Genomic DNA, 57,671 nt, shown 5'->3' with positions numbered 1-57,671 from the left:
TCGGTAAATCACTCATGCAACGAAATATATTCGTTTCCACTTATATAATCAACCCCTAATATGCTGCCTGATCAACGTGCAATAAAGGATGGAAGATCAGGTCATACAGGCGGCAAAACATCAGTGATGCAGGTCACATTCTGATTTCTTGCTCCCCATATGATGTCCCTTGCGATATGATTAATATTTGTTCATGATATCGACTTATTACGCATGGTCATCTGTGGGGAAACAGATTTTATGCCAATTTACGCTACGCATCACCGACAAAAGATAGAACCAAATCCAAACGATCTATGAGGAGTATAGACATATGCTAAGAAGCACCAGAAAACAGAAAGGATTCACCCTGATTGAAATGATCGGCGTCTTGGCCGTGATCGCTATTCTCGCAGCTATCGTTGCACCAAAAATCTTTGATGCTATCCGTGATGCTAAAATCGACACGCTGGTTACCAACCTGAACAGTATTCGCACCTCTGTGGTCGATTATTATAAAGACACCAGCACATTCCCATCACATGATGCTGACCCTACTGAAGCAAGAACAGCAACCGCTCCAAAAGATCTCATTACCGCTCCGGCTGCAGGCCTGAGAGGCTGGGACGGGCCATATCTGGATAAAGAACTGGAAAATCCGGTCAATCCAAGTGGTGATTTCTTTGTTATCGATTCAGCAACTGCTATGGGTGGTGCAGCCACACCAGCTGGCGGCGTTTCATTCGACCTTGATGGCGACGGCACTGCTGACTACGACAGTGCAGCTGCAGCACCAGCCCGCTCCTTTGTTATCTCTTACGCACAGATCAGTGGCTTGACTGTCGATGAGGCCCGCAAACTCAGTGAAATTCTGGATAGTGACATGGAAAAAGTCACCGGTGCATCGGCATGGTGGAACGCTGGCCGCGCTCGCGTACCTGGCGCTGCAGGCGGAACCGGCGTTGCAGACCCTCGTAACACGGCTGGCGCTGCCGTCACCATGTGGGTCTACCTGGGCTCCCGTTAATCTACACCCACGATTGACATTGTAGTAAACTCAACAAAAAGGCCGGTAGATCAACCATCTACTGGCCTTTTTTATGGATACAAGTGGCGCATCTATCTTCAGCACCACTGAACCAAACCTGATGAGGCGGACAAGATGACTACTCCCGGCACACAACAGAAAGTCCTACTTGGTGAACACCTGATTGCAGCCGGCCTGATTGATCAAGACAAACTCGATCAGGCACTGGCCCATCAGGAGCGCATGGGTGGATACATCGGAGAGACTCTGGTTTCACTTGGTTATATTAGCTCCGAGTCCCTTTCCAGAGCTCTGGCTGACGCCGTTTCCCTTACCCTGATTGACCTATCTCATAAAATCCGCCTGGGTGAGCGGCTATTGCGCGCTGGTCACATCAATGAGGCCCAGCTGAGCCTGGGGCTACGCGAACAACAACGCCTTGGCGGCTATCTGGGTGAAACACTGATTAATCTCGGCTTCATCACATCTGATACCCTCACCGAAGCACTGGCAGAAGAATCAGCAGTTAATGTGATTGATCTCCAGAATACACTGATAGATGACGAGCTGATCAAACTTATCCCGTATGAAATGGCCAAACGCTTCAGACTGGTACCGCTGAACAATGATAATGGCCACCTGACCATAGCCATGGCAGATACCTTCAACGTCATCGCCATTGATACTGTGAGTAAAATATCCGGCATGATTGTTGATGTCGTCGGCGCACCCGAAGATCAGATACTTGAGCTGCTCGACCATCATTACGCTCAAGGCATGAGTATTGAGGAAACAGTCGATCTGATTCTGCGTCAGGGCATCACCGCAGAAGGCGATGCGGAAGAGTCACCCATGGTACGACTGGTGGACCAAATCATTGTGCTGGCGGTCAAAAATAACGCCACCGATATTCACATAGAACCGGAAGAGAAAACCCTACGAGTACGCATGCGCATGGATGGCATCCTGCATAAAATGGTGTTGATGCCGACCCAGCTGTTCCCTGCCCTCTCATCACGTGTGAAAATCATGTCCGGACTTGATGTGACCGAACGGCGCATCCCTCAAGACGGCCGCGCCTCTTTCAAATTCGGTGGTCGTCCGGTTGACCTGCGTGTGTCCACATTACCATCTGCCTGTGGTGAAAATATTGTGATTCGTGTACTGGACCGTAATCCCAAGAAAATGTCGCTTGAAGATCTGGGCATGTCAGAGCATGACTATAAAGTGTTTTCATCGCTGGTTCAGCGACCGCACGGCATCATTCTGGTAACCGGCCCTACCGGTTCGGGTAAAACCACCACGCTGTATACCGCACTGAGTAAAATCGACGCTGTTGAGAAAAGTGTATTCACACTCGAAGACCCTATTGAATATATGCTACCCATGATCCGCCAGACACAGGTCAATCTCGATGTCGGACTTAACTTTGCTGAAGGCTTGCGCTCCATTTTGCGTCAGGATCCGGATGTCATTCTTGTGGGTGAAATTCGAGACCAGGAAACAGCCTCACTGGCAGTACGTTCGGCGCTCACAGGCCACCTGGTTTTATCCACCCTGCATACCAACGATGCTGCTGGTGCCATCCCCCGACTGATAGACATGGGCGTAGACTCATATCTGATTCCGGCCTGCCTGATCGGCGTGGTCGCCCAGCGTCTGGTGCGCAAAATTTGCAATGACTGCAAAGAAGAGGTGAATCCCCCTCAAACCATCCTGGACCGCTTCAGCCTGACCCCGGAAGAGCAGCAACATGTGCGCTTTTTCAACGGCAAAGGTTGCTCCAAATGCAACGGCACAGGCTACAAAGGCCGCGTTGCCATCTATGAAATCATGCAGATGAGCGACACTTTCCACGACTCTATCGTTAAAAATCAGAGACTGACCATTGAAGAAGTTAATGCATCAGGCATGCGCCGCATGTTTACCGATGGTGTGGAGAAAATGTCTTCAGGGTTAACCAGCATTGAAGAAGTCCTTCGCGTTGTAATCAGCGATGCCTGAGTTTACATATAGAGCAGTAAACCCTCAGGGGGCAAGCATCAAGGGTATCATGAGTGCCTTTGACGAAGATGCTCTGGAAAACAAACTCAAAGAGAGTGACCTGCTGCTTGTGTTTGCAAAAGAGCGTAAAGGCAAAAAAGAGGCAACCAAAAAACCTGCTGGCAAGGTCAAACGAGGTCATTTGGTGGAATTCTGCACAGGCATGATACCGATGCTTGCCGCTGGCATACCTCTTGTTGAATGCATCGAAGCGATGGCTGAAGAAGTTCAGAGCCCTGCACTTAGACAAGCTTTGAGCGAAATCAAAATTGATATTGAATCGGGCAACAATTTATCTGATGCCATGCAATCGCACGCAAAAGCATTTCCCGATGTCATGATCAATCTGATCAGGGCCGGCGAATTCAGCGGCAGCCTGGTGGAATCATTCACCGAATTGCGAGATTATTTCATCTGGTTGAGCAACCTTCGTTCTGATGTTAAGCAGGCCACCATTTATCCAGCCATGGTCATCACCGCAGCACTAGGCTTCATTATGCTGCTATTCACCTTTGTGGTACCCCGTTTTGCAGAACTACTAACCAGCCTGAATATTCCACTGCCCATGCCAACGCAGGTGGTAATGGATATCGGCATGTTTATGGATCAATACTGGTTATGGGTTTTGCTCACCCCTCCCGTCGTCTGGTTGATACTGAGATATGCCAGACGCTATTCACCAAAAGTGGCATTTGCCCTGGAAACGATTAAATTCAAAATACCTGTATTCGGTGAACTCAACCGCATGATCACGATGTCCCGCATGACCCGAAATCTGGGCATCATGTACAAAGTCGGTATCCCTATTCTGGAATCGATTGATTACTGCCGCGGTCTGGTCGGCAGCTTTATTGTTTCCTCCGCATTGAATCAGATCAAGCAGGACATAGCCGATGGTTCTACTATTGCCAACGCCTTTCGCCAGCATGCGATTTTCCCGCCAATGGTCCTGAGAATGATTGCAGTAGGTGAATCCACAGGTAATCTTGATGAAACACTGGGCCATATTTCCACTCACTACAATGAAGAGATTCCGCGCCGCATCAAACGCGTATTCAGCATTATTGAACCTACGATCATCCTGCTACTGGTTGGAGTTGTCGGTTTTGTTGCACTGGCCATATTCCTTCCTATGCTGACCATGATGAGCGCAATCGGATAATAAACGTGACCTGCATCACACAGGATGCAATTGATTAGTCGCTAGAGTTTGTATATGTTAGCCCTCTGCTTGGGGAAGCATACCAATTAGTAACAACATATCATCGACGGAACGGAGACCAAAATGATTCGATATTTTTTAGCAGCTCTGCTGATTGCATTCGGCGTGGCTACAACAACACAGATTTCGACTGCCAGTGAAAAAAAATCTGACAGCAAATCTTCTGTAGAGAAATCTGACAGCAAATCCAGCGACAGTAAGTCCAGTGATAGCAAATCCAGCGACAGCAAATCCAGCGATGGCAAGAATACTGGTGCAGCTACTGGTGGTGCAGCAGGCACTGCAGGCGCAACCGGACCAAGAATGCTGGGTACTGGCACAGCTGTAACCGTTGGTACTGGCGCAGCTACTTCCGGCGGCAGCTCTCACCATAGCAACCATGGTTCACTGAACTCAAGGGACTAATCTATTGCACGAATACGCACCCGCTCATGGGTGCGTATTCGCTTGCGATACTGAATGATATTAAACAACACAATTCAACACATGACTTTATGGTACACATCTTTCAACCATAAAATGTCGCGCTTATTTCGATATATTTAAAGTAAGGTGGTGAGAGTTAAAGATATGACCAGATTCAATCGTGGCTTCACACTTATTGAGATGATCGGAGCACTGGCTATCATCTCAATTCTGGCCGCAATTATCGTACCCAATCTTATCTCGCGCGTTGAAAGCGTCAGCCTTAATGCCGAAAAAACCACACTTAAAAAACTGGCTCCTGTTCTTGAAGATTTTATGATAAGAACACACTCCATTCCTTCGGATGGACCTACAGACCCGTTAACTCTGATTCCTACAGGTAACTGGGCCTGGGCCCTGAGCACGCAGAGTGCTCTGCCAGCCCAACAAATCCTGGTCAACGAAATGGGTAGAGCCAGACAGTTCTTCATTGATCCCAATTACACCCTCACAATGCCTGCCCTGTTTCCAGAGTTTGTACCACCTGCCGCGCCTCCTGCTCAGGCACCTGCTGGCACACCACCATCCCTTTATGAACAAGGTGCCATTCCATTTGGTGGAACAAACAGGGTAAACCTTGCTACCCCTGCTCCCGTTGTTCCTATTACATCGCTTCGTGTCATGATTGTCTCTGATTTACGCAAAGCTGGTGCAACCCCGCTTGCTGCGTTGCCTACAGCTCTCACTGCTGCAAGTTTTGATGCCGTGTGGAATCAAACTATAGCGAATCCGATGCCTGAGAAGAATCCGGTTGGCGCTCTACCCGGAACAGGTATCGATACCGGTATTGTCATTCAGAGAATCAGCCTTGATCATCTCTTTCACCGCGTAACGATATCCAGCGACTACACTGGCGTGGCTCCACTGCCCGCCTATCAAATCGAGAGTTTTCTGCCACAAGCAGTACTACCTTCCAGACCAACTGCAGCATCCCCGCCCCCAGATTTGATCTATGAGCTTTATATCATGCATGGCACCAGATTCGCGACACATGCCCATGGCGCCATCGGCGGGCTCGGTTTCCTTCAGTTGATCAAGGGGCCTGAAACATTCCAGTACCCGGGTTTTGGGCTTAATCCTGCAGCCTTAACCTTCAAGTGGCAGCGATAACCCATGTTTAAAAGCAAAAGAAAGGATCGAAGACAGCCACTGAAGCGGCCTACCCTTGGTATCAGTTGGATACAGGGGGAGTTCCACGCGGTTTATTTTGACAACGGCATCTGCGCCTCCCGCTGGCAGAGTGAAGAGCGGGTCAGCACAACTCAGGACTTCAAAGCTGCCGCCTTAAAAGCAACCACACAACTCAAAGTGGCAGCGGGCAGTGATGTCGCCATGGTCTATGAATCCGACAATTTGGCGCATCCGTTTATTCAGGTACCACCGATGTCAAGCAAGGATCTACAATCCTTCCTCAAGCGTCGTGCACCACAGGAAAAAGCATTCTCAGAAGATGCGGCCTGGAGCTGGACACACACATTTGCAGCCAAAGAGGCTCAAGGCATCCTGCTACACTTGCTGCCAGAGTCTTTCCGTAAAGAGATTGTTCAGACGCTTGAAGATCTGAACCTGTATCCGAAATCATTCATGCCTCTCTCAGAGGTCATGGCTCAACACACCATGAGGCTATCTGTTGAAAAAACCGATGTGGTCGCCATGCTGGCAACCTTTTCCGGTGAAACAGATATCCTGATCACACGTGGTGATGGTGAAATTCTGTTTATTCGAGACCTGGGTTATAACTGGCAGGATAATATAGAAATCCTGGTCAGGGATATCGACCGATCCATTCTTTATGCCAAGCAGCAGTTCGGCGTTGCCGTAAACAAACTCTCTACCGCCGGAGATGGGTCCGGCGAGTTACACGAACAGCTGGAAAGTCGTATTAACCTGCCCATTCTTGCGGCCAGAAAAGATGATCACCATGCATTCTGCTGGGCGATGGATATTTGCAGACTACCTGCGCGCCGTACAAGTAACCTTGTTCCATCACATATTCAGCGCAGAAGAGTAGAAAAACATGCCCTTCGTTTAAGTGTCATGTTCGCTTCAGTACTCATGATATGCGCAGCCATTGTTGTGATACAAGTCGAAATCCTCGTATCCAACTCATCAGTAGTTCACGGTGCTAAAGAAAAACTGGCCGAATTAACTGCGGAAAGAAATCAGTGGGCTGATAAAATGCGCACCCTGGAAACATCCAAAAACCGACTGGCCCAACTGAACAACCCCAACGAAGCGACCTACCCCGTAAATTTCTTTGCCTATCTGGGTGATGTTATTCCTGCCGGCCTGATTCTTACCAAGGCCACTGTTACGCAAAAGGGTGATGTAAGAGAGTTCAGCATCAGTGGAAAGTCCAACAGTACCGCTGATTCTTCTATGATCATCAGAAATATGGAGAAAATTGAAGCTCAGCTTTCAGCACCACCACTGAATGCTCTCATGGATGATAGCTGGAAGAAATCACCGGATAAAGTTCTTGGACGCGGCAATAGCGAAGTGTTCAAGCGCCTGAGTTTCAAGCTTAATGGATACATGAAATGAGCGGCAAACAAGGTTTCATATCCCGGATGGAAGGTCCACTGGAGTTCATTACCACGCAACTCAAGCAAGGTTGGGCTGCACGCATCGTGCTGATTGCATTGATTCTGCTGAGTATTGGCGTGATCTGGTGGAGCATTAACGAACGCCTTGAACTGCTAAATGGTGCCAAGTCTATCAGCCAGCAACAGGAAACCATGCGGCGTGAAATAGACCATCTGCAGCTTAAGTGGTCTGCCCAGAACCATGAAAAAATTGCTGAAGATCTTGCTGCTGCCGAAAACAAGCTGATGCCGGACCAGAACAGTCTTGCCGAATGGCTGGAAAAATTCATTGCCAAGGCTCAGAAACAACGCATCAACCTGATTTATAATGTCGGCAGAGCCCACCCTACGCCGCAGAAACTTGGTAACGTTCACCTCGTTCCCATTCAGATCATCCTGCGCCCCTCCAGAGACCTGAATCAACGAAACGCTTATAAAAAGATTCTCGATTTTGCTAAAAGCATTACCAATAGTTCCTGGCGAATGGATGTGACAAGCGCATCAGTAACCGGTAGTTCAGACCAGCTTGATCAACTAGAAATGTATGTTGAAATGTGGATGCGAAGCACACCGCTCCAGATTGATAATATTGCAGCAATCAACAAAGGTCCTGCATGATGAGGGACCTATTACAGAAGCCTTGGTTTGTCGGCCTGTTATCAGTGATTGCGCTGATTATTGTTTACTTCAATGTTATTGACCCACTGATTGAGGACGGTTCATCTTCGTCTGTTGTGGCTGATATTTCCCCGACCCGGCCCTTTTCTTCTGAAACATCCGAAAGTATAGACACGAGCAAGATGAAGATGGTCAACTGGGATGCAATGGCCGTCATCTCACCGGACAGGAATCCTTTTTCTCCGATGAAAGCAGTCAGGCTTAAAAGCGGGAAACGTTGGATTAACTGGCCTGCAGTTTCTGCAATTGTTATTGGTTCTTCCGAGAAATTTGCTATCGTTAATGGCAATGTGGTTCAGGAAGGGCAGAAATCAGGGAAATTCAAGGTTATTAGCATTGCCGGCAATAGTGTGCGCCTTCGCTATGGTAATCGTGAAAAGACTTTGAAGGTTCATGCCAGGGGAGGCAAGTAGAGACAATGATATCTAAATGTAAGCAAAACAGACATGGTGGCGTACTGCAGACTGGTATCTTTCTGCTAGCTACCACCATGCTGCTCTCCTCATGTGTAACAACTGAAAGAACGGAAACACCTGCTAAACAAGCCAAGATGTCCGCAAGTAATGCAAAGGCAAGCATGTCCAGGTCCGTCAATCTTGGCTTGATAGACAGAATTGCACTACCTCAACGGGAAAGGATTTTGCCAGCTTCGGCCTCTGAAATGCTATACAGCTTTCAGGCTAAAAACATGAATGTTGTTGATGCACTTGCCCTGTTTGCTAAAGCGAACAGGCTCAACATCATAGCTGACAAAGATGTTACCGGCAGCGTCACTGTCAGTTTCCAGAATCTCCCCTTTGACCAGGCTATGGATTCTATTCTAGGCAGCCTCGGCCACTACTGGGAACAAAATGGCAATCTGATCAATGTGCATTATATCGAAAGCAAGCTTTTCACCATCAATTATATCCGTCTTGTACGCAGCGACAGCGGCAGTAATCAGGCCTCGGTTTCCTCCAGCTCATCAAATGGAACAGGTGGTAGTGCAAGTAGTGGCTCTGGTGGTCAATCCAGTGAATTCAAGCTTGAACACCAGGATAAAGTCGAATTCTGGGATGAACTTGAAAAACAACTGTCCGTCATGTCATCAAAAGCAGAAGGTGCCAGCATTATTGTCAACCGCATGTCCGGTACGGTTCAGGTAACCGACAAACATTCTCAGGTTATTCAGATCGGCCAGTTTATTAATCATATCAATCAGGCCATTCATCGCCAGATTGAAATCGAAGTGAAAATCGTAGAAGTGAACCTGAATGATGATTTTTCGCTTGGTATTGACTGGTCACGTGTTAATCCGGGTGACTGGGGTACGAATATCATCTTTAGCACGGCCAATGCAGTAACAGCTGCCGCTGGTGGCATTCCTGTACTTGGACAGACATTCGGTGCTACAGCAACACATAATGGCGCACAGGGTGACATCACATCGGTGATTACCGCGCTGAAGGAACAGGGGGATGTGCAAGTCGTTTCACAGCCGAAAATCCGAACTTTGAACAATCAGTCGGCCATGATCAAAGTCGGCACCGACCGCACCTTCTTCAGTAAAGAGGTAACTACCAATTCTACTGCTGCAGGCGCAATTGTTCTCTCTACTGATAAAAGTCAGGTGATTACTGAAGGCATCGTACTGGCAATTACACCACAGATTTCTGCAGATAACTGGGTGATGCTCGATATCTCCCCTGTTATTACCAGCGTTGCCAGCATTTCCGAAGTCAGGGATAATCTGGGTAATGTAACATCCAGTGCTCCAAACCTTGATATCAGACAGTCCTCATCGCTGGTTCGCGTACGTGATGGTCAAACCATTGTACTGGGCGGCCTGATTCAGGACATTGAATCTGAAACCAACCGAAAGGTTCCCGGGCTTGGTGACATCCCCGCACTTGGCATGGCTTTTTCCGGCAAATACACCGCCAAGAAAAAGAAAGAGCTGGTTATCTTTATGACGCCGCGTGTTGTTGATCCAACGAATGCGATCAAGGAGGCGAAGCTGTGAAAAAACAATATATCACAATCTGTGCAGCACTCTGCTGTCTGGGCTTCTCAACGCATGCAAATGCAAACGCTATGGACACCGAACTACTCTTTTCAACCAGCCTGAAAAGTGCCGGTGATGCCCTTCTGGAACTTACAACCCCTAAAGTAAATACCTCGGCAAGCTGGGATGTTGCGTCAAATGCTCCGGTGATGCTGACCATGACAGAAACCGCCCCACCAGTGATCCGTGAAAAATCAGCAGCTCAGGGTGATAAAACTTCAGCGCCGGTGTCCGGTTCAAACAAACCGGTTGCAACGATCGTTGAAACCCCTACTCCGGCAGCTGAAAAGAAAGCAGCAGAACCGATGGCCCCTGCAGTTCCAGCCCTCAGTTCTGAAGAACTGTTTACTGCCGCAAAAACAGCGCTGATGCAGGGTAATCGCAGCAAAGCGCTGGATCATCTGGCACAACTGCTCAGTGTTAATCCGGGGCATCGAGCGGCCCGTCTGATGTATGGCAAAGAATTGGTGCTCAATCATCAATATGCTGAAGCTTCTCTGGTATTACCCGAACTACTGAACAGCTCTTCTGACTGGCGCGCATGGTACTGGATGGGAACAGCTTCCCTGATGCGCGGTCAACTCAACGATGCTGAGAACTATCTCAGTGAGGCAATTGCCCGCAATGGTGAAGTAGCAGAACTCTGGGTTCAGCGTGCAATTATCGCGCAGGAAAACAATAATCATGAAACTGCACTGCAACTGTTGTCCATTGCCAAGGACCTGGATCCGGATATGCCCGAGGTCAGCCTGAACATTGGTTATTCGGCCGATGCTCTGGGCAATAAAAAACTGGCAAACCGGGCTTATGGTCATTTCCTGGTGCAGACCAACAGAAGCCCAAAACACATTAGGGTACGCCAGAAGGTCATTTCACTGTTCTAGAAACAGACTGAACACGTGAACAAAGACACAAAACACCGTCAGGCCTCTGGCGGTGTTTTTTTTATGCAGTCGTACGACAGAGATACTCTCCATTGAAGTTGAGCTCGTATACGAGAGAATAAAGCCATGAGTGATGCTGTAGTCCGTGCAACAGGTGTACGAAAATATTTCGGAGATCGCGAAGTGATCTGCGGAGTCGATTTCGATATCCGTCCGGGCATCTGCTTTGGCATCCTGGGTCCGAATGGTGCAGGAAAAACAACGCTGATGCGCATGCTTTTGGGGCTATCACCGGTCAGCGAAGGTCAATACAGCGTGTTCGGCCAATCCGTTGGCGATTCAGCTATTCACAGCCGAATAGGAGTAGTCCCGCAACAGGATAACCTCGACCCCGACTTCTCCGTGTCCCTGAACCTGAAAGTGTATGCGGGTTATTTTGGCATAAGCTACCGCGCAGCAGAAACACGTATTGCAGAACTGCTCGAATTCGCGGCTCTGGCAAGACGCAGCAGGGATCAGGTGTCCAGTCTCTCCGGTGGCATGCGCAGGCGACTGATGGTCGCGCGTAGCCTGATCAACAATCCCGACCTGATCGTGCTCGATGAACCGTCCACCGGCCTCGATCCGCAGGCACGCCATCTGATCTGGCAACGGTTACGTTCTCTGAAAAAACAGGGAAAAACGCTGATCCTGACAACTCACTATATGGAAGAAGCGGCAGAGTTATGTGATGAATTAATCATTCTTGATCGGGGCAGCATTCTCACCCGCGGCTCTCCACAGGACCTGATTGCCGAGCATGTCGAAGCTGAGGTTGTCGCAATACGTGGACTAAGCAATGAACTTGATGCCATCGAACTATGTGAAGGACTGGATATTCGACTCGATCATGTTGGAGACACATGGTTCTGCTACGGCCTTGATGCTCGCCCTCTGGTGGCTCGTTGTGCAGAACGCAATGACCTGACTTTTATTCATCGACCTGCGTCACTGGAAGATGTATTTCTAAAACTTACCGGTCGGGACATGAGGGAAGAGGCATGAATAGCCTTCAACTTTTTCCTTTGCATGTGTTGGCTGTATGGCGACGCAATTTTCTCGTCTGGAAAAAACTTGCCGGTGCTTCCATGCTGGGTAATTTCGGCGATCCATTTCTCTATCTGCTCGGTCTCGGTTACGGCCTCGGCCTGTATATCGGTGATATGAACGGCATTCCCTATATGGCATTTCTCGCCAGCGGCATTCTCTGCTCCAGCGCCATGAATACGGCAACCTTTGAGAGCCTTTATTCAGCCTTCACGCGCATGAATCAGCAGGGGACATGGGAAAGTATGCTTGCCACCCCTCTTCGCGTTCAGGAGATCATTGCAGGAGAACAGATGTGGGCAGCTACCAAAAGCCTGATCAGCGGCTCAGCCATCTTTGTGGTTGCAGGTCTGCTCGGTGGTATTCAGCAGTGGGACACTGCCCTGCTGGCACTGCCGGTCATCTTCCTGATCGGGCTTGCCTTTGCCGGCCCCGCTCTGGCCTTCTGCGCCATTTCACCCAGCTATGATTTCTTCCTGTACTATTTCACTCTGGCAGTTACACCGATGTTCCTCTTCTGCGGCGTCTTTTATCCGATTGATACTCTGCCCGCTTTCGCCCAGATGGTAGCGCAAGTTTTGCCGCTGACACATGCCGTTGCACTGATTCGTCCACTTCTGACCGAAATGCCATTAACCCTGCCGTGGCTGCATGTCGGGGTCCTTGCACTATATGCGCTAGCCGGTTTTACGCTTGCTGCACACCTTGCAAGCCGTCGCCTGCTACGATGAAATGACACACAGAAGAGACTTAGATCAAAGTATCATGAGCGAAATCTGTGATAATAAATTGAATATAAAAAACTGAACTGCCAGCGATTCAGTTTCCCGAAACTCCTCCGTGAGCAAAAAAGCCCCCTGCATGCGCAGAGGGCTTTGGTATTTCTCATGCCATTAGTAAGCAGTGCTTATTAATGGTGCGATTTCGACATCAGTTTGAGCATTTTCAAATTGATAACGATAAAACGGATACCCTGCCAGATCAGTGATGTACGCATATATTTGGTCCAGCCGGTTGGGGCCGGTGGATAATATGCCTGCTGGTAAGGCTCCTTATTGGTAACTTTGTTTGCCATGTCTTGCTCCTCAGAAATTCTAGATATTTAGTTCGATTAATCTGGTAGCACTGACCAGCCCGGTTTCAGTTTCGCCTGATAGATGAATGTATGATGCAGAATATATTTCATCCAGTGACCAGCCAAACCGATTTCACCGGTCGTCAACTCAATATCACGACCATGTTCCGGGTATTTCTCGAAATCCGGCACTACCGGGAACACTGTCATGGTTGCCGCAGTACCCTTAAACACATGTGATCCGGTTGATGCAACACAGGCCGCGCCCATTTCCGCCATGGATGCCGAATGGGTCGGTTCAGCAGCACCATTCACCATATCGCGGATACTCATCGCCACAGCTTTCGCCATGGTTGCTGATGGCATACCTGTTCTTGGAGGTGTTGGATTGATCGCCGTACCATTGCTACTCTGCATCGGTTTACTGATCGGATGTGGTGGCGCGAAAGCAATGCCGACTGCAAATACATTTTTATATTTTGGCGTCTGGTATTTCCTTGGCCAGTCTTTTGCACTCCATTCTGCATAAGGACGCGGTGTATAATCGGCATCTACCTTCATGAAACCGTTAGGTGCAAACACTTCACTGGTGATATCTTCACCGGCTTTATCAAATGCCTGCAAACCAACACCTGCAAATGGTGGAATCAGCATAGAGAAATCGAATGCCTGCTCATGGAACTCGCCATCCAATGTTTCGTAATGGATCAGGCCGGCTTCGACCTTCTTCACGTGAGCACGTGTAATCCATTCGATACCACGCTCAACCATCAGCGACTCTGCAAATGTTTTGCCATTGGTCACATAACCGCCGCGCTTGATGTGCACGCCACCCATACCGAAATCGCCGAGTTCATACTCATTACTGATCCAGACGATGCGAGCCATATCGCGGACGCCGGCTTCGCGCAGAATATGATCGACATTATAGATGTATTCGAAAGCAGCGCCCTGACAGGTACACATGCCGTGACCTGTACCAACAACCAGCGTGCAGTGTTCTCCGTTCTGCATTCTGTCGATCACGACCTGCAGTTTTTCGTTGGCTTCCAGTGCATGACCAGCTGTGCACACTGATACTGTATGCCCGTGATCCGGCCCCAGTCCTTCAGTGGCAGCAAAATTCAATTTTGGCCCTGTAGCATTAATCAGATAATCGTATTCAATATTTTCCTGCTCACCGGCGCGGCCTTCAAGCGTGTATTCAACAGTGATAAACGCCTTGTCACTATCTGCACTGCCTTCCGGATTAATAGATAAACCCTTGGCCTGACGGAAGTCCACATTGGTTTTGTTATAAACTTCAGCGAGATCAAAAGTCACCTCTTCTTCGCTCATCTGGCCAACGCCCACCCAGATATTGGATGGAATCCAGTTCCATTTGGCATTAGGAGAAACAACAATGATTTCATGTTTCTTTCCTAACCACTTATCAAGATATCTGGCAGCTGTATGGCCTGATATGCCAGCACCTAAAATTACGATTCGAGACATGTTTACTCCCTTTGCGTTATTACAAACAGTTTCTTTTTCAATTTAAAGATTAGGGCGTGAATATATTATAATATGATTATGTGTCAAGCGACAATTTGTCACATTGACTGACATGCTCAATCAAGCTGAATAAATATATGTTCCCGGAAACTGTTAACAGTTGGTGGGGTAACACCATATCGACCTATCACAACCATTACGAAAAACAGGCATGGGTTGAAAAAAGAGGAGTAGAATGCAGCCTCTAACTAAAGCGTTCGGGCGAGCTGAATTCCCAGCCAGGTTAATGTCAGGCAGATGATGACCTGACCAAGGACATTGCCGAAAGCCAGAGCTAAAGCCCCCTCCTGTAGCAAACGTATAGACTCCAGTGAATAGGTGGAAAAAGTGGTGAAAGCACCGAGAAAACCGACCGTGAGCGCAAGCCGGACCAATTCACTGGCTGTGGAGCGCTCAATCAGCCATACAAACAGGAATCCGAGCAGAAAACTACCGATAGCATTCACTGCAAAAGTGCCCCAGGGGAAACCACCACCAGCCATCTTCTGGATACCGGATGCCATCAGCCAGCGCATAACCGCCCCGGCAGCGCCGCCAATCGCCACGGCTAATAGTTGACCTGTCACGACTGACCACCTCTGCCCTTCTTCTCATTCAGCCACTGAATACGTTCCTTGAGCGTGCGCTCAAAACCCCTATCCACCGGCTGGTATAACTCGGCTTGAACACCATCCGGAAGATGCTGCTGATTCACCACGCCATCTACTGCATGGTGCGCATACTGATAACCATCCCCATGCCCCAGCTGTTTCATCAGCTTGGTAGGCGCATTTTTAAGAAGTCTGGGCACATCCGTATGCTGGGTCTGTTTCGCCAGCTTTCTGGCAGACTTTTCAGCCACATAAGCCGCATTACTCTTTGGTGCCAGTGCCAGATAGATCGCCGTTTCAAACAGCCCCTGTTCCCCTTCCGGTGATCCCAGTATCTCAAACATACGATGTGCATCCAGTGCAATATTCAGTGCTTTAGGGTCGGCGAGTCCAATATCTTCGGTTGCCATGCGAATCAGACGCCGTGAAATATACAGCGGCTGCTCTCCGGCTTCGAGCATGCGGGCAAGCCAGTACACAGCGGCATCAGCATCTGAATCGCGCACGCATTTGTGTAGCGCGGAAATCAAATCAAAGTGGGCATCACCATCCCTGTCATAGCGGGCAGCTCTGCGCAGACTCTGCTTCTGAACCGCATCAGCAGACCACTGTTTATGCGCATCGGCCTCAAACAGACTCTCAAGCGCATTCAAAGCATACCGCGCATCACCATCACAGCTTTCTGCCAGCCATTGCAGTGCATCTGCATCGACTGCAAAAGCAGCAGACTGTTGTTGAAGATGCTTGCATGCACGATTGAGAATTGATTCTATGTCAGCAGCTTCAAGCGCCTGTAGCACAATCATGCGACAGCGCGAAAGCAGCGCGTTATTCAGGGAAAACGAAGGGTTCTCGGTTGTAGCTCCAACCAGTACCAGCGTACCATCCTCAATATAGGGAAGCAGTACATCCTGTTGGGCTTTATTGAAACGGTGAATCTCATCGAGGAACAGCAGCCAGGTCTTGCCCTGTTGTTTGGCTTGTTTTACCACAGCCTGAACTTCTGCCTTACCGGCTGAAACTGCGGACAAATGACTGAATGGCAAACCGGCTGCATCGGCCATCATGGTTGCCAGTGTGGTTTTCCCCACCCCGGGAGGCCCCCAGAATATACATGATATAGCCCTGCCCTCTGCCATCATGGCAGCAAACCAGGAGTCTTTATCGGTTAATTCAGATTGACCAGCTACATCCTGCAACTGTGTTGGCCGCATACGATGTGCAAGCGGCGCATTAATCTCGCTCACTCTCTCTTCAAGAAAGGAAACTTGTCTGATCACCCAGTCCGACTACTCAAAACGGGAAGAAACAGACATGGAGAGGAACTGCCTGCGATCACGATAGGTACCTGCAAAAGCATCTGTTGCAGTACGTTTGGTATAATAGGTATAACTGTAAGCAACATCGAAATGTAAACCGGAATAATCCCCGCCGGCACCGACAGTAAGCTGATGCCCATCCTGATCAGCGAGAACCGGATTGAAACCTGCTGCTTTGTTGGCCCCCTGATCATAGGCATACCCGGCGCGGATCTGGGAGTTTGGACGCCATGTCCAGGTTAATCCTGCCATGACAGTGATGGTATCTTTAAGATTCAGATTATTGGTCTGCGGATTTAAACCAACCACGTTTAAGTTCTTCAGACTCGACCAGCGTGTCCACTTGGCATCGAGTTCCAAACGCCAGACATCGGCAAAATCATGTGCAACACCTGCGCTTACTTCATCCGGTAGTTTGAATGAAAGTTTGTTATTTGTACCACCGGAAATAGTAATTTTACTACCCGATCTGACCATCAGCCCCGTACTCCAGGCAGGCATGGGGTTCCATTTCACCGATACATGACCCCCAAAGCTACCCCAGTCATTTCCCTTGAATGAATTCACCCCTTGCGAAAAATTGACACGCGTGAAATACCAGTCACCACCAAAGCCAACAGCCAGAGAACTGTTCACAGCATAAACGGCATCGAATGTGGTACGATCAACATTGATCTTGCTTACACCGGCCGTTGGGAACGCCAGACTCCACTCATTATTCACCTGATAAAGCGGCGCAAATCCAATACCTGCTGCCCATGAGCTGTCCAGAGGGGCCCAACTGGCATAAATGGATCCTCCAAACGCTTCCGAACCCTCATTGGGTCCGATGCCACCAGCCAGTTTAACGGAAGAGTCACGGTAAGGGTCGCTGAAACCACCAAGCACTGACACGCCGGACTGCCAGGCTATACCTGCCGGGTTATATGCAAGCGCCGATGCATCATTGGCTGTAGCCACAAATGCATTGGCAACCCCTAAACCTGATGCGGACTGAACAGGCTGGGGCATGCCACCGGCAAAGGCAGTAGTTGATGCCAACAACATGCTGACTGTAACACTCAAAATACGTTTCATAGTTTTCCCTTCATTTACTTACTGGAGCGCATATCAAGCACGTCCACGCCATCCGGCGGCGTAAAACTAAATAGATTTTCACTCGGCGCAATGTATGAGCATTTTGACAGACTCATGCGATTTCGATTGCCCAGCAAATCTTGCCGTTCGATTGAAATCAGATCACCGTGCCTGGAAAAACCCAGCCAAACAGGCTCAGAACCTTTAATGCTTACCTGATACCGTCTTGTTTGCTGGCCGGAAGCGTTTTCTTTCTGCAATACCTTCAGGTCTGCAGTTGAAATGCGTCCATCGAGAAGTTTCATCACAGCAGGGTCAACAGCTTCCAGATTATCCAGCCGTTCAGCCTGCATCAGATCGGGCTCATAATGCCAGATGCCATATCCGTCACTGATATAAAACTGTTCATAAGGTTTCTCGTACTGCCAGCGAAAACGTTTTGGTTTGAGTACGGCCAGATCACCTGAATAACGCTGACCTCCACCATCGGTAAACACCATCATCTGATCAAAGTGACACTGAAAACCCGGCAGGGCAGCCATACGCTCAATACTCTTTTTAAAGAAATCGCCCTGCTCATTCTCATGACCATCCAATGGCCAAACCTGCTCAACCTTGGCCGCGTCAGCAGAGCCAACAGCCAAACCGATGCAAGCAAGCAACATCATCACAGCACGTTTCATTCGATGACACCTCCACCATCGTCAGCGGACCTGACATTCACTTTTCGGATGCCACCGGAGCCCGGGGCCGTAACCAGTCCTTCACGTTCCATTTGCTCGACCAGTCGACTCGCGCGGTTATAACCGATGCGCAGATAGCGCTGAACCATGGAGACTGAGCACTGGCCCTTTTCAATCACCAGTTGCGCAGCTTCATCATATTTTTCATCCTGATCTTCGCCGCCCTGCCCTGCTCCTGCAGCACCATCAGCAGCAGGCGGTGCTTCAAAGACCTCTTCACGGTAATCCGGCTCGCCCTGCCCTTTCAAGTGCTCGACGATATCAATCACCTCGCGATCCGATACGAATGCACCATGCACGCGTTTGAGATCCCTGCCACCACTGAGAAACAGGCTGTCACCCATGCCAAGAAGCTGTTCGGCCCCCATCTGATCAAGAATCGTGCGTGAATCGATCTTGGATGAAACCTGAAACGACAAGCGACTGGGTAGATTGGCTTTGATCAGGCCGGTAATCACATCCACACTGGGCCTCTGGGTCGCCAGAATCAGATGCAATCCGGCCGCCCTGGCTTTCTGGGCAATACGACAGATGGCCTGCTCCACTTCCTTACCCGCCACCATCATCAGATCTGCCAGTTCATCAATAACAATGACGATATACGGCAGTCGCTCTCCATCTTCCAGTTTGTCAGCTGCCTTATTGTATCCGTCGATATTACGTACCTTTGCTTCGCTCATCAGATGATAGCGCCGCTCCATCTCATACACGGCCCAGGCAAGTGCTTTAGCTGCCTTGTGAGGATTGGTCACAACAGGAACCAGAAGATGCGGAATATCATCGTAGACAGACAATTCCAGCATTTTCGGATCGACCATGATCATGCGCAGCTCTTTCGGCGTTTTGGTCATCAGCATGGAACAGATCATGGCATTGATGGCCACCGACTTACCCGAACCGGTTGTTCCTGCCACAAGCAGATGCGGCATCTTCGCCAGATCCGTGACAACAGGCTGACCACCGATATCAACACCCAGTGCCAAAGGCAGTATATTACGTTTATCGGAAAATTGTTTGCTGGCAAATACCTGATGAACCAGCACGCTTTCACGCTCTTCATTGGGAAGCTCGATGCCGATCACGCTCTTACCGGGAATATTACCAGCCACACGCACGCTGATTGCAGCCATGGAACGCGCCAAATCATCCTGAAGTGCAACAATACGATTCACCTTGGTGCCGGGTGAAGGCTCCAGTTCAAACTGGGTGACCACCGGCCCCGGATGCACTGCAACCACCTGGCCTTCAACACGATAATCCAGCAGTTTCTTTTCCAGCATGCGGGCAATCGCCTGCAATGCTGCGGGCTGATGCTCCTTCTGTGGCCCCTGACCACGATCAAACAGGTTCAGTGATGGCAGCCTGAATCCCGATGCGGAAGGTTCGTTGAATGCAAGCTCTGTCTGCTGCTCTTTCTGTGCACGTCGTGAAACTTTCACCTTCACAGGTTTGGCCACATCGGCTTTTGACTTGGCGATATGCTCAGGACGCTTTTTGCGTATCTCTTTGCGCACCTCTTTAGCTTCGATGCGATCTTTACGATCCACTGCCTTATTAAACAGTGCTTTAAGCACATCTATCAGATAATAAACAGCCAGCATGAACCAGGCATATAACTTTTGCAGCAATGCCAGCAACGACCAGTGCGTAGCAGCAACGAGTCCGCTTAAAATCAATGTGATTAACAGGATATCGCGCCCTAAACCACGTAGCGGCTGACTTAATGTACTGTCCAGCATGAGCCCGATGGCTCCGCCTGTACCAGCGGGAAGTGAAAGCGGATCGGCTGCACTTCCGCTAACCAGATGTGCCTGCATCAAAGTGGCAAAGGCCAGAACCACCGGCAACCAGAACAGAGAGCTCCAACCGCCGAGATAAGGCTGTCTTCCCCAGGCCATACGCAGTGCCACAGTGGAAATCAGAGCCACCCACAACCAGCTGGCATAACCGAACAGCTGATAAAGAAAATCAGAAACATAAGCCCCGGCACTACCAATCAGATTCTGAACGTCAGCATCGGTCTGATGATTCAGGGAAGGGTCAGCCGGTGTGAAGCTGTACATAGCCAGAGCCAGAACGATGACGCAACCAAATAGCAGTAACGCCAGAGATTCACGAATTATGAGACGGACATCCACGCTTATATCGCTACAATCATCGGCAGGACCATAGGCCTGCGACCAATATTTTTCTTACACCAGCGTCTTAAAAATAGCCGAACCTCTTCCTTGGCTGCATCCTGATCGGCAAGCAGTTCCTTATCCATATTCTCAAGAAAACTGCGTAATGCATGTGCTGCCGCTGCCAGCACCTCTTCGCTGACATCATCATGTAATACACCTCTGGCAACCAGTTCAGGTTCAGACAGCAGCTTACCTTCGTGCTGGGAGAGCAGTACCGTTACAGAAATCATACCATCTTCAGCCAGTACCCTGCGATCACGCAGCACAAAACCATCAATTTCATCACGACTATCACCATCAACGAATACGGCTCCGGCATGAAACTCGGCCCCAAGACCCAGAGATGTTTCATCAGCTTCAATGCTGTGTCCGTTTTCAGCTATGATTGTATGATCAAATGGTATGCCGGTGGCAACGGCCAGATCACGATGTTCAATCAGATTTCTGAACTCTCCATGTACTGGATAAAAATATTTCGGCCGAGTCAACTGCATCATCATCTTCAACTCATGCGCCTGCGCATGGCCGGACACGTGCAACGGCGCCTGTCCTGCATGTTTGATGCGCGCCCCCCGACGATAAATATGGTTATACAGCCCGGCAATCACTCGCTCATTACCCGGAATATTACTGGAAGAGAAAATCACCAGATCATCGGGACCAAGTTTAATACCGGTGAAACGGTCATAAGCCAGACGTGCCAAGGCAGCTCTGGACTCACCCTGTGAACCTGTAGCAATAATCAACAGTTTATCTGCCGGAACACCTTCAGTCTGTTTGATGTCCACCAGCGTACCGGCCGGCACATTCAGGCGCCCCAGTGTTTCAGTGATCCCCATATTACGTTCCAGACTGCGTCCCGCCACAGCAACACGACGACCACAGGCGACAGCTGCATCTATAATCTGCTGAATACGGAACATGTTCGATGCGAAAGTGGTCACCACTACCTTGCCTTTGCATTGTATGACCGCCTGTTTCAAAGCAGGGCCAACAACCCGCTCGGATGCCCCCGAGCCTGAGCGTGTGGCATTGGTGGAATCAGAAGCCAGTATCAGCACACCGGCATCGCCCAGCTGGGAGAAACGGTGTATGGCGGTAGCACGGCCATCGATCGGTGCCGGATCAAATTTGAAATCACCGGTATGAATAATCACACCCAGGACGGTATGAATAGCAACAGATACCGCATCCATAATTGAATGTGTCACGGGCACACCTTCAACCTTGAAAGGCCCGACATCTATCGTGCTACCATCCTCAGGTAAAACACGCAGATCACCTTTATAGCCGCGCTCGGAAAGTTTTCCTTTCACCAGCGCCAGGGTGACTTCGGTACCATAAACAGGCAGACCGAGTTTGGGTAACAGATGCGGCAGACCACCGATATGATCCTCATGGCCATGTGTCAGCAACAGTGCATGAATCTTCAGCCCCAGTTCATCGAGTGCTGAAATATCAGGAACAACAATGTCCACACCATGCTGACCGGGTTCAGGAAACCCCATACCGCAATCGACAATGACCGCATCATCGTCAATGGCGTAGACCATCATGTTTTTTCCAAATTCTCCTACGCCCCCGAAGGGGAAGCAGCGAAGTACTGGCTTACTCATTCAATCTCCTTGTCACAGTGCCACTGCATCGGCTGCCGATAAGCATAAGTTTTGCTGGCCTCATCGCCGTGGCCTCTGTCACATCAGCTACCATTCAGGCAGCGCCCCTGCTTCCAGGTTTAATGGCTGGCAAAACACCTTCCCGGCACAACGGGCAATCCGAAGGGTCATGGGTTTCAACACTCAGACTGATAGCTGTCGCAAACGGCACATCAAAACGGCCTTCTGCATCCGGTGCACGATCCACAACGGCCAGCACTTTGATCGGAGTTCCACCATGTTCCCGTACAACCACCATACATTCACGTACAGATCCACCCGTGGTGATGACATCTTCAACCACCAGAAGGCGTGTACCTTCAGGAATAGAAAAGCCACGACGCAGCTGCATTTCCCCCTCTTTACGCTCGGTAAAGATAAATGGTTTGTTCAATTGACGGGCAACTTCCTGACCAATCACCAAACCACCAATGGCAGGTGATACCACCATATCAATCTCTTCATCACTAACCTTGCTAATCAATTCGGCAGCCAATGCAGTAGCATGGCTGATATTCATCAGTACCAGCGCTGACTGCAGATAACGCGAGGAGTGGCGTCCGCTTGAGAGTACAAAATGACCATTTAGCAGTGCTCCTGCATCTTCATACATCGCCAGAATTTCATTTTCGTTCATATCATATCCTTATGCCAGGGTAGCTTGCGTCAAACTCTGCCAGCCCACAAAAATTTTCGGGAGTGTAACAGTTTCCCCGACCACACTGAACCTTGCACCTGTATTCGGGCCTGTTCGCACTAATTTAGATGTTGCCGCCGCAATCCCGAATCAGGCCAATCAAGGCGCGAGGAGTGATATTTGGTACCTCCAAACAAACGCCGAGCAACGCCGAGTGGCCTGATTCAGGGCGCAGCCCACAGGGATTGGCCACTTTTCCGTACTGCTGCATTACTATTCGCTTGCGTGCAACTAGCACGCGAGACTCGCAAAGCCTTGCAGGACGAAAAAATGACCGAATCGACGCCATCAAAATCAGTGCGAACAGGCCCTGATTATTCAACCCGAAATGGCTATGAATTAGAAGACGAATTATATGAAAACCACTCTGTTTGAGGACTGCTTAAGCGTTGAATATCTCATACAGAGTCTGACTGAGTTGAATGATGCTATATGGCTTATGAAGCACGATCTCTTCATGTTGATCCACACCCTCTTCAATAGACTCATTCAAATCATAACCGGTTGCAAAGATAATTTTCGCATTTGGATTTATTTCCCGCATCAGTTGTGCAGCATCAATACCACCCAGTTCAGGCATCACAATATCCATCAATACCAGATCAATATCTGAGTACTGCTGTTGATACAGGTCCACGCCCTGTTTACCGTCAGGTGCAGACAACACCATATAACCGAGTCTGGAGAGAATGTTCCTCGCTGTTTCAACAACCAGCGCGTCATCGTCAACCACCAGAATGGTTTCACCATTGCCAAGCCCAATCCCGTTCCTTCACCAACCTCTTTGGTAGAATAAAATGGCTCGAATATCTTTTCCTGATCTTCCTGTGCAATACCACAACCATTATCGGTCACTGAAATACACAGAAAACGATCTCCGCTTACCTGTTCATGTTTTTGATGAAAAGCCTGATCGGCAATGTATAAAGCACAAGTCACACTGATTTCCGGATGAGAGGTAGATGCCACTGCATCCACTGCATTTTTAATCAAGTTCAGCACAACCTGCTGAGACTGCGTTTTATCAGCCATCAGCATCAATGTCTCCTGCGGTTGACTCACACTGAATTTGATATTTTCAGGCACGGATAAATTTGCATGCTCAAGCACACCCTGAAGCAGTTCCTGAGCTGAAAAACTCTCCTTTCGAGTGATGCCTTTTTCAGCAAAGGCCAGCAGTTGCTTAATCATTTCAGCGGCCTGAAAAGACAGCTTATCAACCGTCTTCAGCTTCTCCGTTGTGTCCGGCATATCTTTCGTTTCATGCATGGCCAGATAAAGGTTTCCTGTCATGCCGGCCAGCATATTATTAAATTCGTGCGCTATGCCACCAACCAGAGTGGCCAATGATTCCATACGCTGGGCGCGAAAAAACTGTCGCTGCAATGATTCCTGTTCGGAAATATCGGAGAATACACCCACATAGTTCTTCACCACCCCCTGATCATCACTGATGGCTGTGATGGAAAGGTGTTCAGGATACTCTTCGCCGTTCTTCCTGCGGTTTACTACACGCCCCTGCCACTGGCCATGCTCAACAATAGATGCCCACATATCCCGGTAAAACTGTTCACTATGCATGCCCGACTGGAGCATACTGGGCTTATTTCCGACAGCCTCTTTACGGGTGAAACCGGTCACTTTTTCAAAAGCTCCGTTTACTTCGAGAATGATACCTTTGTCATCTGTGATGATGATACCATCAACTGTTTTGGCAATGGCTTCACTGGCCAACCTCAATCTGGCTTCCGCGCGATCTCGTGCTTTTTCGGTTCTGTTGATAATCAAATAGAGTAATAAGGCCACGCCAATGACGAGTATCAAGAACAGGCCCATCGTCCAATACAGTACAGATTTCGATTCTTGATGATCTTCTGAAACATCCATAAGCAGAATCAACTGACCTATCTCTTTCCCGGAAACATCAAGAAATGACTGCTGTTTTAGCCCGAAACATTTGCCATCAATCTTCACCATTTTTGACGACAATGCAGGTTTATCCATCTCACCTGCAATACTTCCTGCCAAATTAGCAATACCGCTGAAAGGGAAAAACACAATACTCTGGTCCAGCTGTTCCCATGAACCTTTCCGTTTCAGCATTTGTTGCCCCAACTGCCAATTTCGCTTGGTCAATTCCCTTTTATTAATGGTCAAGATCACATCAAAAGGATTGTTCTGTACAATATCCGTCAGGATATCCTCCAGTTCTATCCCGAGTTCAACATAGCCAATCCTGTCACCATTCTCAAACCACGGTGAAACCACACGCAGGCTTAGTGTTCCCAAAGGACCCAGCTCAATGCCGGATGTGATATGACCACTCTGCTCAGCCTTGAGAGTCGTATATCGCTCTATCCTGTCTCCGAAACGTTCAGGTTGATGAAGGCGCAGTATTACCCGCCGCTGCTGATTCAGAAAATACATATGAGTGACATGATTATTCACGTTCAATAGTTCGAAATATTTACGGCTAAGAACATCGAGTTGTTCACGATCACCTGACCGCATAGCCCGTGAAAATTGTTCGGTATTTCCTGAGATTCTCAATTGCTCAAGCAAGGTGTCCATCCAGTCGGAATGGGAATTGATACTCGACTCCAGTTCACTGGTCAGTCTGGAGTAACTATCCTTCATGTGCGTCTGAAACTGTTGCTCCTGCTGTTGCCTGAGCGAATAGTGAAAGGCAAAAACGAGGACCAGAAAGCCTACAACAGTAGCAGTCAGTACTTTCGTTAAAATTGAATGGTTTTGTATTTCACTCATGTAGCACCACCTGACCACTCATGTGATTATTTTGCGGACTACATCATGTATTGTCCCTTCCCTGCGCCTGTATACACCTAGCATATTTAGGGCCAACTTGAGTGCAAATTTCGACCCCTGTTATTTAATCATTACTAAGCCCGCACTTTCCCTCTTATCAGCAGCCGCTTAGGGTTTGTCTTATGCCAGTTATCTTCAGATGGATATTTTCCGGATGCTTTAGTCGCTCAGTCGTCACCATGTCTGCCCTGCTGGCCATCTATGTCATTATCGAATCATTTGATAAAGCCCGTTATCTTGGCCATGGACTGACAACCCAGCTGCTCATTGAATACCTGTTGCTGAAAGCTCCCTTCCTCATCTCAGAGTTTATGCCCATCATCGTCCTGATCGGTGCCAGTGTTTATCTGGTTGAACTCTCTCGCCATCATGAAATGGTTGCCATAAGAGCCGCAGGTCTGGGCATCAATAAACTACTCACACCCTTACTTACCGTTGCCCTGCTTGCTGCCATGTTCAGCTTTATTATAGGTGAATGGGTTACCCCAGTAACCAACCAGAGACTGGATACCATTGAACAGGTACACATTCAGAAAAAAGAAGATGGTAAACATGGCGTCCAGTGGCTAAAAGACGGGCAACGGTTTTTCAGGCTCACGCCTTTGGCAAACCATCAATTTGCCTTGATGATGCTTGAAACCAACACTCAGGGGGCATGGCTCAAACGCGTTGATGCAGCCAGAGCGACCTACGCTAAAAGACAATGGCATCTTATGGATGCTCATGTCAGCAGCCCATCGCTTGAACAGGGAATGTTGCTTGAACACCTCGATGAGATGAACATTAGCTCTGCCATTGGCCCTGAAACTGCAGAACCGCCTAAACCGAGGCATATGCAAGTGGCCGAATTGAACCGCTACATTAACAATCTAAATCATGCTGGTTTAAGCAGCAGTTCCTACACCTATGCCCTGCACAGAAAGTTTTCCGCACCATTAGCCTGCCTGCTGATGGTTATTCTGGCAGCAGCACTCTGTCTGAATACAGGCAGCAGAAGCGGCAAAGCATCATGGGGCATAGTAGCTGCCATTTCACTCGGTCTGACCTTCTATGTTGTGGGTAATGCTGGTCACCTGTTGGCAAACAGTGATCGTATGCCTGCTGCCTATGCTGCCTGGTTGCCAAGCATTGCGTTTGGCGGGCTGGCGTTATTTCTGCTCTTGAGACGAGAGGGTCATTAGACCCGACACAAGCCGGAAACAAGAATAGCTGTGTTGCCTCCACCCGGGGCGTGATAACATGATAAGGGTGTGGTTGGCTATAAGCTCGCTTAGACTTTTAGCAACTTTGTGACCTGCTGATGCAGTGCCGGATTAGAAGCCAGCACATCACCTTTTTCCAGATCCAGTGTTGAGCCATTCAGATCAGTTGCAATACCGCCCGCTTCCTGAACAAGCAGGTAACCAGCAGCAATATCCCATGGTTTCAAGCCCGCTTCCCAGTAGACATCAAGGCGACCTGCAGCGACATAGGCCAGATCGAGTGCGGCTGAACCGCCTCTGCGATAGCCATCCATAGCAGACATACAAACATTCATACGCTGCTGAAACAGATCCATTGTATCGCGCTGATAGGAGGGAATACCCGAGGCAAACAGCGCATGTTCAAGACGTTTTTCATTGCTTACACGTAATCTGCGACGATTCAAAAAAGCTCCGCCACCATTCTTTGCTTCAAATGTTTCATCACGAATCGGATCATGAATGACTGCCAGAAAAGGTTTACCATCTTTCCAGGCGGAAATGGATACTGCAAAATGAGGGTAGCCATGGATAAAATTGGTAGTGCCATCGAGTGGATCAACATACCACTGCATGGATGCATCCGGATTCACACGCTCGCCCTGCTCTTCAGCAACAATACCGTGCTCAGGATAATGCTTTGTTATTTCCCGTAATATCAGAGACTCGGCTTTCTGATCAATCTCTGTGACATAATCCCTGTCAGTTTTTTGATGAACCTTTAAGTCATCACGTTCATCAAATGCCCGGGCAATCATATCTCCGGCCCTTCTGGCGGCCCGAACAGCTACATATAACACGCTTCACTCCTGCAATAACCGGCCAGCTAAATTCACCCTGACCGGGGAGCCGAACCATATCACAAGATAATCGAAAAAGTACGCGAAAATTGAATTTCACCAGACTGCTTGCAGCAATGTGGAATTAAACTACACTCATTTGCCATGAACCTGTGGTTTCAGGCTCAAACGCTAATTCATACCTTAGGGTGGAGGGGTCATATTTAGCATGAACAAGCTCGAGAAGTGGATGCATAACGACACTTATAGTGGCGGCAAATCACTTGCGGAAGCGCAGATTCAGCAAACCAAGGCACGTATTCTACTCACCATTGCCAGTTTGACTTACGTGATCTTGCATGGCCCTTATTTTGAATATTATATGGTGGAAGCGCTCACCTATGCCGCATTCTATTTTGTAGCCAATGGCATCGCACTGATCCGACTTCGCCGCCAGCCTTTTTCTATCTATGGCTCTCTCTTCTTTCCCCTTCTAGATGTAGGCATCATCACTTTCGGCATGTTAATCGACGGCGGCCATTCAAGCGGCATCTATCTCATGCTCTTCCCGACCATTATCGGTAACGGCCTGCGCTTTGGGAACCCGCTACTGGTATACACACAGGTTGCCAGCCTGATTGGCATGCTAATCTCTACCTCCTATGGCCATTTCACCCTGCTACTTCCGATTGATTACACCTTGCTCTCCTGGCAGGTATTTTCACTACTTGCCGTGCCATTTTATGTGTATCTGATTGGTCTGAAGCTTGAAAAAGCAATCAAGGAAAAAAACATAGCAGAAGAGACTTCATTTCAATTGCTCGATCAAGGCCCCTTACCTGTTTTTACCTACGAAATAGATCAACAGAACACGCCGCGCATCCTCTACAGTAATGCCGCCGTTCAGCATACATTCCAGAATAATGGAGATTATTTAATCGGCAAACCGGTAAATGTGCTCACCCTTGAGGAGGATGCTCAGGAGATGCTTGAATTCTGTCGCACCTCCTTCGATGAAGATAGTGAGCACTCTCAACACACTTCTCACAAAATTTATATCAGGGGACAAAGCAGTTCGGGTGATGTCGTCAAACTAATGATCTCCGCCATGCGTATGCGTTGGCACGATAACTGGGTAGGTGTCTGTTTCATGCTTGATATCACTGAGCGTGAAACACTGCAGGACCAATTGGAACTCATGCACCGACAAGGTTATATGTCCACTCTGGTCGCAGGCATTGTGCATGATTTCAGAAATGTACTGACCAATATGATCGGTTATGCAGAAGTATTGCATATGAGTAGTAGCGATGAAGTGGCTCAAGGTCAGATTAATGAGATCATTGCAGCCGGAGAACGTGGCTCTGACCTGATTACCCATCTCTTGAAATTAAGCAAAAATCATCAGTCAGATAAGCATATGGCCAGTTTTACCAAGGCCGATCAACTGGCACAACCGCTTGAGAATATTATCGGCCTCACTCGTCTGCAGCTGCCCCAAAACATAAAATTAACCTGCCATATTTCTCAACCGCTGAATGATGTGGCAATCAGCATTATTGAGATCGAACAGATCCTGCTGAATCTGGTCAACAACTCCACACAAGCCATCAAGGATTCAGGCACGATCAGGGTCGAAATCGGTATGGATGACAGCCATAAACTTGCCACACCAGGGCATCCGGCCCTGTCTATCAGAGTCATTGATAATGGTGAGGGCATCAACCAGGAAGATAAAGACCTCATCTTCAAGGCATTCTGGACTTCAAGAGACTCACAAGGCGGTTCAGGGCTTGGGCTGACCATGGTACAGCGCATTATTAAACTGCATCATGGCGTCATTGACGTTACATCCGAGCCGGGAGAAGAGACCTGCTTCAATATCTTCCTGCCGCCATATATCGATGATAGCAACGAACTCCCTGCAGAAAACAATGCAGACATTTCTGCACAACCCGAAAAACGGAAACAAGGTGGTTTTGACCTCACATCAACCCATCATGTTCTGCTGGTTGATGATGCGCCTGACATTCTGAAAATTCATCAGGCCATGCTCTCGCATATCGGACACAGCAGCATAAAGGCTGAGTCTGGTAAAGAGGCTCTGGAGCTGTTTCTCAGTAAAGATAACAGCTTTGATCTTGTCATTACCGACTTCCGCATGCCAGGTATGAACGGGCTTGAACTGGTCAGGGAGCTACGAAAAATAGGCTCCAATATTCCAATACTGATGGTGACTGCATTTGGCGAAGATGAACAGCTGCAACAGGTCGGCGATTATCAGGTTGTGCTATTGAACAAGCCGGTAACCATGGAAAAGCTCAGAGAAGGTATAACCGAATGCACCAAACTACTGAAGGCAGAGAGAATCGGCTAACAACTTCCGATCAGATCTCTGGATGTGAAACCTTCATAACGTGCATTGACAAAATAGAGTCCATGTGCCGGTGCAGTTGCAGCCCCCTTGCTCCGATCCCCCTCTTCCAGCAGACGTTTGAAATCATCGGGCGACATCTTTCCTAAACCTGCTGCCACGAGATTACCCACCAGGTTTCGTACCATATGATAAATAAACGCATCGGCTGCTACATGGATAAAGATGCAGTGACCGTCCTGCTCAATATCCAGCCGCGAGATCGTGCGGATAGCATGCGCAGCCTGACAACCTGCTGCGCGCAAGGCACTGAAATCCTGTGTTCCCATACATAACAGGCCTGCCTGTTGCATCAACTCAAGGTCCAGTGACCTCGGCATCCACCAGTGCCGCCATTGTTGCAGGGCCGATGCACTGTTCCTGTTCCAGATCTGATAACGGTAAGCTCGACCCTGACAATCAAAGCGGGCATGAAAATCATCAGCGACAGCTTTAACACCCACAACACGAACAGTCTCGGGCAACAGATGGTTACAGCCATGCAGGTATGCCAGGTGCGACCTGTGCCAGCGTTTAGCTGATACATCACAATGCACCAGCAAAGCCTCGGCATGCACCCCTGTATCAGTCCTGCCTGCTGCATAGGTGGTGACTGGTTTACCTTCAATCTTTTCTAATGCCTGTTGCAACGTAGCCTGCACGGTGACCGCGTTATCCTGCTGCTGCCAGCCATGAAATGCGCGGCCATCAAATTCAACCACCATGGCTATACGTTGCATATCATGTCCCATCATAGCAGAACTATGCCACAGGCGATGATTGCAACCATCAGGAAGATTGCATTCATGGCAAGCCTGTGGGGAGCTGAGACTGAATGTTTATTGTACATGGCCAGCTCATAGCGGGTTTGCGGCCAACGCAGCCAAAGACAAGCCGCCTGATCACGAGAACAAGAGAGGGCCAGACGGAAAGATGTCAGCAACAACAGGGGTAATTTTGACCAATCCCTGCGTAGCATCCATTGCTGTTTCAGCTGATTGAGAACAATGTGGATCTGCTGCCGCATCGGCGTAAGCATCATCAGGTAAACCGGGAGATATTTACCGACCAGAGGTAATGATAACAACAACCTGTTCCATTCAGAGATATTCAGTGCACGGAACATCAGCATTGCAACGATAAAGATACAGACCAGATGGATGGACAACCACAATCCCTGGCCTATCCCCTGCCAGGTAAATGGCAGCCCACTGCCAGGAAAAATCAACTCTCCGTGAGAAAAAAGAAGGTGCAGTAAAAGAATGGGCAGTACAAACCAGCGCAATAAGCGCAGCATATGTATCAGATTCTGCCAGACACCATCAAGCCCACGTATCAATAGTGCAGCCACTGAAATAAGCAGCAACGTTAATAACGTATCCGTCGTTGTAATACTCAACAAAAGAAATAAAAGACAGACCAGAAAACGTATCCACGCAAAGCTGGCATAAAACAGATGTGAGAAATTCATGGGCAAGGATTCAGAGAGCGACATCTAAAGCAGAAAGGTGCAAGCCCCTAAGCTCTCTTGTTATCGTCATCCTCTTCATCATCAGAGAACTCACTTAATAGCTGATCGAGCTCCTGAGTTGCGCCATGACTACCCGTGGCCAGGCCAATATCATCCTGCGGTTCCACGTCATCCTGTTGTTCTGAGCTATCCTGATCATCATCAGAAAACTCGTTTAACAGATGGCTCAATTCCTGAGTCGCATCATGACTGGCGTCCAGCTCAATATCATCCTGCTGATTCATTTCATCCTGCTGTTCTGAACTATCCTGTTCATCTTCAGAGAATTCACTAAGCAGATGACTCAATTCCTGAGTCGCATCATGGCCTTCTTCAACAGCGATGATTTCAGAGTCGCTGTCAGACTGATCATCCATACTGCTTCCTTCAGCATCCGCTGGTTCGGAAAATTCATTCATCAGGATATCAAGATGCTGAGTCGCACCCAACACTGTCTGATCCTCTTCAAGCTGGCGATTCACTGCAGACTCTGCCTGATCAAAAACCGAGGCATCCAGTTCACTGGAATCAGTATCAAAATTGAACGCCTCATCATCATTGTCAAAATCACCCAGCAGATGACCCAGGTGTTCCATATCTGACATCTCATCATTGATGACCAATGTTGATTCAGTCGACACAGAAGATGGCGTGACCGCATCTTCAAGCGGGCCTTCATCCTGCTCTGTAAATTCACTCAACAGATTATCCAGCTCCTGGGTAGCATCACCCGAAACCAGTTCCAGCGTATCCTCATCAGCGGCGTCAATCGGCTCAGGCGTAGCAGCACTCTTTTCAGCACCTTCCAGTGTCAAATCAGGGTCAGCTTCATCATCTGAGAATTCAACCATCAGATTATCGAACATCTGTGTGACACCATGGTCGGCTTCTTCAATGCTCACATCAGACGACTCGGTTGTTGCTGCAAATGAATCATCATTGAGCCAGTCCATCTCTTCCATAGCAGGATCTTGTGCTGCAACAGCCTGATCCGGTACTTCAATGTCCGACAAATCAAAGTCGAGAGCATCATTTTCCATTGTCTCAACCAACAGAGCACCTGAAGCCTCAATACCTGTATCGGCCGCTTGCGAAACTGCAGTGTCCTGTTGCTGTTCTTCTACACTTTCTTCAACAGCTTCTTGTGCAGTTTCAATCTGCTCATCTTGCTCCACCTGCTCTTCAGCAGCTTCATGCAGGGCAGCGGTAAAGCGAACAATATCGTCTGCCCCCAAGGAACTGCCGGCGACCACTTTGGCTTCTTCATAACCGGCTGCATCGCCAGTACGACGCAAGAGCTGCGCCTTTTTCGTGTGCGCCTCAAGGCTATCCGGTTGCAAACGCAGGGCCAGATTCAGCTGGTGGAGTGCTTCATCATCCATGCCGTAACGCACATAGACATCCGCCTCTGACAGGTAATCGATATTCGGATCCGGATCTTCATCCAGAAGCGAAGGATCAAATGGCTCCATCTCAGCCGTATCCGTATCACTCAAATCATCTGCAAAACTGGAAATGGAATCGAATACATCCTCTTCTTGCTCAGCCTGTGCAGCAGGCGGTTCACTGCCAGCAGGTGCAAGCAACTCTTCCACATCAGGCTGTGTCTGTTGTTCGACAACAGCTTCAGCCCCGGCACTTTCAGCAGGGTGCGCCGGCTCTCTGCGCAATAAGACTGCCAGCGCTCCCAGCAGAATGACAATCAGAACAACCAGCAGCCAGACCACCCACTGCGGACCGGTCTGTTGCGTTGCAACCTGAGTATTGGCCTTCTCAAGCTCTGCCTGCAGGCGAACCAGCAATACTTCCAGCTTTTCAATGCGGGCACTGGACGCTGCCGCTTCCACATCACTGACTTTATTGGTTAACGTTTCTATGCTTTTCTGGTTTTCCAGTAACTGCTGCTGCAAAGCGTCATTTTTTGCCTGTAGCTCAGCCAGCAGTGGATCTGCCTGCGCGGCTGCACTCTGTTGGCTGTTATCAGCAGACGCTGTGGCTACTTCACCCACCGTTGAATCAGCTGCAGAATCACTCTTCGCAGCAGTTGTTAAAGTAGTTTTGCTCTCAACAGAACTCGTAGTAGCCGTAGTATCCGGAACAGCTGTTGTGGCCACGGCAGGAGCAGCTGCTCCGCTGGCCTGTTCACCAATACTTACTCGCTTGCTGTATCGTGTTTTCTGAGCTTCTGCGACAGCCGCATAACGTGGTTTCTTGGTCAGTTCTTGCCACTGTTTTTCATGCTTGGCGAATAGTTGATAGGCTTCTTTGGCAGAGCGTTGTTCAATCTCAGCTGCAGTTGGCACGTCAAGAAAACTGCCTGCCTTAAGCAGATTCATGTTTTCATTATCAAATTTAGCCCTGTTCTTTTCAAACAGCGCAGCCATGATCTGATAACGTTTATAGCGGTAATCGATACGCAAACGTTCAGCCACTGTGGAAAGAACATCACCATGCACGATAGGCCCGTAACTGCCTGTTCTGGCCCAGCCATATGGCCCGCTTGTTTCACTTTCCGGAGAAGTTTCCGCATCAGCTACATCAGAGGTCGCACTACCTTGAACCTGAGCAGCAGTCCCGTCTGCAACTGCAGTTACATTTGGTTGAGGTGCTTTCTGCGCAGCAGTCTGGATACTTTTCGAAGGTTCAAGAAAAACGGCAAACTTTTTGAAATGCGCTACCCGGCCATAACGGACTTTCAGTACAAGATTAAAAAATGGAGCTTTAATTCTGGTTCGGGATGTCAGTTTAATACGAGCACCGCGCTGATCGCTGGTCACATCGGCCCGGATCGCACCTAATACAGGGTCACGATAAACTTCAAAAATCTTGTAATCAGCCGGCGCTGCAATTTCGATAAACAGACGGGTGACAGACTCGCCTTCTTCCAGCTTCAGAGGAACTTCAGCATAAAACGGTTCTCCCAGATGAGAACCGACTTCAATCTTTTCCAGTGATGCCGCATGTACCGCAGCCGATGAAAACAGGGCTGCAGCAAGCCAAGCAAATGCAATTAAATGCCTTAGCTGTTTCAACATGCCGCCTCCGTTTGTGACCCGTCAGGGACCGTACCCTATGACTGGGAAATCAAAATTTCCGCAATTTGTACAGCATTTAGAGCCGCACCTTTACGTACATTATCGGCAACAACCCATAAATGCAAAGAATTCGCACAGGAATTATCATCACGAATTCGCCCCACCCAGACCGGATCTGTACCCGCAGCTTCGCTCGGCATCGGGTAATCTTCACCGGCAGGATCATCGACAACACAGATACCTTCAGCATCTGACAGAATTGTCCTTGCCTTCTCAGCATTCATCGGCCCGTCAAAGGTAATATTCACAGACTCGGAGTGACCGTAGAATACAGGCACCCGCACAGTCGTAGCAGTCACAGCAATATCAGATTCCAGAATCTTGCGCGTTTCATCCATCATCTTGCGCTCTTCTTTGGTGTATCCATCTTCCATGAACACATCAATATGCGGAATCACATTGAACGCGATACGGGCAGGAAAAACATTCACATCCGCACTCTGGGCATTCAGTAGCTGTCCTGTCTGTTTGGCCAGCTCATCCATGGCCTTACCACCAGCACCGGATACTGCCTGATAGGTGGAAACAACGACGCGTTCAATCGGCACAGCATCGTGCAAAGGTTTCAGTGCAACAACCATCTGGATGGTGGAGCAGTTCGGGTTAGCGATAATTTTATTCTCGCGTGCCATTTCCAGCGCATGCGGATTCACTTCCGGCACAACCAGACAAACATTCTCATCCATACGCCAGGCACTGGAGTTATCTACCACATAACAACCGGCTGCAGCAAAACGCGGTGCATGCACTCTGGATGTGTCGCCACCGGCTGAGAACAGGGCGATATCAACACCGGCCGGATCAAATGTTTCCAGATCCTGAACGATGTACTCCTTACCCATATATTCGATAGAAGAACCGGCACTGCGGCTCGATGCAACAGGAATCAGATCGGAGATCGGGAACTTACGTTCGGCCAGAATTTCCAGCATAGTCTGACCAACCGCTCCGGTCGCTCCAACCACAGCAACAACATAACCGTCTTTTTTTGGAAGAAATGCTTCAGTCATTTACGCCAGCGCCTCTAATTCTTTACAAACTGCATCACCCATACCCGAGCAGGAAACAGATGCCCCACCCTCTGCCAGATCAACCGTATAAATACCGGCATTGAGTGTGTTTTCAACGGCCTTCTCCACCTTTTCAGCCAGATCTTCGCGACCCAGTGAAAAACGCAGCATCATCGCACCAGAGAGAATGGTCGCCAACGGATTGGCCATATTCTGACCGGCAATATCAGGTGCAGAACCGTGAATCGGTTCATACATGGCAAAATCCTCACCAATAGATGCGCTAGGCAGCATACCAATCGAACCGGTCAGCATGGATGCTTCATCCGACAGGATATCGCCAAACATATTGGTGGTCACAATCACATCAAACTGTTTCGGGTTTCGGACCAGTTGCATGGCAGCGTTATCCACATACATATGCGAAAGTTCAACATCGGAGTATTCAGCAGCGTGCAGGGCTGTGACCACTTCGCGCCAGTACTCGGCAGACTCCAGCACATTGGCCTTGTCGATTGAGCATACCCTGTTTGAACGCAGACGCGCAGCTTCGAATGCCTTGCGGGCAATGCGCTCAATTTCGGATGTCTTGTACGCCAGAGTATTGTAACCGCGCTTCTCACCGTTGGGCAGGGTTTCAATGCCACGCGGCTGGCCGAAATAAATGCCTGACACCAGTTCGCGAACCACGAGAATATCAACACCCTGAATCACTTCCGGTTTCAGGGTTGAAGCATTCAGCAACTGGTCATGCACTTTTGCAGGACGATAGTTGGCAAACAGCCCCAGATCTTCACGGATACGCAACAGACCTGCTTCAGGACGTAGCGGTTTATCCAGCGGCTCCCATTTCGGACCACCGACAGCTCCCAGTAGTACTGCATCGGATTGTTTTACCAGTTTCTGAGTCGCTTCCGGATAAGGATCACCGGCTTCATCATAAGCCGCGCCGCCAATGGCTGCTTCTTCCCATTCAGCATTCAGATCGAAATGTCTGTTCAGTGTATCAAACACCTTGAGTGTTTCATCTACAATCTCTTTACCAATGCCGTCACCTGGCAGTACTGCGATCTTTACAGTCATCTCTACTCCTTTTTCCCGACAACAGTTTTTACCGCAGCAAGGAAATCATCCACATCCTTAAATTCTCTATATACTGAAGCAAACCGCACATAAGCCACGCCATCAAGATTGCGCAACTGCTCCATCACAAACGCACCCAAATCTTCAGCAGCAATCTCCGGCTCACCGGATTCCTGCACAGCGCGCAAAACCGCATGTACACCTTTTTCCAGTTGTTCAGCAGAAACAGGCCTTTTTTCCAGGGCCTTTTGCATACCACCATGGATTTTTTTACTATCAAAAGCCTGACGCGTGCCGTCTTTTTTCACCACCAGCGGCATTTTCAGTTCCGCCCGCTCATACGTTGAAAAGCGTTTGCCGCAAGCTTCACACTCGCGACGCCTGCGTACCGCACCACCGTCTTCCACTACGCGTGAATCCACCACACGCGTATCATCATTGTCACAGAACGGACAAAACACTCAAGTCACCCGACTGCTGAATCAGTCTTCGTAAATCGGGAATCGCCCGGTCAGCTTGCGCACTTCTTCAGCCACTGCCTGATGCACAGATTCATCTTCAGGTGCTTTCAGGACCTGAAGAATCAGCTCGCCGATCAGACTGGCATCTGCCTCTTTCATGCCACGTGCAGTAATCACTGATGCTCCGATTCGAATCCCGGAGGTTACAAACGGTGATTCCGGATCAAATGGGATGGTATTTTTATTCGTGGTGATACCTGCTGCTTCCAGCGCTTCTTCAGCCACCTTGCCGGTAATACCCTGAGGACGCACATCGACACGGAACATGTGGCAATCCGTACCGCCGGATACAACGCGCAAGCCACCTTCAGTCAGTGTTTTGGCCATCGCACGTGCATTGGCAATCACCTGCTTCTGGTCAGCTTTGAACTGATCGCCCAATGCTTCTCCGAACGCAACCGCCTTGGCAGCAATCACATGCATCAACGGACCACCCTGAATACCGGGGAAAATACGTGAATTGATTTTCTTGGCCAGCTCATCATCGTCAGTCAGAATCATACCACCGCGCGGGCCACGCAAAGTTTTATGCGTCGTTGTAGTCATCACATGCGCGTGCCCTACAGGTGATGGATAAACACCGGCTGCGATCAAGCCTGCATAATGAGCCATGTCCACCATCAGAATCGCTCCTACGGAGTCGGCAATCTGGCGCATACGTGCAAAATCGATACCGCGCTCATAGGCTGACGCACCACCAACAATCATTTTCGGACGATGGATTTCAGCAAGCTTCTGCATTACATCATAATCGATCAACTCATTATCGTCGCGCACACCATAGGCAACCACATTATACAGACGACCGGAGAAGTTCACCGGAGAACCGTGTGTCAGATGACCGCCATGCGACAAATCCATACCCATAATGGTGTCACCCGGATTGAGGGTCGCCATGTAGACTGCCATATTAGCTTGAGAGCCGGAGTGCGGTTGCACATTGGCATGTTTCACACCGAAAATCTCACGTGCGCGCTGCTGAGCCAGCGCTTCAACCACATCCACGTGCTCGCAACCACCGTAATAGCGACGTCCGGGATAACCTTCAGCATACTTGTTGGTCATGACCGAGCCCTGGGCTTCCATGACTGCACGAGAAACAATATTCTCACTGGCAATAAGCTCCAGCGTGTGCTTCTGCCGGCCAAGCTCGGCGGCAATGGCATCCTTCACCACAGTATCGGTAAGTGGCGCATTAAAAAACTGACTACGATCAGACATGAAAACTCCTGAGTATGATAAAAAACGCTGATTTTCAGCGCTGGAAAAACCGGATTCAAAATATAATATAATTCGGGCGGCGTATTATGTCGAAATCAGGCTGCCACGTCATCTTTGATTTTATATGGTCATCATACGCTGATTGAGATGCAGCCGGGCTACTATTTCCGGAGCTGATGCAGCCCCTCTTTCTCGACAAAACGTCCAACATCCGCAGGATTCAGAAGCACAACCACATCTACATATTCATCGCCATGATGTATGGAGATAACAGTGCCGTGCTGATGACAGAATGCCAGAGAACGCCCGTCACCATGTTCCAGCTTCAGATGCATCTCATGCATCTCTGCTGTCAACCAGTCGCACAGCAGATGTACCAATTCATCCACACCTTCCCCGCTTGCTGCAGAGATTGCCATTCGGCTGTCTACAATAGACTCACCACGAAATGACTCGATACCCGGTGCCAGATCCTTTTTATTCATCACTTCTACGATGGATGGCGCAAAATCACCGACAAGGCCAAGCTGCTCAAGTGTTTCACTCACCACTTGCCCCTGTCTTGATATCATCGGGTCGGAGGCATCTCGAACATGCAGAATCAGATCAGCTTCGATCACCTCTTCCAGCGTTGCACGAAAAGCATCAACCAGCTCATGCGGCAACTCCTGCACAAAACCCACCGTGTCGGAAAGCATCAGCTGCAGGCCTCCTGGTAATTCCAGTTTACGCAGCGTGGGATCAAGCGTGGCAAACAGCTGATCGGCAACATAAACCCCGGATTGAGTCAACAGATTGAATAAGGTCGACTTGCCTGCATTGGTATAACCCACCAGGGCAACCGTCGGAATTGCCTTGCGCTGACGCCCTGCCCTCTGCGTGGCACGCATGCGGCGAACCTTGTCGAGATCCTTCTGTAAGGAAAGAATCTTGTCCCGGATCATACGGCGATCCAGCTCAATCTGGGTTTCACCCGGCCCGCCCATCAGCCCCACACCTCCGCGCTGGCGCTCCAGATGGGTCCAGCTTCTGACCAGACGTCCCATCTGATAATTCAGACTGGCAAGTTCCACCTGCATCACACCTTCCCGGGTACGAGCCCGTGCGGCGAATATTTCCAGAATCAGTCCTGTGCGATCCACAACCTTGGCATTCAGAGCCTCTTCAAGATTACGCTGCTGGATAGGTGATAGCGGGTGATCGACAAACACCACCACGGCTTCAATCGCTTCAACCTGCTGGCGAATATCTTCAACCTGACCCTGACCCAGCAGTGTTCCTGCCATGGCCCTGCGCACTTTGAAACGTAGGGAACGGCTTAAATCACAATTACTGGTTTCAACCAGCCTGTCGAACTCTTCAGCGCGCGATTCCCATGCGTAATCACCCAGCCGCTGGGTGGCAAATTCCGGATGCACACTGATTGCGATATCCAGTTCATCTTCAGTATCATACAATTGACTACTCATCAGCTTTGCAATAACCCCATCATGTTATCTTTCAATTCATCTGCACTTCCATGCACTGCATCAGGGGTCTGGTGATTAAACCATGTCACCTGTCGTTTAGCATAACGACGCGTGGCCGTAATGCTATCGCTGATCGCTTTCTCCAGACACAGATCACCCTTGAGATGATCAAGCAGTTGCCGATAACCCACCGCGCGCATCGCCGGGTGGGTATCAGGCAAATTCAATCCGGCCAGCCAACGCACCTCATCCAGCCAGCCAGCCTCCATCATGGCCTGCAAACGCGTTGCAAGCCGTTCACGCAACAACTCACGCGCCACATCAATCACAAATACCGGGCAATCGATCGCAGTCACTTCACCGGAAGCTTCTGACTGCCAGTCGGCGAGCGAACGACCTGTGCTCTCCAATACGCAAAGAGCACGCATTATACGCTGGCTGTCGTTCGCCTTTAAGCGCTCGGCCATCACCGCATCATGTTGTTGCAGATAGCGGTACAGGCCTTCTGTCCCTTCCACCCAATGCATAGATTCGAACTTGTTACGCACTTCAGTCTTCTCATCAGGAATATCTGCAAAGCCATGCAACAGTGCTTTCAGATAAAGACCTGTGCCACCGACAATCAACGGCATACGCCCCTGTTCATTTTCACGGCTTATCACAATCCGGACTTCACGAGCCCAGCGTGCCGCTGAATAGAGATCCGGCAGTTCGCAGCAATCAACCAGGTAGTGAGGAACTTTAGCCCGCTCTGCTTCAGTCGGTTTGGCTGTGCCAATATCCAGTCTCTGATAGAGCTGCATTGAGTCACAGCAAATAATAGAGGTTTGTGTTTCGGCAGCCAGCTGCATTGCCAAAGCCGACTTGCCTGTGCCGGTCGCCCCCATCAGGGCTACAGCTCGAAGTATCTGACTCATAAGCGATCCTTTGTATAGATGCCATGCATGCGGGCAAAGCGTTTAACCAGAGAGTGCCACAATGGACTGAGCATCAATGTCAGAGCGATAACCAGCACCGTCATGGTATGCAAAGCCTCATCAATCAGGGCCACATGCAGGCCAACAGCCGCAAGCAGGAAGGAGAATTCTCCTATCTGGGAAAGTAAGCCGGCTGTAACCAGTGATGATTCCCATGTTTCACCGAGTGCCCGCATAACAAACACGTTACTGCCCGAGTTAAAAAGAAACACCAGCAACGTTAATCCGAGTACAATTTCAATATTGGCCAGCAGATAATCAATTTCCACAAGCATGCCGACAGAGAGGAAGAACATGGCCATAAAGATCACCTGCACGGGAGCGATATGTTCATGTACCCACTGCGACTGATCCGAAGATGCCAACAACACACCGGCAAGGAATGCACCCAGTGCCGGAGAGAGACCCAACCAACCAGTCAAAGATGCCGAACCCAGACAGAGTAATAATCCCAAAATCATCCGATGCTCGAAACTCCCCAACATCACATCAGGAATGTGAAACCGGTTATTACGCATCAACCAGAAGACGAACAGCAGGATTGCAATACCGCCGGCCACCTGAAAAGCTATATCAGAAACCGTGATTTCATCTCCGCCGCCAAGCATGCTAAGAATAATCATCATCGGAATAATCGCCATATCCTGAACCAGCAGCACACCCAGTGCATTCTGCCCCATCGGCAGTTCCAACTCTCCTGAATCCTGCAGCATTCTCAACACCACAGCTGTACTGGAAAGACTGATGATAAAACCGTATAGCACACCCTGTTGCCAACTCATATCCACCAACATTGCCAGCCCGACACAGACAGCCACACTGATTAAAATCTGAATATTTGTACCAACAAAAGCAATCTTCCATCCCGACATCAGGCGTGGAATGGAAACTTCCATCCCGACAAAGAAGAGCAGCATAATCACACCGATCTCGCCAATACGTGTTACCAGACCGTGATCCTCAACAACAGCGAATCCGGATGGACCAATGATAATGCCGGTAAGGATATAAGCGACGACAATCGGTACCTTCATACGCATAGCGGCATACGCCATCAGCATTGAGAAAAACAGTACAATGGTAATCACCAGGATTACCGGATCCAGATGCATTACTCTTTCCTGCCGAACAGCCGGTCAAGATCATTCAGCGAAAGCCCCACATAAGTTGGTCGGCCATGATTGCACTGGGCAATATTCGGCGTCCGCTCCATCTCGCGCAGCAGTGCCTCCTGCTCATCATGTGATAGCAAGCGTCCGGACTTGATCGAACCCTTACAGGCCCGATTTCCCAGCCAGCGCTCAAGAATTCTGCCAAGCCCACGCCCATCCGCTTCCGATTCAGCCCCGGTCAGCATGCAACTTTCCACCAGCTCAGCCACCAGTTCAGCCGCAGCTTCCTTCACCAGCATGGCGGGCACGGCAGTGATGCGGAACGATTCATCAGAGCTCATTTCAACTTCCACTCCGAAAGCTTCCAATTCGCCGGCATTGTCATGTAACCAGGCAGCCATTTTACTGCCCAGATGGAGGGCTTCAGGTGTCAGCAATTTCTGGCTGGAAACTGTCCTGTTTGCCAGTTGCTTTTTCAGTTTCTCATAGGTCATACGCTCATGCGCTGCATGTTGATCTACCAGAATCACGCCGTTCTCTGTTTGAGACAGAATATAACAGCGATGAATCTGGGCCAGTGGTCGCCCGAGATCGAGTGTACCATCGACCTGATAACTGCTTCCGGGTTCAGCGACAGAGGGCGCTGAAAAGAGCGCCCTCTGTGTATCAGCGGAAACAGATGATGATAACATCGAGCCCCTGAAGTCGCCGGAGGAAAAACGAGGCATGGTACCAACGCCACTGCTACCGCCTGAAGATTGCCCCCCTGAAGGCATGGAAGCGTGCATCGACAGCATCGCCTGATCTGTTGTTGTTGAAGAAACCGATTGGCCCATGCGCTCAACGCCTGCACGGATACAGGCTACAATGCCGGCGCGCACAGCCTGTGGAGATTTGAAACGCACCTCACGTTTGGCAGGATGAACATTCACATCCACATCCGCCGGATCAATCTCCACTTTGATCAGCGCAACAGGATAACGATCATGGAACATCACATCACGATACCCTGCCCGCGCTGCAGCAATGAGTAATTTATCACGAATTACACGTCCATTCACCATGAACATCAGACGTGTGGAATCGCGGTAATGGAAGGTAGGCAAACCCAGATGAGCGGATATCTGCATGCCTTCATGTGTTATGGTTACCTCAAGACTGTTATCTGCAAAATCTGCACCCATAATCGCCAGCACACGCTCAGACTCAGTTTGAGCCCGAAAATCAAAACGCTTTCTACCATCGAGTTCGAGCAGCATGGCAACATGAGGACTGGCCAGAGCCAGTGAACGGAACACTTCTACAATAGCCGCCTCTTCTGTTTTATCAGTGCGCATGAAATTCAGACGAGCAGGTGTATTGAGGAAAAGATCGAGCACTTCGATACGGGTGCCTTTGCGAGGTGGTGCCGGACGAACTTCGCTCGCTGCCCCGCCATCCACACGCACTTCAACACCTTCGCGACTATCGGCCAATGCTGTCTGCATACGAAAACGCGATACCGATGCAATAGATGGCAGTGCCTCACCGCGAAAACCGTGACTGGCGATGCAATGCAGATCATCAGATGATTCTATTTTACTGGTGGCATGACGTTGTAATGAAAGCTCTGCATCAAAAGCCGACATACCGAAACCATCATCTTCAACCACGATAGATTTCTTGCCTGCACCGCTAATGCGTACAGACACTTTGCTTGCACCAGCATCAAGCGAATTTTCCATCAGCTCTTTAACCGCAGAGGCAGGACGCTCCACAACCTCGCCGGCAGCGATCTGGTTGGCTACATGCGGCGAGAGAACGTGAATCAATTGATCAGCAATCATGATTGGCAACAATGAAGAGAAACAGAAATGATGGAACTCCTTATATCGAAGTGGCGTAAATCTGCGTGCATCCGCCGCAACAATCCACCCTCATAATCAATGAGCCCAAGGCAATCGCATTAAAATACCCTATGTTTTACAGCATATTCAGTATTTTCCACCGCAAAGGACGCAAAGTTTCGCAAAGTAAGTCAAAGAGGATCCTTGTAATTAGTAGAGGTATTCACCAGATAGCTACAGTATAGTTTAGATAGGAAAATCCTAACACATCAAAATATAAGGGTTTACTCTGCGAAACTTTGCGTACTTTGCGGTAAATTATTTTAATATTTTAATGCTATTCGCCTTTCAATGAGTCACAGTAAAAGTGCTGGTTAACTTCTGAAATATACCACCACAAGGTGAAAACCGAACTGTGTTTTGACCGGCCCATGCACCTTCAATAACGCTTTTCTGAAAATAATGTTCTCAATTGGTTTGACCAATTGCCCTGGAAATATTTTACCCAGATCCCCGTCCTTTTTCCTTGAAGGGCATTGTGAATATTTTCTCGCCAGCCTGGCAAAGTCCTCACCCTGAGCAAGCCTCTGTTTGAGCTTCTCAGCCTCAGCCTTTGTTTTCACCAGTATATGTTTCGCCATGGCACTGCGCATCACAGAGCCTGCACAGAGCTTAACTGCTGTAACATCATACCTGCATCACTGTAGTCAATACGGATATGCCGGAATGCTCCCCTATCCTCGAGAATCAGGCCGGGAAACCCTGTGCAGCCCATATTGCTGGCGGTGCGTATTTCCGACATCAGCTCTGCTTGTGTATCAGCCCCATGCAAATCATTTTTGAACCTGCTGACATCCAGAGAAAGGCTGTAAGCCAGATCTATCAGTATCTCATCATCCGATGGATTACGCGCATTCAGGTAATAGGCATGCTGAATAGCTTGTATCATTGCATCTTCCAGCATTGGGTTCTGATTTTTCGCGGCAATCACAGCCCGACAGGCCGGATAAGTGGAACGCCGGGGATCACAACGTGACCAGAAATCATAATTAAATCGGGTTCCGGGAACTTTCTTTTCAATCACCTGCCAATGACGGCGAATCATGCTCCGGGTTTCTGCTGACATGAGGAGATCCGAATCCGGAGCCAATCCCCCCAATAGATACTTCACTTCCATTGAGTCAGGCATCTGCTGGCGCACGTCATCCCAGACCGGGCGAAATGCCCAACACCAGCTGCACATGGGATCGTGCATATAATACAGCACAGTCATTTTAGATGCAGATTAACACAGCTATTGTTCTATGAATCTATTTACGAATGCAGACAACAACTCTCTCTTCATTGTAGCTGTATTGTATAAACAAGTGTTATTCATCTGAGTTAATCTGCGAATATCTGTGTCAAAGATGCATTAACTAATCTGCTTGGGAACAGGCAGAGAAAGGCCAGTAGAATTACGCATCAGCAACTGCTTGATCGCGCCACTATTTCCCATCAAACGCATACCGAGCCCACGCGCCTCTTTCAAACCGGGAATAGCGCTGGTGAAAACCTGATGGAAGGTTTCCATTGAACCCATCACGGATAACACATCAGGCATGCGCTGTTTCATGTAACGATCCAGTACAGACAACTCTCCCCAGTCCTCTTCAAAACGAGACGCATCAGCAATTTCCTGCGCCAGAACCATGGCGTCACGCAAACCCAGATTCACTCCAAGACCGGCCAGAGGATGGATACAGTGTGCTGCATCTCCGATCAGTGCCACGCGCTCGCGCACGAAATGCCTGGCCAGCTGCCCTTTCAGTGGAAACGCAGCACGATCTCCCACTTCTGTGATGCGGCCAAGAACCGGACCAAAGGTGACATTCAGTGCACTGAGAAAGGCTTCAGCATCCATGGCCATCAATCGATCGGCCTCGTTATTCTCAGCACTCCAAACAATGGAGCATAGACCATCCGTCATCGGCAACATGGCAAGCGGACCTGTGGGCAGGAAGCGCTGGTAAGCAATGCCACGATGCGGCTGTTCGGGGCGTACAGTAGCAACAATGCCTTTCTGTTTATAATCGCGTTGCCAGACATTGATACCTGCCTGCTCGCGAATCCATGAACGACCGCCATCTGCGCCAACAACCAATGGAGTGGAAAGCTGACGGCCATCGGCCAGTTTCACTTCCACCTTGTCATCCAGCCAGGTGACTGCGCTGATTTCTGCAGGTGAGCAGAATTCCACTTTATCACTCTCCAGCAATGCCTTGTGCATTGCCCGCTGTGTGCAGGAATTCTCGATCAGATAACCCAGTGCTTCCTCTTCAATCTCGGAGGCGTCAAAACGAATACCGCCCTGCTCCTGATTATCCCAGATACACATGCTGCGCATTGGGCCGGCATCCTGTTCAAGGTATTTCCATACACCCAAACCCTGCAGGATTTTTACATTGCCCATGACAATCGCAGAGACTCGGCAATCGCGATCCAGAGATTTACGTACCGGCGGTTCACCACGCTCGATAATGACTATCTGCAGGCCTGTATCTTTCAGCGCACAGGCAAGAGCAAGCCCCACCATGCCACCACCCACAATAATCACATCCGCGTAATCAGATTGCATCATTTAAACCTCCAGCCGCTGTGGAGTAATCTGGCCAACACCTGATGCCTGTTTGAGCAGCAGGCCTGAAAGCGTCGGTGCAAGCGGCAGCTTTTCCAATCCCATGCCGCGCAGCCATTTGACTCCGGGTACTTCACTGCCAAACAGATGTGACATCGATTCGGTAAATCCCGCCACAGCCATCACATCTGCCCTGCGTTTTTCAGCATAACCCTGCATGATAATCGGTTGTCCGGGATCACTATGAGCCAGTTCACCGTCCAGCATTTCAACCAGTGACACGACATCACGGAAACCGAGGTTCATGCCCTGCCCTGCTACGGGGTGAATGGTGTGGGCTGCATTGCCAACCAATGCAATACGCGGCTTGGCATACTGTTTGGCTATAGATAATTCAAGTGGATAGCTGGCACGCGGGGACGTCGACAAAATATTGCCAATCTGATCGATGGTTGTGTCACCAGCGGCGCGCTGCAAGGCTGAAATAAATGTTTCATCGCTCATGGATAGAAGCTGTGATGCCTCTGCCGGTGCTGCTGCCCAGACAATGGAAAAACGATCATCAGCCAGAGGTAAAAATGCCAGCGGACCTGAACGGCGAAAACATTCATGTGCCGTATCATTGTGGCCCTTCTCGCATGATACGGAGGCCACAAGTCCAAAACGGTTATAATCCCAGCCGAACAAACCGATACCAGCCATCTGCCTGATCTGACTATGCGTCCCGTCAGCACCAACCAGCAAAGCAGCTTTCAGATGTGTTGATTGCCCTGCCGATTGCAATTCAAGCTCCACCCCGTTATCTGTTACAACAAACTGCTGCACAGTAGCACCTGAAAACAATTCTACTGATGAAGATGCAATCAGTTCATACATGGGCTGAAGCAGCAATCCCATTTCCACGACGTAACCGAGTTCCTGCATATTCGGGGCAAAACCGAGTCCATCTGCAGCATCAAGGTCTACACGCCCGACATTGCCGGATTCGCCCACAACAATATGACGAATATCACCGACACCCTGGCTGGCCACAGCATCCCAGACACCAAGTCGCTCCAGATGACAGCGCGAACCGTAGTTCAGAGCAATGACACGCTCAGGGCTCGAAGAAGAGAATGTGGGTTGAAAGCGCTCAATCACGGCAACACGATAATCCAGCCGGTCAAGTTCCAGCGCCAGCGTGATGCCCACGGCACCTCCACCTACAATGACAATATCAAAATCGTTGTCTTTCACCGAATCCCCAACCCTGCTCTGAATAATATCCGCACTATCCTTGCCGGTTTATGACGGATTGCAAGCCGGAGCAGTCGTGCTCATTTTTTCTGAAAGCCGCCTCTTTACTGCTTACGGAGAAGTTCAAGAAACTCATGCGCAGATACAGGCCTGCCAAACAGATAACCCTGAACATAGTCACAGTCATGAAAACGAAGAAATTCCAGTTCTTCTTGCCGCTCCACCCCTTCTGCGATGACCTTGAGATTCAGATTGTGCGCCATCTCAATCATGGCTTTCACCAGAACCGCCTTATCATTATCGCTATCCACGTGAGAAACGAACCCGCGGTCAATTTTTAGCCCGTCAAACGGCATTTTCTTGAGAAAGCGCATGGAGGAGAAGCCGGTGCCAAAATCATCAATCAGAAAGCTCATGCCCAGTTGTTTCATGGTATCCAGCTTTTCTTTAATTCTTTCCGGCCCTTCGATCATCACATTTTCGGTAATCTCAATAATCACGTTTCCATCAGTAGGCTCGGAACGATCAATCGCCGCCTGCAGCTGATGCTCCAGATTTGTGTGCACAATCTGGATCGGAGAGACATTCAGACAAATCTGCAATGGTTCATTCAACTGACCACGCCACTCTGCCAACTGATTGTAAACTGCATCAATGACCCAACCACCGAGCGGAATAATCAGTCCGGACTCCTCGGCAATCGGAATAAAATCATCAGGCATGATCAAACCCTTCTCGGGATGGTTCCAGCGAATCAGTGCTTCTGCATGCGTAATCCTGTTGCGATGCAAATCAATCACCGGTTGAAAATGCATGGCAAGCTGATTCTCGGTAATCGCCTGCAGCAGTTCCTGCTCGATGATTGCCTTTCTTTCCGCCTCTTCATTCATCTTGCGGTCAAAGAATACGTGTTGATTTCGACCCCTTGCCTTGGCCTTGTACATGGCCATATCGGCATGCGCCAGCAGCTGCTCAACACTATCACCGTCTCCCGGATACACCGAGATGCCTACTGATGCGGAAACATAGGCTTTACGTCCGTTAAAAACATATGGCTGGGAGATGGCTGAAGTGATTTTTTCAGCCACACGGCTTGCATCTTCGGCATGATGAATCAATGGCATCAGGGCAATAAATTCATCACCGGAAAGCCTGATCACCGTATCACTCTGCCTCAATGCAGTAGATATTCTTTTACCCACTTCGATCAGGAATTCGTCACCTGCAGCGTGTCCGTAACAATCATTGATATGTTTGAAGCGATCCAGATCAATAAACAACAGGGCCATGGATGTATGTTCGCGTTGCGCCAACCGCATAGCTTCAGAAGCTCGATCAACCAGCAAGGCCCGGTTCGGCAGATCGGTGAGCGGATCGAAATTGGCCTGATGCCATATTTCCTCTTCATCTTTCTTGCGCTCAGTGATATCGGAAAAGGCACCTACATAGCGGTGAACGTCGCCATTGGAATCACGAATGGCAGTAATAACCATCCATGCCAGAAAAACCTCACCAGACTTCTTCCTGTTCCACAGCTCTCCTTCCCAGCAATCATTATCTTCAAGCAATTGCCACATGCGCTTATAAAGTTGCTCATCACGTCTGTCTGATTTCAGGAAACCGGCAAACTGGCCTACAGCCTCTGCGGATGTGTATCCGGTAATATCAGTGAAAGCAGGATTCACCACTTCAATGCGAGTCTCGACATCAGTCACCATGATGCCTTCCTTGATCACATCGAATACAGTTTCAGCAAGACGACGGCGATCGAAATGCTTCTTTCGTTTTTTGAGTTTGATCCTCTGCTCTTCTTGAACACGCTGTATGGCAGAACAGAGCTTATCAACATGCCCACCGCGTATATCTTTGACCAGATAATCAACCGCTCCAGCCCGCATAACTTCAGAGGCGATCTCTTCATCGCCTTCGCCGGTCAACATAATTACAGGCGTATCAATGCCATTGTCTTTAAGAATCTTGATCAACTGTAAGCCATTCAGAACAGGCAGGTTGTAATCAACAATGGCAAAGTCATAGTGATTATTCTGAAGCTCAGCCAGGCCTCTCTCACCATCTGAGGCTATATCAATGATATAACCGCTTCGTTGCTGAATCTGGATCTTGAGCAGGCCGGCCAAACCGGCATCATCCTCAACATAGAGGATACGCAGACCATCTCCGGTCAATGCCTGATTCTGCTCTGTCATATGCCGATTTCCCCTCTTCACGTGACAGACAATCAAACACCCATATCTATCAATGCACTGTCACGTTGATAACCATAGCATAGAAAATGAAAAAGTTCATGGCTGAACAGGCCCTGATTGGCAATGAACCCGGCGTCTAGGCAGCAAACAGCAAAAGGATCACTGTTGAGAAGTTAATAAGGCTAAAAATTGTTCAGCAGGCATGGGCCTGCCCAACAGGTAACCCTGCACATAATCACAGTCCAGAGAACGCAAATAAGCCAGCTCTTCTTCTCTCTCCACGCCTTCTGCGACCACTTTCAGGTTCAGGCGATGTGCCATCTCGATCATGGCTTGCACCAGAACAGCCTTTTCATTATCAGCATCAACATTGGCGACAAAGCCACGATCAATTTTCAAACCATCGAAAGGCAGCTTTTTCAGATATCGCATGGACGAAAAACCGGTGCCAAAATCATCAATCAGGAAACTCAGCCCCATCTCCTTCATGGCATCCAGTTTCTCTTTGATCTTCTCAGGCCCTTCAATCATCACATTTTCAGTAATTTCGATAATAATACTTCCATTCGGTGGCGCACACCGGGTCATGGATGCCTGTAGTTGTTTATCCAGATTCGCATGCATCATCTGAATCGGGGACACATTCAGACAAATCTTCAGATCATCCGTTACACGCTGCCAGAGCTTCAACTGATTACAGACTGCATCAATCACCCATTCTCCAAGCTGGATAATCAAACCGGACTCCTCAGCAATCGGAATGAAATCATTTGGCATGATCAGCCCTTTTTCAGGATGGTTCCAGCGAATCAACGCTTCAGCATGAGTGATCCTGTGACACTTCAGGTTTGTCACCGGCTGGAAATACAGGACCAGCTGATCATCTTTAATAGCCAGCATTAACTCATGTTCGATACTCGCTTTTTGTTCAGCCTCTTCATTCATTTTATGATCAAAGAACAGATGCTGATTACGTCCGTTCTCCTTGGCTTTATACATCGCCATATCAGCATGGCTAAGCAGGGTCTCCACGCTATCTCCATCACCGGGATAGACTGCGATGCCTACAGAAGCGGACACATAGGTTTTACTGTCATTGATGATATATGCAGCAGATATCGCTGAAGTGATTTTCTCCGCCACTCGCCCTGCATCTGTGACATGTTGAATCAGTGGCATCAGCACAATAAATTCATCGCCTGAAAGACGAATGACCGTATCACTTTCCCTCAATGCCGAAGAGATTCTTTTGCCGACCTCGATAAGGAATTCATCACCCACCGCGTGACCATAGTGATCATTGATGTATTTAAATCGATCCAGATCAATAAACATCATTGCCATTTCTGTATGTTCACGCCTGGCTCGTCTTAAGGCCTCGGCCGCTCGATCAACGAGCAAAGATCTGTTCGGCAGATCAGTCAGAGGATCAAAATTGGCCTGATGCCAGATTTTTTTTTCATCTTCTTTCCGTTTACTGATATCGGTAAACACCCCGATATACTGACTAACCTGACCATCCTTCTCCCGGATCGCATTAATCGCCAACCATTCCGGATATTCCTCACCGGATTTTCTTTTGTTCCAGATTTCACCTTCCCAAAAGTCGTTTTTTTCAATGGCTTTCCACATGCGCTTGAAGAACTGATCATCATGCTGGCCGGACTTGAGAAGGGAAGGCGTTTTCCCTATGGCTTCTTCATAGGAATAACCGGTAATCGTCGTAAATGCCGGGTTGACTGCTTCAATGATATTGCTGCCGTCAGTGACGATGATCCCTTCTTCGGTCACATCAAACACCTTCTCGGCCAACCTGCGTTTGGCGAAGACCATTTTCTGCTGTATTTTTTTCTGCTGATCAACCCACACGCGTTGAATAGCTGCGCATATTTTATCGACATGTGCTTCGCCAACATCCTTAACCAGATAGTCAACCGCGCCAGCTCTCATCACCTCTGCAGCAATCTCTTCAGTACCTACACCGGTGAGAATAATGACCGGCACATCGATGCCATTGTCTCTGAGGATATGCAGCAACTGCAAACCACTAAGAACAGGTAAATTATAATCCACAATGGTCATATCATAATGCTGCTGTTGCAGCTTTCGTAAACCCTGCTCAGCATCCTCTGCGACATCCACATGATAACCACTTCGCCGATGTAGCTGTTTCTGCAACAGGCGAGCTAAACCTTCATCATCCTCGATATAAAGAATATGAATATCACTGCGAGTAAGTGATCCTGATTCTGACATGTAATGCCTCAACCCTCCCTGAGAATACCAGCCATGCTAGGATAAGCCCTATGCATTGAATATGAACCAAGCATATTTCAAGCCAACAAACATTGGCATCCGATATGCTCAACAATGCTATGCCATTGTTGCAACGAGCCGGATTAAAACAGACATATAAGTATTTGTTGCTGCCTGTTATGGGCTGTGCCTTGCTGTTATTATTAACAGCTTGTCAAAACGCTGACAAGGAACCCATAAAAATTGGCATACTTCATTCGCTAACCGGCACCATGGCGATCAGTGAAAAACCGGTGGTGGATGCCACGCTGCTGGCCATTGAAGAGATCAACGCCAAAGGCGGCCTGCTGGGAAGGCAACTCAAGCCGATCATTGCCGATGGTAAATCCGACCCTGCAACCTTTGCCAGTGAAGCACGACGCCTGATTAAAGATGAGCAGGTAGCAGTGACTTTCGGCTGCTGGACCTCGGCCAGCCGCAAAACAGTGAAACCAGTTATTGAACAGTATGACAGCCTGCTGTTTTACCCGCTTCAATATGAGGGCTTCGAGCAATCACCCCATATTATTTATACGGGCAACACTCCCAACCAGCAGATCATTCCAGCCATCAGCTGGAGCAATAAACATCTGGGCAAACGACTGTTTCTCATTGGCTCCGATTACATTTTCCCCAGAGTTGCAAACTGGATCATCAAAAAACAGGCCTCCATACTGGATATGGAGATCGTCGGGGAAATCTATCAACCACTGGGCAGTAGCGATTTTGACTCTGTTGCCAGAGAGATTATCTCAGCAAAACCGGATGTTGTGATTAACACTATCAACGGCGATAGCAACATCAGCTTTTTCAAGGCTCTGTTCGAAGCTGACATCACATCCAGTGACATGCCGGTATTATCATTCAGCATTTCAGAAAATGAGCTGGCAGTGATACCGGAGGATCATAGCCGGGGCCACTATGCCGCATGGAGCTATTTCCAGAGCATTGATAGCCACGGAAACCGAGAATTTGTCCGGGCCTTCAAAACACATTTTGGCAAGCAGCGGCTTATTAGTGATCCGATGGAAGCTGCCTACATCGGCGTTCACCTGTGGGCTAAAGCAGCACAGCTGATCAACAGCATCGATGCCAAATCGATTATCTTCCGCCTGAAAACGATCACTATGGAGGCTCCGCAAGGCATTGTGGCAATTGATCTGAATAATCATCACCTGTGGAAACAGGCCCGCATTGGCAAAATCGTTGCCCAGCACCAGTTTGAAACTGTCTGGCAATCCGAAAGTAGTATCCAGCCAATGACACATCCGCTCGGCATTCTGCAGGATGATGCAGAGCATTATATCAACAGCCTGTTTGATCTCTGGGGCCAGCAGTGGTCCGCCCGGCCTCAGGAAGAGTGATTCCATGCATCTACTGAATCGTTTCAGCGATTTACCTGTCCGCTACAGGATCATCTTCACCCTGATCGTGGTGGTGTTGATCTCGGAAGTTTCACTGTCATTTTTTGCCTTCAAACAGTTTGAAAACAGCATGATCGCAGAATCGATACAACACCTGAGAGATATTCGCAGCAACCGCATCTATTCAGTGCGCACCGAGCTAACCCAGCACATCCAGATCAATGACATCTTTTCAAGTTTGCCTGAAACAGCCGAAGTGCTGGTTGCGTATAACAAGTTACCGGGTAACAGGCAGACTCCAGACAAGAGCGGTGAAGCCATCGAACATCTGATACACCATTTGGGCGAACAAACAGGTCTCTATGACCTGTTTGTGATCGCAAAAAATGGCGATATCATTCATTCGGCAAAGAAAGAAGCAGATTTCAACACTAATCTGCTCACTGGTCCATACAGAAACACAGCACTGGCAAAAGCATACCGGCATGCCATCAATCAACTACAGACCCGAACCTCCAGCATCGCTTTTTACATGCCTTCCAACGCCATGGCAGTGTTCATAGCCAGCCCGGTAATCCTGCACGGTCAACTGCTCGGTGCAGTAGCCATACAACTGGACTGGAAGAGCCTGGCAGACATCCTTGGCTCGATCACCGGACTGGGGAAAAGCGGTGAAGTCGTTGCCGGTGTGTTACATGGAGACAAAGCCTATCTGGCACCTCTCAGACATATGCCGACTTCAGAAATGGACTTCACCGTTCCTATGGGAGCCAATCTGGCAGGGCCGATTCAGGATGCCCTTCAAGGCCATGTCAGTAGTGCATTTGATGTGGATTATCGCAATATCCCGGTGGTTGCAGCCTGGGGTTATATTCCGGAACTGGAGATGGGACTGGTTGTCAAAATGGATAAGGCTGAACTGATGGAATCAGTGCAAAACATGCAGCAAAATGCGATAATGATCGTGCTTGGCGTCATGATTGGCACAGTGTTTATCGGCATGATGCTGGCCAGAACCATTTCAAGCCCCATCGACGAACTGACCGAAACAACGCTTGCCTATGCTGATGGCAACATGGAAGAACGCAGTAATATTTCCAGCCATGATGAAATCGGCCTTCTTGCAACGGCATTCAATACCATGGCCGACAATATCAAACGTTATAATCAAGATGTAATTGATAAGAACCTGAAACTGAAAGCCTATGGTGAAGAGCTGGAACAACGTGTGGAAGAGAGAACAGCTACCCTGTCGGCAGCCAATGAAGAGATTAAGAGCTTTGCCTACATCGTCTCCCATGATCTGCGCTCCCCGCTTGTGAACCTGAAAGGTTTCACCGGAGAACTCGATTACACACTCAAGGAAATCAGTGAAAAACTGGCAAGCATCAAAGATAAACTGGAAGCCTCTGAACAGCAGGAAATGCAGAAGCTCATCGAAGAAGAGATCCCGGAATCGATGGGCTTCATTACGACTTCGGTCGAAAAAATGGATGCGATGCTTGCTGCCATTCTAAAGCTGTCACGTTTGGGCCGGCGCGAACTGGTACTTGAAACCATCGACTTGAGTGAAACAGCAGAATCACTGGTAGATATTCACAGGCATCAACTGCAGGAAACCCACTCCCGGGTGGATATCGGTGATTTACCCTGCATCCGCAATGACCGTATGGTCGTGGAACAGATTCTCGGTAATCTGATCGATAATGCGATCAAATACCTTGATCCGGAACGGGCCGGTGAAATCTCCATCAGTGCAGTAAGCAGAGACAGTGGCATTGCAATTGCCGTAACAGATAACGGCCATGGCATCGCTGAAAGTGAGAATGACAAAGTATTTCAGATCTTCAGACGCGGACGCCATACTACCGTGCAGGGAGAGGGAATGGGGCTTGCTTATGTGCAGACACTGGCTCGCGCCCAGGGTGGCAGCATTACGTTTGAATCACAGGAAAACCTGGGAACCACGTTTACGGTGTTCCTGCCATGTATAGAAAACAATGAGGTGTAAGCAATGACAATGGAAAACTTTGAACGTGTTACAATTGTGCTGGCCGAAGACGATGAAGGCCATGCCCGACTGACAGAGAAAAATCTCGAACGCGCCGGCATCAGAAATAAAATTCACAAATGTATTACTGGTAGTGCCGTGATCGACTATATCTGTGGTGAAGGTGAATTTGCTGGAAAGCCACACATCAGTGATACCCTGATCCTGCTGGATTTGAATATGCCGATTATGGATGGCTATCAGGTTCTCGAGAAACTGAAATCCAATGAGAAAACAAAACAAATACCGATTATTGTGCTCACAACGACCGATGACAAACGTGAGATTAAGCGCTGTTACGAACTGGGTTGCAACATCTACATCACCAAACCTGTGGATTACATAGGCTTTTCAAATGCTGTCAGGGAACTGGGGTTATTCCTCAGCGTCGTTAAAATTCCAAACGGTGTTTGAAAACTGTAAAAGTCAGGCCCGCATAGCTCTTGACAGTTTAACGGTAGATGACAATGCTTCGCGCCGTCTTTCAAACCGTACTTGTTTCAATGCCTGAGTGGTGGAATTGGTAGACACCCGGGATTCAAAATCCCGTGCTTTCACGAGCGTGCCGGTTCGACTCCGGCCTCAGGTACCAGCAAGTATTTTAAGCATTAATAATGCTTAAAATACGCGCTAGGATGCAACGATTTATCGTTGCTATCTTGCACACCCAAACCTTCCCTTCACCTAACGTTGCCCCGATCTAGACACTCAAAGTGGCGTTACCTCAGTAAAAGACGCCTTCTGTTGATTGCATATGGGATAATCCTTCAAATGTGAACCGATAAAAGTTGCATCTGATAATTTTGCCCCCAAAAGGCAGTCTTCATTCAGATATGCTCTGGTCAAATTGGCTGATGATAAATCGGACTCTCTCATGTCTGTTTTTAACAAATATGTCTCAGACAATACAGCACCTTTCATAAATGCTTTTCTCATAGATGCGCCAAGAAGGAGTGCCCCAGAAAATTTAGCATTTTCTAATTCAGCCCCATTTAAGTTAGCATTGAAAAAACTAGCCGAAGATAGATTTGTGTTATTGAGCTTAGCGCCTGATAAATCCGATTCGTTAAATTTAGCTCCGGACAAATCCAGGTCGGATAAATCCGCTCCAGATAAATCACAGTTTTCACATACCTTTGTAGCTTTAGCCTTAATTAAATGCTGCAAATCAAACGCATACGCGTTGGTAGACAATATAATTGCCGATACAATTATAAATATTGTATGCTTCAAGATTAGTTCCTCATATTTAAATTGGTATTTAGGGGTGCAATGATATAAAACTTAAAGTGAATCTATTACTATGAGTGTAATGATTATAAAACCAACCATTAGCGCTATTTGAATTCTTTTAGACAGTATTTCAGTCAAGCCTTTATCTCCATAAAATGTTAGTGGCTATCATTAATAGCACATAATTTATGGATTGCAAATCAAGTACATTCAAAAGAATGGTGTGAATGGAATTGCTTTAAACTCTCTCAGCAATTCCAATAACTGATACAGCTTACATGATGATGGTAGAGCAGTGACCGTCCAATCACAACAGACTGTGAGCTGCAGAAATTAAGGCTCAGGTTTTACCTGAGCCTTGTTAAACTCTCTCACAATGAATCAATGACTATAAGAGTAAGGATGATAAAGCCAATTAATACTACAACTTGAACACCTCTTTTTGTTTCTTCACTCATTTTCATCCCCCCGATTTCCCTCCATGGAAATGAAATTATATGTATGGAGAGTATCGGCGACATTATTGAAGACTTTAAATTAGCTAAACAGAGGAGGGTTCTACCCCGTTTCTACGGACACATCTAAAAAGAGGCATAATATGCCCATAAGGAGTGTTCCGAATGACCCAACGAAGAAAGTACAGTGCCGAATTCAAGCGCGAAGCTGTTGCGCTTACCTAC

General features: G+C 48.8%; 48 protein-coding genes and 1 tRNA gene (1 of these 49 running past the window's edge). 18 read left to right on the top strand and 31 right to left on the bottom strand.

Features of this window, described 5'->3' with window-relative positions:
- On the bottom strand, window positions 1-16 hold the 5' portion of the coding sequence (locus tag MMIC_RS08500; protein ID WP_072660038.1) for an ArsR/SmtB family transcription factor. 320 nt of this gene lie to the left of the window's left edge; the window shows 16 of its 336 coding nt (coding positions 1-16); its start codon is at window positions 14-16; its stop codon lies off the left edge, out of view.
- A gap of 297 nt (window positions 17-313) precedes the next feature.
- Between MMIC_RS08500 and MMIC_RS08495 the strand changes: the two genes are divergently transcribed.
- The 12 genes from MMIC_RS08495 (at window position 314) to MMIC_RS08440 (ending at window position 12,744) form a co-directional block, all read left to right on the top strand.
- Window positions 314-1,006, top strand: coding sequence for a type II secretion system protein (locus MMIC_RS08495; RefSeq protein ID WP_072660037.1), 693 nt, complete (start codon window positions 314-316; stop codon window positions 1,004-1,006).
- Window positions 1,007-1,141: 135 nt separating this feature from the next.
- Window positions 1,142-3,010 (top strand): GspE/PulE family protein, encoded by a 1,869-nt coding sequence (locus tag MMIC_RS08490; RefSeq protein ID WP_083530534.1) that lies wholly within the window; start codon window positions 1,142-1,144, stop codon window positions 3,008-3,010.
- Window positions 3,003-4,211: a type II secretion system F family protein gene (locus tag MMIC_RS08485; protein WP_072660036.1), complete on the top strand. Its 1,209-nt coding sequence runs from the start codon at window positions 3,003-3,005 to the stop codon at window positions 4,209-4,211. Before MMIC_RS08490 ends, MMIC_RS08485 begins: the two co-directional genes overlap by 8 nt.
- 123 nt (window positions 4,212-4,334) lie before the next feature.
- Complete coding sequence (locus MMIC_RS08480) at window positions 4,335-4,676, top strand: hypothetical protein (protein ID WP_072660035.1); 342 nt, start codon at window positions 4,335-4,337, stop codon at window positions 4,674-4,676.
- Between the two features lie 165 nt (window positions 4,677-4,841).
- Entirely contained in the window at window positions 4,842-5,846 is a 1,005-nt protein-coding gene (locus MMIC_RS08475) for a prepilin-type N-terminal cleavage/methylation domain-containing protein (RefSeq protein ID WP_072660034.1), read from the top strand.
- A gap of 3 nt (window positions 5,847-5,849) precedes the next feature.
- Complete coding sequence (locus MMIC_RS08470) at window positions 5,850-7,280, top strand: PilN family protein (RefSeq protein WP_072660033.1); 1,431 nt, start codon at window positions 5,850-5,852, stop codon at window positions 7,278-7,280.
- Complete coding sequence (locus MMIC_RS08465; protein WP_072660032.1) at window positions 7,277-7,939, top strand: hypothetical protein; 663 nt, start codon at window positions 7,277-7,279, stop codon at window positions 7,937-7,939. The genes MMIC_RS08470 and MMIC_RS08465 overlap by 4 nt, the downstream gene beginning before the upstream one ends.
- A complete protein-coding gene (locus MMIC_RS08460) occupies window positions 7,936-8,412 on the top strand; it encodes a hypothetical protein (protein ID WP_143144926.1) in 477 nt (158 codons plus the stop codon). The genes MMIC_RS08465 and MMIC_RS08460 overlap by 4 nt, the downstream gene beginning before the upstream one ends.
- Before the next feature lie 5 nt (window positions 8,413-8,417).
- The gene (mshL, locus tag MMIC_RS08455) at window positions 8,418-10,001 is read left to right on the top strand and encodes a pilus (MSHA type) biogenesis protein MshL (protein ID WP_072660030.1); all 1,584 of its coding nucleotides are present in this window, start codon (window positions 8,418-8,420) and stop codon (window positions 9,999-10,001) included.
- The gene (locus MMIC_RS08450; protein WP_072660029.1) at window positions 9,998-10,927 is read left to right on the top strand and encodes a tetratricopeptide repeat protein; all 930 of its coding nucleotides are present in this window, start codon (window positions 9,998-10,000) and stop codon (window positions 10,925-10,927) included. Before mshL ends, MMIC_RS08450 begins: the two co-directional genes overlap by 4 nt.
- A gap of 126 nt (window positions 10,928-11,053) precedes the next feature.
- Window positions 11,054-11,971 (top strand): ATP-binding cassette domain-containing protein, encoded by a 918-nt coding sequence (locus MMIC_RS08445; protein WP_072660028.1) that lies wholly within the window; start codon window positions 11,054-11,056, stop codon window positions 11,969-11,971.
- Complete coding sequence (locus MMIC_RS08440) at window positions 11,968-12,744, top strand: ABC transporter permease (RefSeq protein WP_072660027.1); 777 nt, start codon at window positions 11,968-11,970, stop codon at window positions 12,742-12,744. The genes MMIC_RS08445 and MMIC_RS08440 overlap by 4 nt, the downstream gene beginning before the upstream one ends.
- A 179-nt stretch (window positions 12,745-12,923) precedes the next feature.
- On the opposite strand, the gene MMIC_RS12725 is transcribed toward MMIC_RS08440, so the two are convergent.
- The 11 genes from MMIC_RS12725 to MMIC_RS08390 form a co-directional block, all read right to left on the bottom strand.
- Complete coding sequence (locus tag MMIC_RS12725) at window positions 12,924-13,088, bottom strand: hypothetical protein (RefSeq protein WP_171966486.1); 165 nt, start codon at window positions 13,086-13,088, stop codon at window positions 12,924-12,926.
- Between the two features lie 36 nt (window positions 13,089-13,124).
- Complete coding sequence (locus MMIC_RS08435; RefSeq protein WP_072660026.1) at window positions 13,125-14,582, bottom strand: NAD(P)/FAD-dependent oxidoreductase; 1,458 nt, start codon at window positions 14,580-14,582, stop codon at window positions 13,125-13,127.
- A gap of 248 nt (window positions 14,583-14,830) precedes the next feature.
- Complete coding sequence (gene crcB / locus MMIC_RS08430) at window positions 14,831-15,208, bottom strand: fluoride efflux transporter CrcB (protein WP_143144925.1); 378 nt, start codon at window positions 15,206-15,208, stop codon at window positions 14,831-14,833.
- A complete protein-coding gene (locus tag MMIC_RS08425) occupies window positions 15,205-16,446 on the bottom strand; it encodes a replication-associated recombination protein A (RefSeq protein WP_171966488.1) in 1,242 nt (413 codons plus the stop codon). Before MMIC_RS08425 ends, crcB begins: the two co-directional genes overlap by 4 nt.
- Before the next feature lie 75 nt (window positions 16,447-16,521).
- Window positions 16,522-17,628: an OmpP1/FadL family transporter gene (locus tag MMIC_RS08420; RefSeq protein ID WP_072660024.1), complete on the bottom strand. Its 1,107-nt coding sequence runs from the start codon at window positions 17,626-17,628 to the stop codon at window positions 16,522-16,524.
- 14 nt (window positions 17,629-17,642) lie between these two features.
- Window positions 17,643-18,311, bottom strand: a complete 669-nt coding sequence (locus MMIC_RS08415) for a LolA family protein (protein ID WP_072660023.1) — start codon at window positions 18,309-18,311, stop codon at window positions 17,643-17,645.
- Window positions 18,308-20,509: a DNA translocase FtsK gene (locus MMIC_RS08410; protein WP_072660022.1), complete on the bottom strand. Its 2,202-nt coding sequence runs from the start codon at window positions 20,507-20,509 to the stop codon at window positions 18,308-18,310. Before MMIC_RS08410 ends, MMIC_RS08415 begins: the two co-directional genes overlap by 4 nt.
- Window positions 20,510-20,511: 2 nt before the next feature.
- A complete protein-coding gene (locus MMIC_RS08405) occupies window positions 20,512-22,170 on the bottom strand; it encodes a ribonuclease J (protein WP_072660021.1) in 1,659 nt (552 codons plus the stop codon).
- A 94-nt stretch (window positions 22,171-22,264) separates the two neighbouring features.
- The gene (gene pyrE, locus MMIC_RS08400) at window positions 22,265-22,846 is read right to left on the bottom strand and encodes an orotate phosphoribosyltransferase (RefSeq protein ID WP_072660020.1); all 582 of its coding nucleotides are present in this window, start codon (window positions 22,844-22,846) and stop codon (window positions 22,265-22,267) included.
- A 442-nt stretch (window positions 22,847-23,288) separates the two neighbouring features.
- Complete coding sequence (locus MMIC_RS08395) at window positions 23,289-23,597, bottom strand: response regulator (protein WP_227819437.1); 309 nt, start codon at window positions 23,595-23,597, stop codon at window positions 23,289-23,291.
- Complete coding sequence (locus tag MMIC_RS08390; protein WP_072660018.1) at window positions 23,498-25,672, bottom strand: PAS domain S-box protein; 2,175 nt, start codon at window positions 25,670-25,672, stop codon at window positions 23,498-23,500. Before MMIC_RS08390 ends, MMIC_RS08395 begins: the two co-directional genes overlap by 100 nt.
- Before the next feature lie 182 nt (window positions 25,673-25,854).
- Between MMIC_RS08390 and MMIC_RS08385 the strand changes: the two genes are divergently transcribed.
- Window positions 25,855-26,913 (top strand): LptF/LptG family permease, encoded by a 1,059-nt coding sequence (locus MMIC_RS08385; RefSeq protein ID WP_072660017.1) that lies wholly within the window; start codon window positions 25,855-25,857, stop codon window positions 26,911-26,913.
- 89 nt (window positions 26,914-27,002) lie between these two features.
- On the opposite strand, the gene MMIC_RS08380 is transcribed toward MMIC_RS08385, so the two are convergent.
- The gene (locus MMIC_RS08380) at window positions 27,003-27,773 is read right to left on the bottom strand and encodes an inositol monophosphatase family protein (protein ID WP_072660016.1); all 771 of its coding nucleotides are present in this window, start codon (window positions 27,771-27,773) and stop codon (window positions 27,003-27,005) included.
- 208 nt (window positions 27,774-27,981) lie between these two features.
- On the opposite strand from MMIC_RS08380, the gene MMIC_RS08375 reads away from it, so the two are divergent.
- The gene (locus MMIC_RS08375; RefSeq protein WP_072660015.1) at window positions 27,982-30,129 is read left to right on the top strand and encodes a hybrid sensor histidine kinase/response regulator; all 2,148 of its coding nucleotides are present in this window, start codon (window positions 27,982-27,984) and stop codon (window positions 30,127-30,129) included.
- On the opposite strand, the gene truA is transcribed toward MMIC_RS08375, so the two are convergent.
- From truA to MMIC_RS08290, 17 genes are all read right to left on the bottom strand, one after another.
- Entirely contained in the window at window positions 30,126-30,920 is a 795-nt protein-coding gene (gene truA / locus MMIC_RS08370) for a tRNA pseudouridine(38-40) synthase TruA (protein WP_072660014.1), read from the bottom strand. The two genes, MMIC_RS08375 and truA, sit on opposite strands and share 4 nt — an antisense overlap.
- Entirely contained in the window at window positions 30,917-31,636 is a 720-nt protein-coding gene (locus MMIC_RS08365) for a hypothetical protein (RefSeq protein WP_143144924.1), read from the bottom strand. Before MMIC_RS08365 ends, truA begins: the two co-directional genes overlap by 4 nt.
- Window positions 31,637-31,683: 47 nt before the next feature.
- Window positions 31,684-34,710, bottom strand: a complete 3,027-nt coding sequence (locus MMIC_RS08360) for a type IV pilus assembly protein FimV (RefSeq protein WP_072660012.1) — start codon at window positions 34,708-34,710, stop codon at window positions 31,684-31,686.
- Window positions 34,711-34,745: 35 nt separating this feature from the next.
- A complete protein-coding gene (locus MMIC_RS08355) occupies window positions 34,746-35,780 on the bottom strand; it encodes an aspartate-semialdehyde dehydrogenase (RefSeq protein ID WP_072660011.1) in 1,035 nt (344 codons plus the stop codon).
- Window positions 35,781-36,863, bottom strand: a complete 1,083-nt coding sequence (gene leuB, locus MMIC_RS08350) for a 3-isopropylmalate dehydrogenase (protein WP_072660010.1) — start codon at window positions 36,861-36,863, stop codon at window positions 35,781-35,783.
- Between the two features lie 2 nt (window positions 36,864-36,865).
- Window positions 36,866-37,324, bottom strand: a complete 459-nt coding sequence (gene nrdR / locus MMIC_RS08345) for a transcriptional regulator NrdR (RefSeq protein ID WP_072660009.1) — start codon at window positions 37,322-37,324, stop codon at window positions 36,866-36,868.
- Between the two features lie 21 nt (window positions 37,325-37,345).
- Window positions 37,346-38,605, bottom strand: coding sequence for a serine hydroxymethyltransferase (glyA, locus tag MMIC_RS08340; RefSeq protein WP_072660008.1), 1,260 nt, complete (start codon window positions 38,603-38,605; stop codon window positions 37,346-37,348).
- A 161-nt stretch (window positions 38,606-38,766) separates the two neighbouring features.
- On the bottom strand, window positions 38,767-40,074 hold the full coding sequence (gene hflX, locus MMIC_RS08335) for a GTPase HflX (protein ID WP_072660007.1): 1,308 nt from the start codon (window positions 40,072-40,074) through the stop codon (window positions 38,767-38,769).
- On the bottom strand, window positions 40,074-40,991 hold the full coding sequence (gene miaA / locus MMIC_RS08330; protein WP_072660006.1) for a tRNA (adenosine(37)-N6)-dimethylallyltransferase MiaA: 918 nt from the start codon (window positions 40,989-40,991) through the stop codon (window positions 40,074-40,076). Before miaA ends, hflX begins: the two co-directional genes overlap by 1 nt.
- Window positions 40,988-42,163 (bottom strand): cation:proton antiporter, encoded by a 1,176-nt coding sequence (locus MMIC_RS08325; RefSeq protein WP_072660005.1) that lies wholly within the window; start codon window positions 42,161-42,163, stop codon window positions 40,988-40,990. The genes miaA and MMIC_RS08325 overlap by 4 nt, the downstream gene beginning before the upstream one ends.
- Complete coding sequence (mutL, locus tag MMIC_RS08320; protein ID WP_072660056.1) at window positions 42,163-43,989, bottom strand: DNA mismatch repair endonuclease MutL; 1,827 nt, start codon at window positions 43,987-43,989, stop codon at window positions 42,163-42,165. The genes MMIC_RS08325 and mutL overlap by 1 nt, the downstream gene beginning before the upstream one ends.
- A gap of 374 nt (window positions 43,990-44,363) precedes the next feature.
- On the bottom strand, window positions 44,364-44,642 hold the full coding sequence (locus MMIC_RS08315; RefSeq protein ID WP_072660004.1) for a peptidylprolyl isomerase: 279 nt from the start codon (window positions 44,640-44,642) through the stop codon (window positions 44,364-44,366).
- Entirely contained in the window at window positions 44,642-45,244 is a 603-nt protein-coding gene (locus MMIC_RS08310; protein ID WP_227819432.1) for a DsbA family protein, read from the bottom strand. Before MMIC_RS08310 ends, MMIC_RS08315 begins: the two co-directional genes overlap by 1 nt.
- A 159-nt stretch (window positions 45,245-45,403) precedes the next feature.
- Complete coding sequence (locus tag MMIC_RS08305) at window positions 45,404-46,609, bottom strand: UbiH/UbiF/VisC/COQ6 family ubiquinone biosynthesis hydroxylase (protein ID WP_072660002.1); 1,206 nt, start codon at window positions 46,607-46,609, stop codon at window positions 45,404-45,406.
- The gene (locus tag MMIC_RS08300; protein WP_072660001.1) at window positions 46,610-47,842 is read right to left on the bottom strand and encodes an FAD-dependent oxidoreductase; all 1,233 of its coding nucleotides are present in this window, start codon (window positions 47,840-47,842) and stop codon (window positions 46,610-46,612) included.
- 104 nt (window positions 47,843-47,946) lie between these two features.
- Entirely contained in the window at window positions 47,947-50,049 is a 2,103-nt protein-coding gene (locus MMIC_RS08295; RefSeq protein WP_072660000.1) for a putative bifunctional diguanylate cyclase/phosphodiesterase, read from the bottom strand.
- Window positions 50,050-50,208: 159 nt separating this feature from the next.
- On the bottom strand, window positions 50,209-52,305 hold the full coding sequence (locus tag MMIC_RS08290) for a putative bifunctional diguanylate cyclase/phosphodiesterase (RefSeq protein WP_072659999.1): 2,097 nt from the start codon (window positions 52,303-52,305) through the stop codon (window positions 50,209-50,211).
- A gap of 104 nt (window positions 52,306-52,409) precedes the next feature.
- Here MMIC_RS08290 and MMIC_RS08285 point away from each other — a divergent pair, with 104 nt between their 5' ends.
- From MMIC_RS08285 to MMIC_RS08270, 4 genes are all read left to right on the top strand, one after another.
- Entirely contained in the window at window positions 52,410-53,708 is a 1,299-nt protein-coding gene (locus MMIC_RS08285; protein ID WP_227819431.1) for an urea ABC transporter substrate-binding protein, read from the top strand.
- A gap of 4 nt (window positions 53,709-53,712) precedes the next feature.
- The gene (locus tag MMIC_RS08280; protein ID WP_072659998.1) at window positions 53,713-55,719 is read left to right on the top strand and encodes a sensor histidine kinase; all 2,007 of its coding nucleotides are present in this window, start codon (window positions 53,713-53,715) and stop codon (window positions 55,717-55,719) included.
- Between the two features lie 9 nt (window positions 55,720-55,728).
- The gene (locus MMIC_RS08275) at window positions 55,729-56,172 is read left to right on the top strand and encodes a response regulator (RefSeq protein ID WP_072660054.1); all 444 of its coding nucleotides are present in this window, start codon (window positions 55,729-55,731) and stop codon (window positions 56,170-56,172) included.
- 91 nt (window positions 56,173-56,263) lie between these two features.
- A tRNA-Leu gene (locus MMIC_RS08270) sits at window positions 56,264-56,350 on the top strand.
- A gap of 116 nt (window positions 56,351-56,466) precedes the next feature.
- Here MMIC_RS08270 and MMIC_RS08265 read toward each other — a convergent pair.
- Complete coding sequence (locus MMIC_RS08265; protein ID WP_072659997.1) at window positions 56,467-56,991, bottom strand: pentapeptide repeat-containing protein; 525 nt, start codon at window positions 56,989-56,991, stop codon at window positions 56,467-56,469.
- Between the last annotated feature and the right edge of the window lie 680 nt (window positions 56,992-57,671).

Source organism: Mariprofundus micogutta (genome assembly GCF_001895085.1).
Taxonomy (GTDB): domain Bacteria; phylum Pseudomonadota; class Zetaproteobacteria; order Mariprofundales; family Mariprofundaceae; genus Mariprofundus; species Mariprofundus micogutta.
The sequence above is the reverse complement of the archived record's forward strand: the minus strand, read 5'-3'. Positions and strand labels throughout refer to the sequence as shown.

Coding starts and splice junctions, on each gene's coding strand:
- MMIC_RS08435 (WP_072660026.1), bottom strand. CDS start 14,582: ATGTCTCGAATCGTAATTTTAGGTGCTGGCATATCAGGCCATACAGCT.
- MMIC_RS08415 (WP_072660023.1), bottom strand. CDS start 18,311: ATGAAACGTGCTGTGATGATGTTGCTTGCTTGCATCGGTTTGGCTGTT.
- MMIC_RS08405 (WP_072660021.1), bottom strand. CDS start 22,170: ATGAGTAAGCCAGTACTTCGCTGCTTCCCCTTCGGGGGCGTAGGAGAA.
- MMIC_RS08495 (WP_072660037.1), top strand. CDS start 314: ATGCTAAGAAGCACCAGAAAACAGAAAGGATTCACCCTGATTGAAATG.
- MMIC_RS08485 (WP_072660036.1), top strand. CDS start 3,003: ATGCCTGAGTTTACATATAGAGCAGTAAACCCTCAGGGGGCAAGCATC.
- MMIC_RS08315 (WP_072660004.1), bottom strand. CDS start 44,642: ATGCGCAGTGCCATGGCGAAACATATACTGGTGAAAACAAAGGCTGAG.
- MMIC_RS08385 (WP_072660017.1), top strand. CDS start 25,855: ATGCCAGTTATCTTCAGATGGATATTTTCCGGATGCTTTAGTCGCTCA.
- pyrE (WP_072660020.1), bottom strand. CDS start 22,846: ATGAACGAAAATGAAATTCTGGCGATGTATGAAGATGCAGGAGCACTG.
- MMIC_RS08420 (WP_072660024.1), bottom strand. CDS start 17,628: ATGAAACGTATTTTGAGTGTTACAGTCAGCATGTTGTTGGCATCAACT.
- MMIC_RS08325 (WP_072660005.1), bottom strand. CDS start 42,163: ATGCATCTGGATCCGGTAATCCTGGTGATTACCATTGTACTGTTTTTC.
- MMIC_RS08305 (WP_072660002.1), bottom strand. CDS start 46,609: ATGATGCAATCTGATTACGCGGATGTGATTATTGTGGGTGGTGGCATG.
- MMIC_RS08360 (WP_072660012.1), bottom strand. CDS start 34,710: ATGTTGAAACAGCTAAGGCATTTAATTGCATTTGCTTGGCTTGCTGCA.
- MMIC_RS08425 (WP_171966488.1), bottom strand. CDS start 16,446: ATGCGGCCAACACAGTTGCAGGATGTAGCTGGTCAATCTGAATTAACC.
- MMIC_RS08465 (WP_072660032.1), top strand. CDS start 7,277: ATGAGCGGCAAACAAGGTTTCATATCCCGGATGGAAGGTCCACTGGAG.
- MMIC_RS08365 (WP_143144924.1), bottom strand. CDS start 31,636: ATGAATTTCTCACATCTGTTTTATGCCAGCTTTGCGTGGATACGTTTT.
- MMIC_RS08445 (WP_072660028.1), top strand. CDS start 11,054: ATGAGTGATGCTGTAGTCCGTGCAACAGGTGTACGAAAATATTTCGGA.
- mshL (WP_072660030.1), top strand. CDS start 8,418: ATGATATCTAAATGTAAGCAAAACAGACATGGTGGCGTACTGCAGACT.
- MMIC_RS08470 (WP_072660033.1), top strand. CDS start 5,850: ATGTTTAAAAGCAAAAGAAAGGATCGAAGACAGCCACTGAAGCGGCCT.
- glyA (WP_072660008.1), bottom strand. CDS start 38,605: ATGTCTGATCGTAGTCAGTTTTTTAATGCGCCACTTACCGATACTGTG.
- MMIC_RS08275 (WP_072660054.1), top strand. CDS start 55,729: ATGGAAAACTTTGAACGTGTTACAATTGTGCTGGCCGAAGACGATGAA.
- MMIC_RS08310 (WP_227819432.1), bottom strand. CDS start 45,244: ATGCACGATCCCATGTGCAGCTGGTGTTGGGCATTTCGCCCGGTCTGG.
- miaA (WP_072660006.1), bottom strand. CDS start 40,991: ATGAGTCAGATACTTCGAGCTGTAGCCCTGATGGGGGCGACCGGCACA.
- leuB (WP_072660010.1), bottom strand. CDS start 36,863: ATGACTGTAAAGATCGCAGTACTGCCAGGTGACGGCATTGGTAAAGAG.
- MMIC_RS08290 (WP_072659999.1), bottom strand. CDS start 52,305: ATGTCAGAATCAGGATCACTTACTCGCAGTGATATTCATATTCTTTAT.
- mutL (WP_072660056.1), bottom strand. CDS start 43,989: ATGATTGCTGATCAATTGATTCACGTTCTCTCGCCGCATGTAGCCAAC.
- MMIC_RS08475 (WP_072660034.1), top strand. CDS start 4,842: ATGACCAGATTCAATCGTGGCTTCACACTTATTGAGATGATCGGAGCA.
- MMIC_RS12725 (WP_171966486.1), bottom strand. CDS start 13,088: ATGGCAAACAAAGTTACCAATAAGGAGCCTTACCAGCAGGCATATTAT.
- MMIC_RS08355 (WP_072660011.1), bottom strand. CDS start 35,780: ATGACTGAAGCATTTCTTCCAAAAAAAGACGGTTATGTTGTTGCTGTG.
- MMIC_RS08285 (WP_227819431.1), top strand. CDS start 52,410: ATGCTCAACAATGCTATGCCATTGTTGCAACGAGCCGGATTAAAACAG.
- MMIC_RS08390 (WP_072660018.1), bottom strand. CDS start 25,672: ATGAGTGAAATACAAAACCATTCAATTTTAACGAAAGTACTGACTGCT.
- MMIC_RS08460 (WP_143144926.1), top strand. CDS start 7,936: ATGATGAGGGACCTATTACAGAAGCCTTGGTTTGTCGGCCTGTTATCA.
- MMIC_RS08440 (WP_072660027.1), top strand. CDS start 11,968: ATGAATAGCCTTCAACTTTTTCCTTTGCATGTGTTGGCTGTATGGCGA.
- hflX (WP_072660007.1), bottom strand. CDS start 40,074: ATGAGTAGTCAATTGTATGATACTGAAGATGAACTGGATATCGCAATC.
- MMIC_RS08490 (WP_083530534.1), top strand. CDS start 1,142: ATGACTACTCCCGGCACACAACAGAAAGTCCTACTTGGTGAACACCTG.
- MMIC_RS08480 (WP_072660035.1), top strand. CDS start 4,335: ATGATTCGATATTTTTTAGCAGCTCTGCTGATTGCATTCGGCGTGGCT.
- MMIC_RS08280 (WP_072659998.1), top strand. CDS start 53,713: ATGCATCTACTGAATCGTTTCAGCGATTTACCTGTCCGCTACAGGATC.
- MMIC_RS08295 (WP_072660000.1), bottom strand. CDS start 50,049: ATGACAGAGCAGAATCAGGCATTGACCGGAGATGGTCTGCGTATCCTC.
- MMIC_RS08375 (WP_072660015.1), top strand. CDS start 27,982: ATGAACAAGCTCGAGAAGTGGATGCATAACGACACTTATAGTGGCGGC.
- truA (WP_072660014.1), bottom strand. CDS start 30,920: ATGATGGGACATGATATGCAACGTATAGCCATGGTGGTTGAATTTGAT.